The following is a 56,845-nucleotide window of genomic DNA, read 5'->3' as shown; positions in this document are numbered from 1 at the left end:
CGGCAAAGAATTTTTTATCAAACTGTGTAACGAGCATGATGAGTGTATCGACATACCCCTTCAACTCGCGAATATCACGTAGATAACTTTCAGGTTTACGCGAAAAAAGCTCTTCCTGCAATGATTTAATGATTTTCTTCGCTTTATCTCGATGCTTAGTGGCTTCATCCACTATTTCTTTGTCAAAATCCTCTCCTGTACAACGTTTTGCCGTTCCAAATTTCACGTTTTGAATTTCCTCGTAAAGAGAATTCCAGGAAAGGTCCTTAACTTGGGACAGTTTGGCCACCACATCGAGATCAGCTAAATAGTTCTCCGCCCTTGGCGCAGGTCCGCCGGGAACCTTTGTCAGTTCTAATGATCTCGCCAACAAATCCTTGGCTGTGTCCAGTTGCAAACCAATATCGAATTGTAAGGACTTGATAAACGGAAGATCATCGATCCCCGCGTCTTCAGACAAATCATACATTTCAGCTGCATGATTGAGCCATTGATCAGGATTCGGGTTCGAACGGGAGAAATCATAGAGTGACCGGACAATATCTTGAAGCGCATCATCATTTCGGTCGCTTGTAAAGGCATCGACCAAATTAAAGAAGGCTTCATTATCGCTCTGGCCATACTGCTCCTCGAAAAGTTCTTCCATCACTTCATCACGTAGTAGCTGCGCTTCCGTAGAGTCAGCAATCCTAAAGCCTGGATCAATCTCCGTCAAATAATAGTATTTCCTGATCACTTCTAAACAAAAGGAGTGAAGCGTAGAAATCGATGCACGATTAATCAGACTTAGTTGCTTACGCAGATGCTGGGATTGTGGATTTTCATTGATTTCCTTTTCTAATGCCTCACTGACCCGATGGCGCATTTCGGCGGCCGAAGCATTCGTGAAGGTCACAACCAATAGCTCATCCACATCTATTGGATCATCTTCCGTTATGACCTTTTGTATAATGCGATTGACCAGGACCGCGGTTTTACCAGAGCCTGCAGCGGCAGCAACGAGAATATCCTGATCTTTTGCCCAAATCGCCTTCCATTGGTCTTCTGTCCACGTCACGCCTTCAGGAATCATTGGAATGTTTGTTTTGCTCATTTTCCACCCTCCCCTCTCAATAAATCCAGAACATCATTTTGTTTCTTCTGTGGCAAATTCCTAAATTGGTTTTCCTCCAACGATTGATCGAATTGGCAAACCGATTTAAAGGAACAAAAAGTACATGGTGTTTTTTCCTTCATTTTATACGGAGTAATGCCTACATCTCCATCCACCATCCGATTACCGGAATCCTGGTAGACCTTGCGAACATGATGGTTTAACAATGAGAAGTCTTCCCGGCTAGCAACTTTGGATGCCGCTAAAAGGGAACCATCCTTTTTAAATCCTGCAGGTATGACGTCTGATTTACTGGAAGTATCTATATCAAGAGACGTGTCCATCATTTTGATGACATTCGTTTGATCCAATACAAGTCCATTCATTTTGAAACTCTTATAGATTTCTTCATCTATTTTATCCAAGCTAAGCATCCCTTTAGATTTGACGACTGGATTATGAACATGGAAATATAGAACACCTGCTGGAATCGCCTCTTTACCGATAAGCGATTGGGATTGTGATACGACGATATCGAGGTAGGTCAGCATTTGTAGAGCAAGTCCATAGTAAACTTCACTCATGTTCAATTCCTTCTCACTCGATTTATAATCAAGGACACGCAGATAGACGCCGCCCTCTCCTTCATCGGCTTTATCCACCCGATCTATCCGTCCAATCAATTCCATCTTCGTCCCATTTTTCAGAGTGAACGATAGTGGGGGTAGTTCTCCATTTTTCCCAAAGCCTAGTTCCAATCCGATGGGCGCAAATCCACTTACCTTGGCATGGTCGCTTAAGACGATTGAGGCACGGCCAATTACATGCTCCAGTTTTCTACGCAAGTAATGATGGCGGTTCGTACTTAACAGGATTTGATTTTGAAGCTTCGGTGCAAGCTGTTCCACCGCCCGTCTTGCCAACTCCAAACATTGCTCTTTGGTCAAGGAAGACCACGGGATATCATGCTCATTTAAATAATCCGAAATCATTTTTAATGCTCCATGGAACATTTCACCAATATCCGGTGCATCCAGTCGGAAAACTTGACGTTCCCTTAATTTCAAACCATGAGCGGCATAATGGGAAAACGGACAGCTGTTGAACATCTCCATTCTCGATACACTGGTTAGAATGGTTTCACCGTATAATTGCTTACTCGTTTCCTCAGACAGTTTCATCGTTTTATTTTGGTAAAAAAGACTCGACAGGACCTTCGTTGCGGTCGGTCCAACCATCTCATCCTCCATGATGGCATTATATACATCCCACCAAAGTGGATGGATCGGATAGTTCCGTTTTTTCAGCTGCAATTGCGCAGCTAGATAAGACAGGGCCACCTCATGGTTCGCTGCATATTTCACCTGTTCCTCAGCAGGCAGGTCGGATGGATCGTTCATATAAAAAGCCTCGGACACATGCGGCAATACATCTCTCACTCTTTTTAAATAGGAGGAAGGCAGAAGGGCTTTTCCTTCTTCATCAGCAAGAGGATATGATAAATAAAGAGATGTTGACGGTGTAGTGAATGCTTTATACGCCGTGAATTCCTCATCCAGAAGACGAATTTTCGAACTCGGCGCAACATCAAGCCCACTCGCCAATAGCTTTTCGCGGTCACTATCGGAAAACACTCCATCAGAAACGGCTTTTCCCGGTAAAACCCCTTCATTCAGACCAATAACGAAAGCAGCCTTCACGTCATCCAGTCGAGAAAGGTCAAGATTAGCGACAAGAACTTGATCGATTGCCTGTGGAACTAAGGAAAATTCCAAAGATTCCAGACCTGCTTCAATAATGATCGCAAACTGTTTCAAGGAGATTTCCTGTTCACTTAACAGTTCCACGAATTGATCAAGCAAATCCACAACCGCATTCCACGATTGTTCATGCTCCCTAGCTGAAACCAGATCGCCGTCCTCTTCTGCTTCAAGTTTCAATTTCTCCAATTTTTCCGGTATATGCAATTCTTCCAAATATAAATAAAGGGCCTCGCACAATTCCCGTCCATTCATAGCTTTTTTCAAACGTTTTGATAGCTTAATAATAGGCTCTGTAAATAATTGCTTCAAATCATTGAGCTCTTGCTCCAGTTGCATTTCCTTACTCGTTTGGGGACGGTCCTCGAGCTCCAAGCCACGGAATCGACGATATGTCCAACGATCCTTCGTTGTCCACCCAGCCCCCTTAATCCCTCTGGCAAGCACGTAATTTTCAAGCTTATCCACCTGTTCACGCATTCGGTCATGACTTTGTTGCAGGGGAAATAGAAGTTCTGTCTTAATTGCCCGAAAAACCGGTTCGTAGCGCCAAAATCCATTGATGACTTCCAATGTCGACCTTATCAGTTCAATCAATGGATGATTGAGCATCGTGCGTTTGGAATCGATGAAAAGCGGGATTTGATAATCACGGAAAACCGTTTGTAGAATATCTCCGTATGCGGCCCCATTGCGAACCAAAATCGCAATATCCCGAAAACGGCACTGTTCTTGTCTGACAAGCGTCAAGATATTCCGAGCCACTCCTTCAATCTCTGCTCGACGATTAACAGCCTGGGCAATCGTTACACCAGATGGCTGATCATACTTTTGCGCAGGACGATGGGCAAAATGAGTTTCAAGATGTTTTATCCCAGGATTCTCGAATTTCGCCGCGTTGCTTAAAATGTGGTCTTCCTCAATAAATATCCCCGTTCTTTGTCCCGCTTGATAAAGTTGATGATATAGATTCCCCGTTTGCCTGAACAAGTGCAGATCATCCGGAGCAAATTGCCGATAGGGTTGATCGAGTGTCAACGCAATCGTTACACTTTTACATAGCTTCATCATTTCTTCCACAATCATTAATTCCTGTGGTGTCAAACTGTAAAAACCATCCATATAGATATCCGCATTTTTTATATAAGTGGACTCTGCCATTTTTTCTATCAGTAAAGTAAAATAATCCTCTGAATCTAAATATTTGCCGATCATTTCATCCTCAAATGATTGATAGATAAGCTCAAGATCGTATAATTTATCCTGTATTCCACTACCACCTGGTGATTTTTCCTCCAAGTAATTCCGAATGTCACCTGGCTCGATGCAGTACTGCTTGAATTCGGCAAGCATTTGTTCCATCTGGGCAACGAATCCCTGCTTATCAGCCGATCGCCGGAACATTTTCAGATCATCTTTTTTATCCTCCATAATCTTACGTATCAGCATATTAACGCCAACACTGTCCAAATGGATTCGGCTCATGCCACCTGTCTCCTGGAGAACGCGCCATGCTAACCGGCTAAAGCTGAAAACTTGCGTTCGAATCATTCCTTCGAGACCTGGTGTTTTGATTAATTTATATTCGGATAAAAATGTCATCTGATCAGGAACAAGATAGATGATCGGATCGCCTTCAGGGTCTTCCAATAAGCTGGTGCGAATTTCGTCCAAGACCTTTGACGTTTTACCTGTGCCCGACCTTCCCATTAAAAAACGGAGTGACATCTGTTTCCCCCCTTTTACTTCATTATATCTAGACCCATCATACCAGAAATGCCGTCTACTTTTTGATACGTTTCTTTTTCCATTTATGATTATTTTCCTTTAATTTTACCCTTATGCAATGAAAAACACCAACCGTACGTTCGTATTTAAAACAAAAGAAAAAAGCCCTTCTTATCCAGGCTCCTGCAGTACTTTACTTTAAAATCAAGAGGATTGGCCAATATCTTGGATTGACTGTACCTTCAGTCTCCCGATACCCCTTCCTTCAGTCACTTTCTTACCTTTTATATAACCATTAACCTCTAGAAGGCCTATTCCCGTTTGGCAAAAAACCGCAATATCCACAATAGATACTTTCATCAGGCGGGTGATTCTCTATTCTCCATACCCTACTGCTTGTATCGTTTATTTCCCTTCCTCCCTCTTCATGCTTTTATTTAACCGCACCTCTAATCTTTTTCCTACAAACCATAGGATGAAGATAATGATTCCGACAATCACTGTACGTACTGGCTTATGAATAAGCGATACTATATCATAACCAACAAAACTGATTGTAAAAATCATCACTGCTTTCCCGCCAATTACTGCCAGTCCATATTGTAACGTGCTTACCTTTGAAAGTCCTGCCACGATGTTAACGATGGCAGATGGCGTGAAAGGGAAACAAAGCAAGAGAAATAACGGACCGAAACCATGGCTTTCCACCCAATTCATCAACCTTTGTACCCGTTTATGTTTTTGAAGAAAGCGAAAGAACCTCATCTGGCCGTATCTTCTAATGATTAAGAAAATCAGAAACGCACCAGCTATCGCTCCTATCCAGGAAAATAAAAATCCCCACCATAGGCCAAAAGCGGTAGCATTGGCTACGACAAAAACAACCAATGGCAAAAATGGCAAAAAGGCTTCTAGCATTGGCAATAAAATACCAGGAATTGGACCGAATGAACGGTATTGCTTAATAAGTTCTGATATATGTTCAAGTGTTATCCACTCAAGTACCGCATCAAGATTCATGACTATCTCCCTCGGCTTGCTTTCTATTCAAGCAGCGTCTCTTAATAAAAAATCCGTCCTATTTTAGATATAACACTTTCCCCTTAAATTGCAAGAATAAATGCCCATCTATCATCATACTTTCCCTATCTCAGGAAATCATAATCTTATTAACAAAAATTTCACGCGAGTGGGAAAACCGCTTGCATATCAAATATGATTCAGTTAGGATATAACAAGAACAAGTGTTCTATTTCTGTTCTAACATACATAACATAAGAAAACGTTTATTAGAAAGGGGCGGTCAAGATGACCCGCATACCAGAGGATGACCGAAATATGATTGAAAAAGCCATCTACCTTCCCATGGTGATTACAGTCTTAAACCGGGATCTCAAGGTCATCGAATTAAGTCCTTTTAAATTAAAAAGGCCCTATTTAGAGCTTATCGAACGCGCTCTAAAATCCGTCCAAGAAGACCTTGTTGAGGTACGACGCTACTTGCGGAAGGAGAATATCAAGGTAAGTAAATTAAATAGCGATGAATCTTTTACTATGTATTGCTTTTTATATAAAGGATACGAAGAGCACCATAACTACTTTAATCCCCGTCTCCGAAATAAAACGGAAGAAATATTATGTCATTACCTTTTTCAAAGGGGATTTAGAACTGAGAAAATTTAGCCTTCTTTATTTCTAGGAACAATGAAAAAGCCAACAAATACTGTTGACTTCCTTTTATAATTTATCCGTATATTTGTTGAGCTTATCGGACATCTTTTTAATTTCTTCTACAAAAGTAGAGATTTCCTCAATGGAAGCCGCCTGCTCTTGACCCACAGAAGCTATTCGCTCAATTGATGTCCCCATTTGTTGCGTCACTTCTTGGATTTGCACTAATTTTTCACGGATCATTTGAGTAGATGTGACCGTTTCTTTGGAAAACTTCCTAATCTCTTTGGCTACGACTTCGAACCCTTTACCTTTTTCACCTGCACGAGCGGCCTCTATAGCTGCATTTAATCCTAATAAATTCGTTTGGGTTGCCACTCTTTTAATCATGGACAATATTTCATCCGTATTTTTAACATCTTCTCCAGCTTTGTGAGAGGAATCTAGAAGTTCAGTGGAAACGCCTGCTAATGAATGAGACCCTTCCGCAATATTAATAATTCTCTCATTGGCTTGACTCAATGATACTGAAATTTGATCCGCAATCGACCTCAGTTCACTTTGCCTACGTATTTGGATGGCTATACCACCAATGACTTGATTATTCTTATCATGAAGAGGCACGGCTGTTCCAGTAAATTCAAAACCATAAAAATCAGCCGGCACCTCAGACTTTAATGGTTTATCCTGACTCAATGCTATAGCGAGAGGTTCTTCTGGATTCAATAACTGCCCTTTTTTGATATGTAAATTTATTCTTTCACCAGGGAAATATTCAATGAACTTTTCTAAATCACATATGGCTATCGATAATTCAGAGGGAACTGCCGCTTTAATTATAGGTACCATATTAATTATACTTTCCAGCGAATCAATTTTCCCAAACATATTGTTGTACACTGTTGCAACACTCCATCCCTACTATAAAGCTAAATTTTACCAAAGAATACTGTTCTAGTAAATATTTTTTGCCTTATTTCTTAATTTTTAAGATGAAGAGAAATCTTACCTGTTGAAAATTCTAATAACGCTTCCATGTAATACCCGATTGATTACTTCAGAGACGGATATTTCGAAATCATTTCTGACGCTTTTAGGCCGTCGGATTCGGTAAATAAATAGAAAGATTTTCTTTTGGTTTCCTCGATTCTTTGGATCAATTTGGATTTTAAAAAGGAAGTCCGATGTAATTGGTTTTCAAACGAACTGCTCGATACGTCGATATCGAATGATTTTCTATTTCTGAAAGTGATCGTTGTCTGTTTAGAGTCTAGTCGCGTAAAGGAGACTACATGTTCATGAGATAACCAGGTGCATTGAGGACGCAAGGGAGATGTAGTCGGAAAGAAGAAAATTGAACTGGTCGGATCGATGGCAATGGGTGCCTTGTGGGTGATATTTATGAGTTGTTTCGTACCATCTTTCCTTCCACCGTAACTTGAACCAAAGTACTCACAGCTTTTCTTGATAATATCCAAGGGCTTGAACGGAGAAATGAACTCATCTTCCAACTCAATGATTCGAGAGTAAATCTTACTTCCATAATTAATCGGCATGACCATTAGTGTATAAGGAGTAATTTCATATTCTTCGATTATTCCTGTACAGCTTTCCTTCAAATTACATCCACCTCTTCCTATTTCATTTATCAAGTACCATCCATCTTTCTTAATATCGTTGAAGCTTTCCATTTTGGGCGGTCCCAGTCAAAACGGGTTAAATTCACCACTATAATAGCATAATTCACCTAACTTACCTTCAAGTTCACAAAAAATTAAAAATTCTTTCACAAGCCTTATCATCTCGTCATTTTAACGACACAAACTCATTTTATCTAATTATTTTAAATTTTCTGTTGATTTTATATCCATTAATCCATATACTAATAAAAAGGGTCAGGGGTGGTTACTTTGAAAAATGATAAATCATATTCAGAGTCAGTGAAGTCCTTATCAACGAAGGAAATCAAAAATGATGCAGCCGTTCAGGAAATGTTAATTGACATGATCATTATGGAATCGTTCCTTACGACTAAAAAGAATATCCTTACAAAGGAAATCGATGAAGCTCTGGATACTAAGAACAAACCTCTATTCCTCAAATTAAGCACTGATTTGAATGCCTTATTGAAACAGTTTGGAAATTAATCAAATTATGAATGAAATACCTTAGAAAAAGCCTCCCTGATACGGGAGGCTTTTAAATTCGTCATCATTCTTTATGAAACATTCCCATGACCTCAGTCGTTTCGGTAATATTAACGAAGGCTTGTGGATCCACTTCTTTTATCATCGCCTTCACATCGGTTAACTGGTAACGTGTAATGACCGTCATCAACACTTTGCTCCGTTCACCCGAATAGGCTCCTTCCCCATCCATGACCGTAATGCCGCGATATAGATTGGCCAGTAACCGTTCTTTCACTTCATCGCCTTTTTTCGTCACAATCATTAAAGTTAATTTGATATGATTCGAATGAATGGTATCTATCACTTTACCTGCTGCATAAATCGAAATCAATGTGTATAATGCGGCATCCCATCCAAACCTAAAGCCGGAGACAATCACCACGATCGCATTCATCACTGAAAGTAAGGTACCAAGGGGGAAGTCTCTCTTCTTAGCCAAGAGCATCGCAATGATATCGAATCCTCCCGATGAACCTGAAGCACGAAAGATAATGCCGATACCGATACCAGAAATGACCCCTCCGAATAAAGAAGATAATATTGGCTCAGAGGAAACTCCGTATACAGGTATAATATACAAACTGACCGAAATGACCACAACCGACAAGATTGTAAATGAGATGAAACGTCTTCCCAATTTTAGATATCCCAGAATAAGTAATGGCAGATTTAATAAGAAATTCAAAACCCCTGTATTTAACGGGGTGATGATTCCTAACATAATGGCAATTCCACTAAGTCCGCTGCTGAGAATCAAATGTGGAATCAAGAATAAGTTATAGGCCAAGGCAACAAGCACCGATCCTAACGTGATTAAAAGTATATTATACATAGATGCTCTCCTTAAAAACGCTCTGGGAATTTTAATTTATTATAGTAGAGAACGGAATATTTATAAAATGATAGTTTTTTCTGAAAATGAACCATCGATTCCCACTTTTCTTAAAATTAGGCAAGAAAAAAAGCTAGCTTATGAGGCTAGCTTTCAGTCATCATTCATTTCTTCATTTTCCACCGTTGATATCCTCTCCAGCATGGTGGGATGGGAATAACGAAGCCATTTGACTAAGATAGGGGGATTTACCTGACTTAGCCCTGATCTCGTGAGCTCCTGGAAGGAAGTGATGGCCGATTCATGGTCTCCTGTCATTTCAATGGCATAACGGTCCGCTCTCGTTTCCTGATAACGGGAAACGTAATTGGAAAGCGGGCTGGAAACAAACAGCAACACGGAGGTAATCAAGAGGAATAAAGGCAACGAAGAAATCCTGTCCATTGATTGAACTTTAATCAAGCGTCCCCATCGCCCAATGATGTAATTCATGATTTTTGCCGTCAACCATAAACCGACCAATGTCATGACGATATAACCTGCTATTCCGATGTAAATATGTTTTTCCACATAATGGGCCATTTCATGTGCCATGATGAAAAGGATTTCGTCTTCGTCAAGCCTATTTAAGGTCGTATCCCAAAGAACGATTCTGGAATTCGAGCCTATCCCCGTTACATAGGCATTCAGGGAATTCGTTTTCTCTGCAATATTCACTTCATAAACATGTTCAGCCGGGATATCCGCTTGTCCGGCCAGTGCCAAGATTTCCGTTTCTAACTCCTTATTTTTCAGTGGATAAAAATCATTATATAAGGGATCAATCAAGACCGGTTGGACGAACATGAGGAACAAGGTAAATGGAATCGATAACAGCCAAGCATAAAGCCACCATTTCTTTGCACTTTTTTTCATCAGCCAGTATAGAACGGAAACGATGATGAGCATCGTCCCAAAATTCACCCAAAAATCGATGATATCGTCTTTCATCCATGATGAAAAGCTCTGGGTACTTATATGATAACTTTTACTCATTTGATAGCCTATGAAACTGATTGGAAACATCGCTACATAAGAAATCAATGAAAGCCAAAATAAATAAATGGTCGTTTGCAGTCCTTTTCGTTTACTAATAGTCAAAGCTGATTTTTCAAAATACCTTGAAAATCCGAATAGCATGATGAAAAAATACAACAGCCATTCATAAGGGGTCGCAACGAAAAATATGAAGTTTCGCAGCCCTGAATAATCCTCACTGAGTTTGAGCTCCCTAGCGTTCAAAAACTCTGCGGGGTCAGCTGCAGTGCCACGTAAAGCCTGAGGAATCGAAGTGTCTGCACCATAGAATATATACCAATACATCACTGCCACAAAAAGGAGATATAAAAGAATCGCTCTCCCAGCCCATTTCCTAACCATGAAGCCCCCTCCTTTAAAACAAACCTGCCTTATATAGTTTAATCCAAAATGGACAGGTTAGAACCGTATTTCGTTCCCTTCATATAAATGTCCATAAATGTTCATTATTTCTCCCGATTTCATACCTTGTTTTGGAAAATCATCCTGTATAGTGAAGATATCAATCTATTTAAATTGACTCGGGGTGACAGATACGCATGAAGAAAATTTATATTATATTCACTGCTTTATTAGTAATCGGGATTGGATCAGGTATCTATTATTTTACAGAGTATCGCCAGTCCAAAATGGAATTTCCTGAAGATTTAGTGATGAATACGCATGACGGAGGCACATACAGCTTCTCCGATTTAAAACCCAAAGTTCGCCTATTAGAATTCATGTACCTCGATTGTCCAGATATATGCCCAAATACCACCTATCAAATGCAAAAGATTCGGGATAAGCTTGTTAAGCAAAATATTTTTGGGGATAAAGTGGAGTTTTTGACCATCACTTTCAATCCAGAAATGGATACACCCGATAAAATAAAAACTTACGCTAAGGCATTTGATATAAATGAAACAGACGGTTGGGAGATTTTACGTGGGACGTCAATGGACACTAAAAAGCTAACAGATCAATTCGATTTTCTTTTTCGGGATTCCGGAACCGGTAAGTTCGTTCATAGTACGGCCACTTATTTACTCGATGCGGATAATCATGTCGTTAAGGTCTTCGGCATGGGTGAGTATAATTTCGATAAAGACGATGTCTATAAAGCCATAATGAAAGAAGTCGAATAAGCCATACGCATGGCGGAACAAAGTGGATCACCTTCTCGTCCATTCCCATTGGGAAAGGGAAATTCGAAACTTTAAAGTTTGACACTAAACACAAGACTCGAATATTTCTACATGAAAAAAGCTACCATCCATGATGATTTAGGATGATAGCTTTTTTCTTTCTTCTTCATCAATGAGTTTATCTAATTGAATAATGCTTTCTTTTGCACGTAGGAAATCAATTTTTCGGTAATGGTGATTTCCGCCTTCTTCCTCATCTTTTTCATCGGCCCATTTGACGACCTGCTGAAGTGGTGTTCGGGTTATATCATTTGAAGGTAAAAATGAATCGGTGTGAAATAGAATCGCGAGGGAAGTCGTCTTGGCTTTAATCGGGTTTTCACCAAGCCGGATTAACAATTTATGAGCTCTCTCAGCCCCTTTAATTGGATGGATATCATTTTTTTTGTACATGTCATAATCCCATTTCCCATTGCTGTACCATGTGAAATGGCCCATATCATGTAAGAGTCCAGCTTTGGCAGCGATATCCGGATCCACGTTGTATTCTTTCGCTAGATGAAATGCATGGTATGACACCGCTATAGCGTGGGCCAACCCTGAGCGGTTCAAGTATTTTTGAGCAATCGGATGGTTGAATATATCTAATAGTGTTACATCTCTCATTCTTCCTCTTCTCCTCTCATCTAGGGAAATTTTTAATAACCATCTTATCGCTTTTTAAAAGAATAAGCAAGATAAAGGCTCACTTCCTCTAATTTATGCTTTTCCTTCAAAGTTGTCTGTACAAAAAAGGAGACAATCGCCCCCTACGGCAATTGTCTCCTTTTCTTGAAGGTATCATTCAAGCTTGGGTTACATGAGTTTTTAAACTACGGCGCAAAATCTTTCCTGTCGTATTTTTCGGGAGCTCGTCTATAAACTCAATTTTTTTCGGAACTTTATACTTAGCCAAATGTTCTAAACAATAGGCAAGTAATTCTTCTTCGGATAACATATCGGTTTTCCTCACGACAAAGCATTGAACGACTTCACCCTGATTGGGATCTGGTACACCTATCGCTGCTGCCTCGACCACTTCGGGATGAGCATAGAGAACCTCTTCCACTTCTCTTGGATAAACGTTAAATCCACCAACAATGATTAATTCCTTTTTACGGTCCACAATAAAAAAATAACCTTCTTCATCCATGCGGGCCAAGTCACCTGTATAAAGCCAGCCATCTTTTAAAGTGGCAGCCGTTTCTTCAGGCATTTTGTAATACCCCTTCATCACGTTGGGCCCTCTGACAATTAACTCCCCAACTTCATTAATCTCCACTTCTTCTCCTAGTTCATTCACAACTTTATTTTCAACATTCAAGATGTTCGTCCCAATCGAGCCGGCTTTTCTTGGACGATCCAAAGGGTTGAAGCATGTAACAGGAGAAGCTTCTGATAAACCATAACCTTCTGAAATATTCACATTGAACTTTTTCTCGAATGATTCAAGAAGGGATACAGGCAAAGCCGAACCTCCTGAAATGCAAAAACGTAACGATTCAAGTTCTTCAGCTGTTCCTTCAGGATATTGAAGCAAGAAATTATACATGGTAGGAACGCCTGCAAAAACGGTTGCTTCATATTTTTTGATTAGCCTGAAAATTTCCTTCGGACTGAATTGAGGAACGATTAACAATGTTCCACCCTTCAATAATGGCGCATTCACGACAACAGTCAAACTGAATACGTGGAACATGGGCAACGTAGTAACAACTCGGTCTTCTTCCGTAATATTCAAGTACTCACCCGTATCGTGTGCATTGGAATAGATATTTTTGTGGGAGAGCATGGCACCTTTCGGCTTTCCTGTAGTTCCCGAAGTATATAGAATGATGGCTGTGTCTTCAGGATCTAAATCTGGTCCTTTAAACTGAACCTCCCCCGTAGCCAACATTCTTGTAAACGATTTCATTTTAGGGTAAATATTAAGTTTGCTACTATCCCCATTATCCGGTTGCGTTTCACAAATGACATAATTCTCAACACTCGAAAGAATGGGATTCATCTTTTCCAATAATGGTAAAAGCTTATCTAAAGCCACCACTACCTTTACGTCGCCGTTATTCAGGATATACCCAATCTCATCTGGTGAGTAAATGGGATTTACAGGTATAACGGTCGCTCCTGTACGCAAAGCACCATACATCGAAATAATGAAATGTGGAGAATTACCTAAAAGCAAGGCAATATTATCACCTTTTGAGACACCAAGCTTATGTAGTTCGTCTGCAAACTTTGAGACCGCCGCATCCAGTTCTCTATATGAAGTAGATTGGTCCATAAAATAATAAGCTGGCTTATCAGCCTTTATTAAAGCCGTTTGATGAAGTTGTTGAGATAAATTCATCGTTCTCCCTCCCCCTGTATAAACATCATGAATGAGTAGTCATTCATTTTTAACGCAAACTAAATACAGTTTTATTATATTAAAAGAGAGAACCAACATCAACAATTTTATCCAATTTGAAGAAATTATTGTCATTTTTATACACAAAAGCCATTCCCTAATATGGAATGGCTTTTGAAAACCACCTAATAAATAAGCGCTAGGATTTCTTCTTTTGTTACATTACCAAAATAATGATGGACATCAATTTCATCCAACACGCGATTGATTGATTCCTTTTCATAGCGAATACCCATAAGCTTTTGTTCTATGTCCGTAACTTCCCCGACTCCGAAGAAGTCACCATAAATTTTACAATTCCCTATGATCCCCTTGTTTACTTCAAGACGTATATCCACTGACCCCACAGGGAATCTATGTGAATTCTGTACGTTGAATTTGGGGGATTTCCCATAATTCCATTCCCAATTTTGATATCTTTCCTTAGAAATTTCATGGATTTTTTTCCAATCGTCCTCTGTTAAAATATACTCCGGAATGACTTCATTATCTTCGAAAATATTATTCAGAAGGAACGAACGGAATTTTTCCACTGACATTGGCTCTTTTAGGAAATCGGCAATATTGCCAACGCGGCTTCTGATTGATTTTATTCCTTTTGACTCAATTTTATCTTTTTTCACCTTCAGAGCTGAAACGATATGGTCCATTTCCGATTTAAACAGCAATGTACCATGGCTGAACATCCTGCCTTTCGTTGAAAACATCGCATTACCTGATATTTTCTTCCCTTCAGCGAGGATATCATTACGTCCGCTCAATTCGGCATGGATTCCCAATTTCTCAAGCGTTTGAACGACTGGCTCAGTGAATTTTTTGAAATTATGAAAGCTGTCCCCATCATCTTTCGTGATGAAGCTAAAATTGAGATTCCCCAAATCATGATAAACCGCGCCTCCACCTGAAAGACGACGGACGACAGTAATCCCATTTTCATCAACATAATCAGAGTTGATTTCCTCAATCGTATTTTGATTTCTTCCGATAATAATCGAAGGACGATTAATATAGAATAGTAGGTAGGTTTCATCAATATCCAGGTGTTTAAGTGCATATTCCTCGATAGCTAAATTAATCTGTGGATCAGTGATTCCTTTATTATCAATAAAAAGCAATGTAGCTCCCCCTCGTGGCATCTTCATCCATTTGTTTATGTAACATTTATAATTGAAATTCAAGATTGCTTTTGGCTATAGATATTTCTCGCTTAAAAACTTCGGAAGCCTCTTGTTTAAGTTGATTGAGATCCCCGTAATGTGGAAGATGGGTTAACAGCAAAAGTTGCGCATCTGCTTTATCTGCAAGCATGCCCGCTTCCCTTGCAGTCATATGACCAGCCTTTGAACTATCCATGTCGCTGTAAAAATTGCTTTCACATAATAAAACGTTTGCATCCTTAGCGAATTCGGCCAGTTCATCCATATAGGCACTGTCACCCGTATAGACAAGGGCACGATTTTCAGCCTCGATCCTCATGGCAAAGCACGGGACTGGATGCTTTGTTTTCATGAAGGTAAACGTGCATGGACCTATCTTCAAAGGTTTATCGGCAGAATAGGCCACTCCCTTTGTAATATCTTTATAGGTCAGCTTTTCGAATTCCATAGCATCCAAATCATGCCCATAAATAGGCATGGTCTTTTTTTCACTGCCTAATATTTGCTCTATTAGTGCGGCATGTTGTAAGACACCAATATCCGCTATATGGTCTGGGTGATAATGTGATAAGACAACCGCATCAAGTTCTCCCGGTTTCATGTGATTTTGTAGCTGCGATAAGACACCGCTTCCACAATCGAGCAGAATGCGAAAATCTTCATATTCAAGCAAATAGCCGGAACTTGCCTCATTTTTAGCTGGGTAGCCGCCCCAGCAGCCAATTACGGTGATTTTCATCTTTGGCACTCCTTTATCCTCTCATGACTTCTCCATAAATATAAACTATTCCAACTCTCATTTCATCTTTTTCATATATGTTATAAAACATGAGTTGACAAAAATAAACTGTTATAATACAATTGGTTTATAGAAATCAGATTAATACAAAAATTAAGGAGATGACGATTATGATTCAAAGTAGCGTTGAGTTCTTTAAAAACTTACCTCCAAAACATTGTGTGGAATGTGGAAAAAAGGTAGAAGAACAACATGAATGTTACGGAAACCAGTGTAGTCATTGCCTTTCTGGAGAATGATAGTCTAAGTGTTTACACATCCACTTTCCAATCAAAATCTTATCCCCAGATAAAAAAGACGTTTCCGAGTGAGGAAAACGTCTTTTTTATCTGTTTATTCTGAAATTGGTACAGTCACGAAGTCAAAAAACAAAAAAAAAGAATTATCAAGTAGCTGATAATCCCTTAAATAAATATACTTTGAATAATTCAGCTATTTCTTCTTTCCCTAATGGGGCATGGTTCCTTTCCCAGTCAAAAATGAGGGCAAGATACATTTTTAACATGAGGAAAGCCGTTATCTCTGGATCACAGTGCTGAATATCTCCCTTTTCAATCGCAGCTTTTAGTTTTTCTTTAATATATGACACAATGGCTTCTTCCATTTCATTCACCATATCTTGAACGGCCGGCGTACCAATCTCCCTTTCTTCCTGGAGAAGTTTTAAGGAAAGTTGATGTTCCTGCCTAAATTCCAAGATGCGATACATAGCCCTATGTAAATTTTCAAAGAAGGTTAATTCTTGATCGAAGGATTGTTCAGCTTCATACTTCATTTCCTCTATCATCCGTTGGACAATCTCTTTAAACAACTCTTCCTTATTCTTATAAAAGGTATAGATCGTGCCTTTACCCACATTAGCTATTTTAGCCACTTGATCCATCGTCGTTGCTTTATATCCAAAAAGTGAAAAGGACTTAGTAGCAGCTTCCAGTATCAACTTCTTGCGATCAACAGACATTCCTCACCCCAAATCTGACCAAAATAAAGAAACGGTCAATAAATTCTATTCTATCTTACCAAAACATCTCTTCTTATTCAATCTAATTACTTCAAAACGCTTCTTAGAACATCTCGGATATAATGATGAATGAATAAAACAGTAACCTTGTGAAGATATCATACGAGACCAATGCCTTTGGGTATACAGCAGGTCAAGGAATTGACATCTGTTTCTGGACACCACAAAGCCACTACCAAATAACTCCCTAGAGAAATGTGTCTGCATTGAATGCCACCGAGGTGACTAGCAACCTGAAGACAAACAATTCTTTAAGAATTTCAGAGTAGGATTTTCTCGTACCTATTATTGCTAGCCTAGCCCGTTAAACTCTAGCGGGGGTCAGCTCCAAATTAAGACAGCTTCATGAGGAAGGCCCTTCCTGCTTCAACTTTTTGTAGATTATAAGCTGAAGCAGGTCTGGTTAACCCTCAGCCGATTATGGCAATCGCATTCATAGGCTTATTCACCATACATCGCCCTGTTTTTAGAAATTACTTCTCATCTAGCTTATTCAAAACAATGGTAGCCAACGCATCGATAAATGCCGGTTTTACATTTGGCATATCAGGGCGGTAGTATCCAGCGCCAATTTCTTCAGTCACCACTTTACATTCATAGTCATTATCGTAAAGGACCTCAAGGTGCTCCGCCACAAACCCAACAGGAATGTAAATGAAAGCCTTGAACGCTTTTTCATGATAAAGATCTCTCGTTAGATCTTGTACGTCAGGACCAAGCCAAGGCTCTGGTGTCTGTCCGGCACTTTGCCAACCCACTGCATAATTTGAAACTCCTGCACCTTCGGCAATTAATTTTGCTGTCTCTTCAAGTTGTTTCGGATATGGATCTCCCAATTGTAAAATCTTCTCCGGAAGGCTGTGGGCCGAAACGACCAAGGCGAAATTATCACGTTCTTCTAAAGTCATTTTACCAATTACGTCTTTTAATTGGTCCACCCAATACTGGATAAACTTAGGCTCATCGTACCAGCTTTCAACGGACTGAATCTTCATGCCGAATTTAGCTGCTTCATCCTGTGCACGTCCATTGTAAGACTTCACACTAAAGGTTGAGAAATGGGGAGCCAATACAATACTGATTGCTTCCGTGATTCCATCCTCATGCATTTGCTGAACCGCGTCTTCAACGAAAGGCTCGATATGCTTTAGGCCTAAATATGCCTTAAATTCAATCTCATCTTGAATCGAATTCAATTGCTTTTCAAGTGCTTCAGCTTGTCCGGCTGTAATCTTTGCTAAAGGGGACAATCCACCAATTGCTTTATATCTACCTTTAAGATCATCGATCAATTCTTCGCTTGGTCTTCTCCCATGACGGATATGCGTATAATACCTTTCAATATCCTCTTCGGTATATGGAGTTCCGTATGCCATAACTAAAAGACCCATTTTTTTCTTTGTCATGAAATTACACCTCTTTTAAAAGTTTCAGTCATTCTCTTGTGTTTTAACGAACTCGGAGCAAATGTTCCGCTCAGCCTTTTTTCTTACTGGAAGAATATTCATGGATAAAAGCAGTCAATTTCTTCAATGTATCCGGATTCACATCAGGAAATACCCCATGTCCAAGATTGAAGATATACCCGTCCTGCTCCATGCCTTGATCAAGGATTTGTTTGGTCCGTTCTTCAATGATATCCCATGAGGACAGTAGAATCGCCGGATCGAGGTTACCCTGAACAGTTTTCCGAATGCCCATCTGCCTTGCTTGTGAAATAGGCAGTCTCCAATCCAGTCCAACCACATCGATAGGAAGGTCATTCCATTCCATCGCCAAGTGGCTTGCACCGACACCGAACATGATAAGTGGTACATTTTCCTCACGCAATGTCGTAAATATACGGTTCATGATAGGTTTGATGAACACCCTATAATCCTCGACATTCAAAGCACCTACCCATGAGTCAAAGATTTGGACGGCTTTAACGCCCGCTGTAATCTGAGCCTTCACATAGACGATGATCATGTCTGCCAACTTATCCATCAAGGCAAACCATGCTTTTGGTTCAGAATACATAAAAGCTTTCGTTTTATTATAGTTTTTCGAAGGGCCCCCCTCAATCATATAGGAAGCAATCGTAAATGGTGCACCAGAAAACCCTATCAATGGCACAGACAATTGTTCGGTCGTCAATAATTTAATCGTATCCAATACATATGGAATGTCTTCTTCTGGTGACAATTCACCTAATTTTTCAACATCTCTCAATGATTGGATTGGATTGGAAATAACCGGACCTATGCCTGATTTAATGTCTACATCCACGCCCAATGCTGGTAGCGGTGTCATAATATCTTTATATAAAATTGCTGCATCGACATCATACTGTTCAACAGGCAATCTAGTTACAAAAGCGCATAACTCTGGCTGATGTGTAATTTCAAAAAGAGAATACTTTTCCTTCAGTTTACGGTATTCAGGCTGGGAACGGCCTGCTTGACGCATATACCAGACCGGCACGTGATCCGTTTTCTCTCCTCTAGCTGCTTTCAAAAAAGTATCATTCTTAATTTCCATACTCATTAATATCCACCTTTCAAGCACTCAACGTTCCATTTTTTATGTATCTCTTACATAGAATATCAGATGGTAGTTGTTTTTCAAATCGTAACTGCTTAAACTATAGCTTTTTCTAATATAGAAGTATAGCGAACCTAATTATTTGTCAGAAATTCGACTTTTTTCGAAAAAAGATTTTTCTAAAGAAGTGACAAAATGATTAATAGCAACTTAACAAAGGGTAAATGGTAAAAACATTACCCCTTGGGTAAAATGGGTATAGGGACTACTATTAACTACTGGAGGGTAAAATATGAATATATTCATCACATCAGGCACATTCGATTTTCTGAAAATAAAAAAAGATAAACATCCATCTGAAAAAATACTACTCATGCAAAATGCTGAAACTACGGTGCTTTTGCATGAAACAACAAAGAAAACGATTTTCGCTTCGCCACGCAAATACGAAGTAGTGGACGGTACCGGCGACCTACCGGAAAGTGGATATGTCGTCATGAACAATATCCCGGTCAGTGAAGAAGGACGTCCTGTATTTGAACACCGTTTCAAAAACAGCGCCGATTCCATCGCAAGAGAGCCCGGCCTTGTCGCCCTTCGGATCTTAAGACCGATCCATTCCGAAACGTACATTATCCTTACCATTTGGGAAAAGCAAGCCAACTTTTTAAGTTGGAAGAATTCAAGCTCCTTTAAGGAAGCCTTTAATAATAACGGTTCCACTCCTGTAACGAATTCAAGCCAAAAGATGTTCTCAGGTGAAGCCTATATGACCCAGTACACTTTAGTGAAGGATTCCAACGAATAAACGTCACCCCATCAATATAACCGAAAAGGCCAACTCATGAATGTAGTTGGCCTTTTCGTTATGATATGCCGTATCTATCATGAGACCGAAAGGAATACACAAGCCAAAAAATATATTAAGTGCTGGCATTTTCTCCACCTTCTTTCTGCTTCAACCACTGATAGACCGAAAGGCAGCATATGCCATACGCCAATCCTAAAGCGTAGCCTGCGAGGACATCAGAAGGAAAATGGACTCCAAGGGCGATTCGGCTCATCCCTATGAGCAGTACCAGAAACAGAAAGCCAGAGCGCACAGCCCATTTGAGTGATGTAGACTTTATTTCTTTAAGGATGAAATAGGCAACCATGCAAAAAAAGATCATTCCTACCATGGAATGCCCGCTAGGAAAACTGAAGCCCTGCGCTTCCACCAAGCTATGTTCTGGTCGATCTCTTTGAATGAAATTCTTTAGGGTCCTTTTTATAAGATCCCCTCCGGCTACTCCTATCGAAACGATTGCCATCGCCCAGTAGTCCTTCTTTATAAACCATAGAAATAGAACAAGTACCACACTGCCACAACCAATGAAAATGGATGATCCCAGGTAAGTGATTGTCTTAAAAAAAGGCAGCCAATATGTATTTGCCACACCGGTAAAAATCTTCGAAATATTATTGTCGAAGGATACTGTATTTCCTCGTTGCACTTCATTCATGAACAGAATGAATACAACTAAACAAATCAGTATGATGGCTACCCTTGTATACTTAATCATGATACATACTCCTTTATATACACCTTCACCTATTATCCGCTAGGTTTATGTTATACTATTTTTACAAATAATCCAATCTTTGGGAGGTTTTCGATGATTCATCAATTACTGGTTCTTCTTGAAGAGTCCTACGAGGAAATGGTATCAATCCGAAGACACCTTCACCAACATCCCGAGCTGTCCTTTCACGAAACGAAAACAGCTGCCTTTATCGCCAATTTTTATCGGGGTTTAGGAATCGATGTTCAAACCAACATCGGAGGGAATGGGGTAGTCGCAAGAGTTTATGGCAGAAAAGAAGGCAAGACCGTTGCCCTACGAGCCGACTTTGACGGTCTTCCTATCCAGGATGAAAAAGACGTTCCTTACAAGTCAACCGTCTCTGGTGTCATGCATGCATGTGGACATGATGGTCATACAGCAACTCTTCTCGTTCTAGCAAAAACCTTGCATACACTAAAAGATGAACTTGAAGGTGAATATGTCTTTATCCATCAACATGCGGAAGAATATGCTCCAGGAGGGGCTAAATCGATGATTGAAGCTGGATGTTTGGATGGAGTGGACGTCATTTTCGGAACCCATTTATGGGCTACAGCCCCAACCGGAACCCTTCAATATGCATACGGACCGTTAATGGCGGCAGCCGACCGTTTTGAAATATCGATACAAGGTAAAGGAGGACATGGAGCCCAGCCGCATAATACACGGGATGCCATTGTAACTGCCTCACAGCTAGTTGTCGCTTTACAGCAAATCGTCAGTCGGCGCATCAACCCGATTGATTCAGCCGTCGTCACCGTCGGTTCGTTCGTCGCCGATAATGCCTTTAACGTCATCGCTGACAAAGCAAAAATAGTTGGGACAGTCCGAACATTCAAAGAGGATGTCCGCTCTTTCATCAGTGCTGAAATAGAGAAAATCACCAAGGGTATTTGCCTTACCGCCGATTGCACCTATGACTATGCATTTCACCTAGGGTACCCTGCAGTTGTCACGCATGTAGAGGAAACTGCATTTCTTGTAGAGAGCTCCAGCTCCATCAAAGAAATTCACACTCTACAGGAAATAGAGCCTAGTATGACAGGGGAGGACTTCTCCTATTATTTACAGAAAGTTAAGGGAACATTCTTCTTCACGGGTGCCCAGCCTCTACAAGACCATACCTACCCACACCATCACCCACTATTCGATTTTGATGAAAAGGCGATGCTCATTGCAGCGAAAACCTTAGGCACTGCAGCGGTATCCTATCAAAGAAAGCAGCCAAGGAAAGTACAAGGAACCGTCGCCAAATAACAGCTAAGCCGTATCTTATGAATCTAAAAAAGGGAACACCTGCTAGCCAGGATGTTCCCTTTCATACTTTATCAAACAAAACCTACCCTGAATAAACACTTTCACATGTTCCAGCTATCGGTTCATAAAAACAGTGATTTTTAAATTGACCGGTAAAAGGTTGGTCATACCATGTTGGAGGGCACGCAGCAGATGGATTAAAGTACCAAAGAGCATATTTCGCTGGGTGCTCCCTCCAACTTTCCAAGTTCCTTTTTGCTAATCTTCTTTCAGCATCTCTCGCTCTTTGATAAAATACATTCCCTTTTTGGACGGCTTCAAAAGAATAATTCCCTCCTTGAACCTGATAGACGACTTCCGGGATTGTTCTAACATTTTTAAAGTCTAAACAATCTGCTACAGCACGATTCACTATGACATTCCCGACATATAACATCCCCTGGAGCCCTTCACCTTCGGCCTCTGCCCTCATCATCCTAGCCATTAAATCTACATCCGAACTTCGATACTGTACTCTTGGCATGTTTTCACCTCAAAATATAATATGAAATGAAGCCTATATTGATGACATTGCTTATCAAATAAGAATCCATATTTTTCATTAAAAACCTACAGTATCCATACCTTTTGCCAACCTTCATGGTTCATCACTAGTTTAAAAGCCGTATCCGATAGCAATTGATGGCCGTTTCCCCGAGCTGTTCCAGTAAATGATGATTGGCATATGCCCCTACGGCGGCCCCTAATCCCGGAACGAGCTGAAGCATTTTGACCACGTCAATATAATCGCGGTATTCTTGCTGAAAATCTTGCCAATTAATTTCAGGGTGATTGCCTGTATTCCAGTTTTGTATAACCCTTAAAGTATCCATTTTCTTTTCCTCGCTTGAAAAAGCCATCTGGAACACATGAAGAATGAACAATCGTTCTTCATATTGGTCTGGATCAAATCCGTACAACCGGGAAATTTCAAATAAAAGCTTCATCTTAATGCTCAAGAGAAGAGGGAAATCGCTCAATCCGACCAGTAGGCCAGCCGCTCCCGTCCCCACACCTTCAATAATCGCCGTTCTCCGATAGGTCGAAATCGTTTCTTTTACCCACTCTTCTTTTTGTTGGAGGGATAATAGCATGACATTCTTTTCTTTGGACATATATTTAGACCCTGATAAAACAGCCTCTACCATACCTCTAATACTCTCGGAAATAACTTTATGAACCTTTGCCGGGATATAACTGTTCACTTTGATTTGAGCTTTTTTAGAAGCCCGTTCAAACAGGCCTGACTTCTTGTCGACTTTCTTTTTCCATGAGGCGAGTTCAGATAGCGCCCTTTGTTCGTATTCGATGTTCCCCACCTCCATATTTCATGTATATACCCTCAAGTGTTATTTTAGTTTTAAATCCCACAAAAAAACGGAGCTGATTTTTCTTATCAAAAAATCAGCTCCGCAGTCAAAAGTTTTTAATTTTTTTCGTTGCATATCCTTTAAAACCTAGAATGAAAATGAACCCTAAGGCCAATACGGCTAAAGTGGACATCCATTCCCCTTTTACTAGAAGGGTCAAGGAAAAGATTAATGCCTCAAATAACAGGAAGTACGATATGAACTTGATGACTGCCACTTCCCTCATTTTTGCAGGCAATGGATATAAGGAAACCCAGACTTTCCATTCATGCACTTTCCATACCGGTAAAAGCTGAAGAGCCGTCATGAATAGGAATAAGAAAGTGACGATTAAATGGGCCCAGATGTTTGTAAACACCACCAGAATGAAAGACCCTATGACTGTCAGCCGTACACAGAGACCTACATAATCATTCGACCTCAGCAATGTTCTGGCATACAGGTAGTTGTAAGTGGATTTCTCTCCGTATGGAATGAAGGCCAATAACCCGTCCATCCATTTCCTTCGTGTAACCTTCCCCTTTAAATGAGGAACATCTGTGAACATATTAGCAATTCTGTAAAAGGCTGTCATCCTTTTGTTTTCAAGTTCAACCAAACGGTCCCACTTCAATACAAGGTTCCTGGTTGCATTGCGGTAATACAGATATAACCCAATCATTAAAATGAGGGTGACAAGTACATACAGGATATTCGCTTTCGAACAAACAAAGTAAAGCAACACGCCATTGAGTACAAAGCGGATGAGCGAGTCCCAAAGGCTCACGGAGACATCCTGGTATTTCAGCACCAGCCACCTCATGGACAAATTCAAATACTTCATTACGAGTAAAGCAATCAGAATGAACCCAAAATCCTTACCGCTTGCTCCCGTAACTTTTGCATACATTGGAATGAACACGACCAGCATGATCAATAGCAAAAATCCTTGCATGAACCAACTTAGTATCAGGGAATTTTTAAAGTAGCTTTTCAACTTCGTTTCAAGCGGCAGTAAAAATACGGTATCCGGTTCCTTTAAGAATGTATTGATAGGACTTCGTGTCACAAGGATGCCTAACACGACGGCCATGATAAGCTCAGCCGGAAAATCACTATCCAGTGTTTTCACCCAGTCACTGTAATAATAAGCCAGTCCGCCTAATACCATTACCATTACGAAAACGAGGTGGCCGTTAAAAATGTAGCGTAGGTATTTTTGCATTTCTTGGATGTAGAGAATATACCTTTCCTTCCAAAGGCCTTGGCTATTCATGGCCGTTCTCTTCCTTCGTCAGCTGGATATACAGATCGTCGAGCGTAGCTCCCGGCATCGAAAATTGTTCGCGGAGCTGTTCTAAATTCCCTTTTGCCCGTATTTCCCCATTATGTAAGATGATGAACGAATCGCAGTAGCGTTCCGCAGTCGCCAGGATATGGGTTGACATTAATATTCCCGCCCCACTCTCCTTCATCTTCTTCATCAAATCAAGTAAGGACTGAATGCCAAGCGGATCCAGACCTACAAATGGCTCATCGACTATATATAAGGACGGTTGGACCAAAAAGGCACACATGATCATGACTTTCTGTTTCATCCCTTTAGAAAAATGGGCCGGAAACCACTTCAATCTTTTTTCCATACGGAATTCCTTCAAAAGAGCGGTCATTCTCTCTTTATACACGGATTCTTCCATACCATGTGCCATGGCTGTCAGCTTCAAATGCTCTTCAAGCGTCAGCTCATCATATAAAATTGGTGTTTCTGGAACATATGTAAATTGTTTTCGGTATGTATCAGGATCTTGGGCAAGTGTCTTCCCATGAATGGAGACACTTCCGCCTTTGGGTTCCATGAGCCCGATGATGTGTTTAATCGTCGTACTCTTCCCGGCACCGTTGAGTCCGATTAATCCGACAAGTTCATTAGGTTGAATATCAAAACTTATTCCTTTTAATACGGGTGTCTTCGTGTATCCCCCGACCAGTTGCTTAATTTCCAATAAGGACATATAAACAATCCTTTCTATATATAAACGTTCTTTTTTCCATTTTACCAAATTCTCCTGTTTTAATATAGTCGGGTGTACTCATTTTATAATTACCTTAAATAACCAATTATATTTTTTCGATATTTCGGCCATCATAAGTAAGGAAGAAGGGGTTAGTCATTGCAAGTGATTCACATCATATTGTAAATGAGGTGTCAGTTAAAGACGTATAAAGCTGAATTGCCCAAAAGTTTCATTACAATTGATTCACAATCAAATTGTAGATGAGGTGTCAGTCAAAGACGTATAACTGAATTAAACCAGAAGCTTCAGTAAAATTATTTAAATCGTTTCGAGCAAGGAGATGGTTCTCTTGCACGTAAAAGCAGAAACATTCAATCATAATCGAATATGCTTTGTAAGTTGATTTAACTTTAAAGATATAGGAGATGGTTGCTTTGAATGGAGAATCTCTAAACAGATAACCAAAATTTTACTAAATTGTAGATGAGGTGTTTGTCGCAGAGAATTTAGATGCTAATGCGAATTTATAATTGAAGCAACTTCCCCCTTTTTCAAAGAAGCAGGGTGCAACGTTTAGTTGCATCCTGTTTTTATGTTTTTTTCTTTTCGTGGGGAAACAAGCTATGGTACGATTAACCAAAATAGAGAATGGAGTGTTTTATATGAGCGATTGCATTTTCTGCAAGATTATCGATGGAGATATTCCAAGTACGAAAGTATTTGAAAATGAACATGTGCTGGCGTTTCTTGATATCAGCCAAGTAACAAAAGGCCATACACTGGTAATCCCGAAAGTACATAAGGAAAACATTTATGAATTAACGCCCGAGATTGCACAGAATCTATTTGAAGTGGTACCGGAAATTTCCCGTGCCATGAAACAGGAATTTCAACCTGTCGGATTGAACATTTTAAACAATAACGGTGAAGCAGCTGGGCAGTCCGTTTTCCATTTCCATATGCACTTGATTCCACGACATGGTAAACACGATGGGTTCGGTGCCGTGTGGAAAACACATACGAGCGAGTATACACCCGAAGATTTAAAAGAAATTGCCGACTCCATTTCCCAGCATATTAAATAACCTCTTCCTAAGCATATGTTAAGGGAATGCCTGAATCAAAATAGGACCTTTACAAGAGGTCCTATTTTTCCAACCTTCCAAATCAATCGCACCTCATGGACTCCCACATTCATAATTCTAAATTTTCCTCCAATTTAAATTCATTTTCTGATAGGATATAAATAGTCTTACATACTTTCACACATTACAGTATAGGAGGAAAATACATTGAAACGTGCACGTAATTTTAACGCAGGGCCAGCTGCACTTCCCTTGGAAGTTTTGCAAAGAGCACAAAACGAATGGTTGAATATCGAGGATTCAGGCATGTCTGTCATGGAATTAAGCCATAGAAGCGCAGAATTCGAAAAGATTCACAATCATGCCATTCAAACATTGAAAGAACTTATGGAGATTCCTGAAAATTATGAAGTTCTTCTTTTACAAGGCGGAGCCAGCCTCCAATTTTCCATGATTCCTATGAACATCTTGAAAGATGGTAAACGTGCGGATTACGTCTTGACTGGTTCTTGGTCAGAAAAAGCTTTAAAGGAAGCGAAAAAGGTTGGGGAAACAGCAGTTGTTGCATCATCTAAAGATGATACATATACGTACATTCCAAAAGTTACAGATATTGAGATGAACGAAGATGCTGCCTATCTGCACATTACGAGTAATAATACCATTTACGGCACGCAATGGAATGAATTCCCTGCAACAGGAAACGTCCCACTAGTTGCTGATATGTCGAGTGATATCCTCAGTAGAAAAATTGATGTCAGTAAATTCGGCATCATTTATGCAGGTGCACAAAAAAACTTGGGGCCATCAGGTATTACCGTTGTCATTATCCGTAAAGACTTAATTACTGATAACGACAAGATTCCATCCATGCTTAATTATTCTATTCACTCAAAAAACAATTCATTATATAATACACCACCAACGTTGGCGATTTACTTGTTATCCCTTGTATTGGACTGGGCAAAAGAACAAGGCGGCGTAGAGAAAATCGCTGAGATCAATGCAGAAAAAGCTAAAGCTATATACGATATCATCGATAACAGCAATGGATTCTATAAAGGGCATGCCCTTTATGAAAGTCGTTCACATATGAATGTAACGTTCACCCTTCCAACGGAAGAAGCCGAAAAGCAGTTCCTAAAGGAAGTGAAAGAAGCTGGATTCGTAGGGCTTAATGGACATCGTTCTATCGGAGGCTGCAGGGCATCCATCTATAATGCCGTTCCTCTTTCCCATTGCCAAGAACTAGCGGCGTTCATGAAGAAATTCCAAGATGCATACATGGCAAAAGAAACTCAAACCCATTAATGAACTAGGTATTTTTGACTTCTAAAAGAATGGGTCCTATGATATAATATTTTAAACTTCTTGCAACAAGCAACAGTGCATTGTTGAAGAATTTATTAGTTGAGATGAGAATAGGAGAGATGAGTAAATGAAAACGAAAACCCTTGTGTCACTATCCCTATTAATTGGGATTGGAGCTGCACTACATTTTATTGTTCCTGGTTTCTTTTTAGGAATGAAGCCCGACATGATGTTGCTGATGATGTTTTTGGCCATTGTTCTGTATCCCGAGAAAAGGAATGTATTCATCGTCGCCTTGGCCGCAGGAGCCATTTCTGCCATGACTACGACATTCCCTGGAGGACAAATTCCCAATATCATCGACAAGTTTGTCACAGCCTTTTTGTTTTATCTTTTATTCATTGGTTTTAAGAAGTTTTCAACTTCCGTTATCAGCGTTTGTATTCTGACTGCCCTAGGAACCATCATTTCCGGTGCAATCTTCCTTGGTTCGGCTTATTATATCGTTTCCCTACCAGGACCTTTCGTTGTATTATTCGGAGCAGTTGTACTTCCTGCCGTACTGCTTAACACAGTCGCGATGGTCTTTATTTATCCAATTGTGAAAGGCATTGTACAAAAGACAAAGATACCCGTTCATGCTTAACCAGCAGGATTAACATACTTTAAAAAGCACCGGAATGAACCGGTGCTTTTTTTTCATCTACATATCAGATTATTCTTCCGTAATGATTCACCACTCACCCCAGGCCTACGCTCAATGGACCATTGCCCATATCAACCATATCAATAGCAGAAAGATACCCGGCACTCCCATCAAGAACGCATTAGACTGTAGTACCCGCTTAGAAGGATAGCTCCTTGGATACTTTGCCCTTACTAAAAAATACCCCATCCCGCACAAACCTATTAAGCCTAATAAAAATATCATTTTCATTATAAACCCACCCAACCCATCACAGAGCTGACAGCTTGTTTATATGATCTATATGCCTGATCTTCCCTTTATATGATTCTGGAAGATCTTCACGTTAGATTTAAATAAAGAAGTTTAAAAAAATATTTTTGTGATATAAGGATAAAATGGTAGATTCTCTTCCATAAGGAAGAAAATTATGGTATTTTGTTATCAATAGCATTTATATCTCTATATAACATAATTTCCAATTGATGTTTTTCCTAGCAGGGATTTAGACCATACTAAGCGAAATGAATATTATAAAATGAGGTGATTCTAAATGAAAGCAAAATCATTATTAATCGGCTTTTTAACTGGAACAGTTGTAGCAGGAGCAGCAACATTACTTTCTGCACCAACTTCGGGGAAAGACCTCCGTGGTCGGATTAAAACAAATTCCGATGAAATTAAAACAACCATTGAAGAATTAAAGGTTAAATTGTTAAACATCAAAGAGGATGCTATGGAAGCGACTCAAATCAGCAAAGAGACAGTAAAAACTTTCATATCCGATGTACAAGTCGTCATAGAGGATTGGAAACATAATATCGAACCAAATAAAACGGAGTTATTAAAGAATGTTCAAGAAATTGAAGACTCTTTAAAAGAGCTAGAAACAGCCATCCCGTCTCCCAAGAACTGAGGACAAATGTAATTCAGCAAAGTCGGTTCTCCATTTTTTCCATAAAATTACACGTTTTATTGGGAGGAAATGGAGAATTCCTTAGCAAATATTAAATTTTCTAAAAATTTTGCTAATATTCTCTTTATTAATTTTTATTTTATTGTCATAATAATATATACAGAATCTGATAAGTAGGTGAGCCCATAAGATGCAGAATAAAAATTATTCTATGAAAGAAGCAATGATATTCAGTCAACGAATCGCTCAATTAAGTAAAGCATTATGGAAATCGATTGAAAAAGACTGGCAACAATGGATTAAACCTCATGATTTAAATATTAATGAGCATCATATCCTATGGATTGCATATCATCTTAACGGCTCCTCCATTTCTGATGTTGCCAAATTCGGGGTCATGCATGTTTCTACTGCCTTTAACTTTTCGAAGAAATTAGAAGAACGTGGATTTTTGACATTTTCGAAAAAAGAGAATGATAAAAGGAATACGTATATTGAAATCACCGATGAAGGAGAAAAAGTCATACTTGATTTAATGGAGACATATGAACCAAGTAACAACTCCGCCTTTTCCGGAGCGATGCCCCTTCGTGAGCTTTACGGTAAGTTTCCCGAAATGATTGAGATGATGGCTGTGATCCGTAATATCTACGGGGAAGATTTCATGGAAATCTTCGAAAAATCCTTCTCTAACATCGACCGGGACTTTACTGACGTGGACGGCAAAATCACCAAAAAAAAGATAGAGAAAGAAACTGAGGCCGTTTAATCTCACATTTTAGACATTTCCTTCATGAAAGCTACATACATACCTTGTGAGAGGCAAGCCTCAATACATTCTTTTATAGTTGCTTTGGGATTTAAACTTTTTTCCAATTGACTAAAAAGCGGTCGAAAATTCATGTAACCTTCCGCTTTTTCTATTTCAAAACGTTTGCTCAACACATCACATGTTTCAATCAATTCTTCTGCCTCCTTCTCCGTGAAGTTTTTTTCCACAAAAAGATAATCCAATTTCGCCTCTGGATGATGAATCAACTTTAGTAGCAGTCGTTGATGAAAACGGAGTATTTCAATTTCTTCATTTAAACTTCTCATACCTATATAGTCCCCAATCAATCATTATTTAGCATACGCTCAATATCCTTTTTTATTTGTCCCCTTAGCTTCGGTATATCTGAGGGTAAGGCCACAGATCAGATACTTTAATCCTTCCTGATATTGTATAGAAACAAAATCCAAAAAACCTATTGCTTTTTCCATTCATTCATCGTAATGTATGTAAGTAAATTTAAAGGTCTATGGAGGCTGATTTCAACATGAATTCATGGAAAACAATTGACCTATCAAAACAGTATGGAAGCTGCAGGATATTTCATATAACAGTTTTCACTATATTGATGTCATTTGTTTTTATATATACATTATTTAGCGTCATTTCATCTCATGTCATTTTGTACGACGATCAAACGTTGGGATTTTTTACCCTCTTGCTTTTATTATATCCTGTTCACAAATTATTACACTACTTACCTATGAGATTAGTATGTAAAAATGTAAAAACTTGTTGGCGTCTTAAATGGGGGCTTATACTGACATGTAAAATTTATATGCACCATCCAATCCGAAAATATCTATACCTGATCACCTTGGTCCTTCCCTTCGTGTTCATTTCCTTTCTTTTAGTCGGATGTGCCATTATTTTTCCACATTACATTCATTATTTCGCCATTTTACTATCTCTGCATACAGGTTTATGTGTGTCGGATTTCATATATGCTAAGAACCTGTTAGGGTCACCCGGACGATCCTTCATTGAAGAGCATGGAGAAGGATATGATATTCTCGTCCAAAAATGAAGAATTGTCTCCTTCTGACATCTGCTAAGATTTTAAGGTATCTTTTTTCCTTATTATTTGGTATCGTATTTATACATGATGTTATGCAAGGAGGGATTTTTTTGATCTCGTTCTGGTTTATTATATTTGCTATTGTGATTCTTTATAATATTAATAGAATGACAAACTCTTTATGTATTCAAAAGGAAATCTCTGAAGAAAAGCAGCCTAAAGTATTTAGGACCATTAATGTTTTGATCACGATTCTGTTATTATCCTCCTATATTGAAATTTTGTATACGTAATGGAAAATCTTGCGTAAACAATGATAATAATCATTACATATCTACATTAATGTGGTATTTTGGCGCTTCTACTCACATAAAGAAAAAGGCGAAGCACGCTGCTTCGTCTTTTTGTCTTTTATTTATAACCAAGATGCGCCTATGATAACTAATAGGATGAAAAGAACGACTATTAGGGCAAAACCCCCACCAACTCCTCCAGACATTGATCTTCCTCCTCCCCATCTAAATAAATAATTTCATGCACACTCTTATATCCCGTTTAAAGGAATATTCTTCATCAGGTTGAAATACCATCTGTAAATTCCCACGAGCGGCTACTCTATCCTATTCATCTCCATTCCAAAAGGAGTGGGCGCTTTTCATATTAATATTGCATTTTGGCTACCAGTACGTTGCCCCAGCAATCATTAATAAAATGAATAAAACAACCAATAAAGCAAATCCACTGCCATATCGATTACCCATCATGCTACCTCCGTTGTTGTCTTCGATTTATCATATGTATGGGTTAAAAATATGGGTGGGCACATACCCAGTTTTATAAAAATTGTTAATGGTACATCAATATATTATTTTTTGTAAAACAACCAATATATGTTATAGTTGAAAATGTGGATATTCGAAGAAGAATAACAAAAAGAAACTTAAAAATTAGGAGTTGTTACTAAATGAAGAAGTTGGCATTATCCGTTGCTGTGGCTGCTGGATTGATCGGACTTACAGCATGCAATAGCGACAAAGAAGCGGTAGTAGAGTCGAAAGCCGGAGACATATCGAAAGAAGAGTTCTATAATGTGATGAAAGACAGATACGGTGATCAAGTTCTACAAGAAATGATTTACGAAAAAGTCCTATCCGATAAATATACGGTAACGGATAAAGAGGTTAAAGCTAAAGTAAAAGATCTTAAAGAACAAATGGGTGATAACTTCGAAACAGCTTTAAGTTCATCTGGATATAATAGTGAAGCCGATCTCAAGAAAGCACTGAAAATTGGCATGCTTCAAGAAAAAGCGGCCATCGCTGACATCAATGTGAAAGAAGCTGAAGTGAAAGAAGCTTACAAGAACTACAAACCAGACCTTAAAGCTAGACATATTCTTGTGAAAGACAAGAAAACAGCTGATGAAGTCAAAGCTAAGTTGGACAAAGGTGGAGACTTTGCTGCACTTGCTAAAGAATATTCCACAGACACAGGAACAGCTTCAAAAGGTGGAGATCTTGGTTGGTTCGGTACAGGTGAAATGGTTCCGGAATTCGAAGAAGCTGCAGCTAAGATGAAAAAAGACGAAATCTCAAAACCAGTCAAATCTGAATTCGGCTACCATGTTATCCAGTTACTCGATAAAAAAGAAAAAGAACCTTATGAAGACATGAAAAAGGAACTTGAGAATAAACTAAAAGTTGCTAAAATTGACCAAGCAAAAGTTCAAGGCATTTTAGATTCTGAAGTTAAAAAAGCAGACGTGAAGGTTAAGGACAAGGATCTAAAAGACTCCCTTAAATCCGATACGGCTACAGAAAAATAATAATAGGCACCAAAAAAAGCGAAAGGGACATTTATCTCCCTTTCGCTTTTTTTCTCTATGCTTCTTTACGTTTCTCTCTTTCCTCTCTCATCCGGTCTATATATTTCTGCCCTTCCTTTTCAATCCAGGCTTCATCTATCATGCGTTCTTTCCTCGCTGTCCAAATTGCCATGACGGCACTGACAATGATTCCAATAAACACGAACCATATCCAAATTGGCATGTCCATTCTCCTTTCAATATCTCCTATCGTTTTATAAGAGCATATGCAGGAGCAAAAAAAGTATGCCCCTTTCTCAGTAGAGAAAGGGGCATACTTTTTATTTAAAGGTTGGTTTATAGAATGAACGATTATCCAGAGCAAACACTCTTTCCGTAAATTCGCCCGGTTTCACTTTTTCAAGTGCCCGATCCATCATATTGATTTTTGCATCCATATTATCAATATAATGAAGGACCTCCGCTTCCCTTACCATTGGCGGTTTCGGGCTTCCCCATTCCGCTTTTCCATGGTGGCTCAAAACCAAATGTTTCAGGATCATAATTTCTTCTGTTTCAATGCCCAGTTCTTCTGCAGCCTTGCCGACTTCATTCACCATGATTGTGATATGGCCAAGAAGGTTCCCTTCAACCGTATAGACAGTCGAAACTGGACCGGATAATTCATGGACCTTTCCAAGATCGTGTAAAATGACCCCAGCGTATAAAAGATCCTTATCAAGAGATGGGTATAGGCTCGAAATAGCCTTGGCAAGCCCCAGCATGGAGACAACGTGGTAAGCAAGGCCCGACATGTACTCATGATGGTTTTTAGTGGCAGCAGGGAACGTTAGCAGTTCTCCCTGGTACTTCTTAACCAGGTGCCTTGTCACTCTCTGGATATTTGGATTTCTCATTTCGAAAATGAATTGGGTGATGGTTTCCATCATTTCTTCCTGACTTAGAGGTGCGGTTTGAATTAAATCGCCTTTTGACACACCATCAGCTTCCGTAGTAAGTCTAAGGTGTCGGATTTTCAATTGACTCCGCCCACGATAATTCTGGACCTCTCCCTGCACTTTCACCGTGGCCTCGGCGCTATAGGTTTTTTCGTCAGCCTCTGAAACATCCCAAAGCTTAGCCTCGATTTCACCGGTTTTGTCAGACAAAATAAGCGTCAAAAATGGTTTGCCGTTACTAGCAACCGCCTTTGTACTCGTTTTAATGTACATATATATATCTACTACTTCACCAATACCATAGTGAATGATCCCATTTTTCATGCGACTGCCCCCGTTCAATTAAATATCAACATTATAACATACCAAATTGGTTAGTGTGTTTAGTTTCGATTAAAGTATAGATAAGAAAACCAGGCTGGTTTGTACCAGCCTGGTTCCTAGACAATTCATTCAACAGTTGTTATTGGGGCAGTAAGAACACTTTGTCTGACCCTCAATCTGATAATATAAACAGCATGTCACCCTTTTATATGAATTCATGGATTCCGGGATCGTTTTTTCCCCAATGAACCGTTTAAATGGAGACCGCTTTTCGAAATTCAGCCACATTTCATTATCCAGCAACGTTTCGATGTCTTTTTCTACTCTTTCCTTGATGTCACATTGCTTCAGCAGCTCTGAATACATCCAGACTGTATATCCCCAAATATTTTCCCAAAGTATGAGTTTCGATACTTTAGCAGATTTTGAAAGAGGGTTAATGATATCCGAACCAAATCTTTTTAATACGGCCTGCAAAGCTTGTGTGCTTTCCTTATCTGAGACATCGCTCCACCCGGTTTCTTTGAGCCCGTACTTGGGAAACCATTGGTCATCCTCGGGGTCATCCAAGACCTCGATGTCAGAAAGGGTACCATTCCAAGTAAGACGATGTTTACTGATCATGTAAAGTTGTGCCGTAATAAAAAATGCATAACGCCTGAACCACATCGAAGCTGCAACCCTTGGGGTTTCTGCTCCGGACCGGATGATTGCATAACCAATCAGTTCTTCGATGTCATCCACGCTTCTTGGATTCCTTATCTCCTCATCAAAGGAAATCCGATACGTTTGTAGCTCTTCTTCGATTGAAGGAGATAACTTATGTATGGGACGGTATTTCTCTCTATCAGGTTGTTGTATTTCTATATTCATTTCATTCATGAATGATTTATTTATAATTGATTTTTCAGCATTGCCAATTGATAAAGACTGGGCGTTAATAGGCATTATACTACTCCCCTTTTAGTCTATTAATCCCAGTTTAATGAAAATGATTCTCAATGTCAATTCAAAAATAAAAACCTACGCATTCTTTTGCACTCAGATTAGTTGGTGGATCCCGACTTATCCGCCCACCTGTGATGTCAAAACCAAACGGCTACAGAGGAATCTTTAATATGCTAATTGAGAAGTGGCGAGAATCCTGCAGTATCTCCATGCGAATCATGATAGGCATAAATAAAAAACTCTCCGAAATATCCGGAGAGTTTTTTATCCAACAAGCACGTTGTTTGTACAATAACTAAGGGACTCGTCTCTTACTCTAATAAATAGGCCCTCATTGATAAACCGAATCAATCCCTCTGCAATGTTCCATGCATTGAGTTCGATTTGATAGAGCGTTTCCCGTTTATTCCGACCATGTAATTCCATGCTCAACACAGGAAGATCGGGATCTAACGCATGGCCCATCTCATGAGCAAAGATAATCCAGGCATATTCCTCAAACCTTTCCAACGAACCCAGTAAACGCTTCAATTGGATTTCCATATCTTTTTTATACAACGTGATGGTATGATTCGTAATCGAATACTTTCCCCCAACACATCGTCTATCAGGGAATTCATCCTCGATGAGTAACCGTAACGAAGAATCATATTGATTCAAGAGATCATGCATTTTCAATTTTTTTCACTCTCTTTATGATTAGTTTTGTTTCATCTTATGTCGAAGAGGTTAAAATCATACTCAACTCGGGGTCAAAGCTTCCTTTGACAAATGTATCACGTCATTTTCCGTGAACTGGTCCAAAATATGATCGTGACATGTAAAAAATAAAATTTGGCGCTGTTCCGAAACTTGTATCAGGAGCTCAAGCATCCGCTTTGTCCTGTTCGCATCAAAGTTAACAAAACTGTCATCAATGATAAGTGGAAAAGGGTCTTCGGAAAACGTATGGTCCGCAAGCGCTAGCCTTAATGACACATATATCTGCTCTGCAGTTCCACGGCTAACTTCCTCAGCCTTGAATTTCACTCCATCACTCCGTTCTAAGCTTAAACCTTCACCACTTTGTTCAAGAATGATCTTTCGATAGCGCCCATTTGTTAAAAATGATAAATGTTGTTCCGCTTCAGCGATGACCTTCGGAAGACGTTCCCTTTTATATCGGTCTAGGGTTTTATTTAATAAACTTTTAGCCAGTGCCAATTTTGCCCATACCTTTGCTTCCTCGTTAAAAGCAGCTTTTGCTTCATGAAATTGATGCAAGGACTCTTCATAAACACCCATCGCCTCTAGCTGTTTGATTTTATACCTTGTATCTGCTTGTTTCTCCAGTACCAATGTTTTTTCCTTCACTAAATCTTTTCGTTTTTGTTCAAGGTTATCAACTGAATAGGCACTAATCCCTTGTTCAGTAAATGCCTGAATTTGTTCTGTTTGGATATCTCCTTGCCTCAATTGAATATTGAGCAACTCCAATTGTTTGTGTAGCACGGTCCTTTCTTCGGCTAAAATAGCCTTTTCACGATATGCTTTTTCACCATTAACCTTAGCCAATGTGAAAAGCTTGCCCATCTCCTCGACTAGATAGTCTTTTTCAACCATTAGTCTTTCTCTTTCACTCTTTAAATGACTCATTTCCTGCTTCCATTGAGTAACCTTGGCTGTTTGTTCCGTTACGCGATTGACTTCTTCTTTCAACACATTGATGGCTTCGCGCCATGTAGATGGCTCTTTGCCAACTAGTAAGGCGAACTGAAATAATGCGTTGGATTTAGTTTCATATTCAGCATGAATCAGACGATGGGCGTCCACTTTTTCCTGCTTTCTTTCAATCGCTTCCTTCCAATTCGCCAGTTCTTCAAAAATCGATTCAAGGTTGATTTCCACTCCGGTATGAGGGAAACCCCAGGTCTTTATGATGGTGTTCACTACATCATTCAAGCGTGCCTGTCTCTCTTCCCAAGCAGCGTACTCCTTGATAGTCGATTCGAAGGCTTCTTCCCGTTCTTCAGATTTAAATATTTCCTTTTCCAGCTGTCTTAGGTGTTCATTATCTTGCTTAAGGAGCTGACCTATCGGCACTTCTCCCATAACAGTAGACGGTTTATCCATCGTTTCCAAAGCTGCCCGTTTCCCTCTTACCTCTTCAAGTTGCTTCGACTGTCTTACCGACATATCTTCGCCTTTAAAGAGAAGGCGAGAAACTATCAATATGAGGGCTGCGCTGAGTAAAATCATGCCACCTAGATTCTGCCCCTCGAAAAAACTGACGATTGCTAATACACATATGAGGGCTATCAATCCGCTTGATAATAGCTGGAAACGCTTATGATGATCTTCACGTTTCTCCTGTGCATGTAATTGACCCTCAAGCTCTAAAATTTGCTCATCAAGAAGCTGCCTTTTCACTTCGACAAAGGTGGAGTCATGTTGGGGATTAACGATGGCTTCTAGCTCTTTTCTTTTATCTCCAGGCATTATTTGTGCCTGAATTTCTTTAACCCGTGCTTCAGTGGTTTCCAGACTCATTTTTTGCTGTCTGTATCTTTCATCGAGCAGGTTTTCATCCATGTGTAAACGAAGCTTTTCCCTTTCCACCCTCTTTATTTTCTCTTTCATGAACGTACTGGTATCGAGCATTTTGATTTCTTCCTCAGAGGCATCCCAAAATAACTCCTGCTTAAGCTTATCGATTTTTTTCACTTCAACAAGCATTTCATGTTCTGCTTTCCTTAATTCCAGTTCGAGCTTATCTAGCAATGCGCCTTGTTCCATGGCATATTCTATCTTTTCTTTATGTTCCCTGATGAACGACCCACTTTGATTCTGGGTAAGATGCTGACCTAATTGCTCCACTTTCTCATCCAAGGCAACCAGTTGCGCATTGGTGGGGATTTCAATTGCCTGTAACCGCTCAAGCCTCTTTAAACCATCGACAGGAAAAGTCGCATCCCCGATGTCATTCAGACTTGCTTCCAATTCTCGGTGTTCCTCAAGTAACGGTTTGATTCGTAAAAAGGAATTGTATTCAATAAGACATTTCTCCATCTCTTGAATATGACCCAATAGACTTTCTAGTTGGTTTTTCAGCTTGATTTCATCCTGGCACAATGAAGTGTAGGACTGTTGTTCCATTTCGGCTTCTTTAACTTGTTTGTGCAAATCCTTAAGTTCTTTTATTTTCACATTTAATAATGGCTTCTGTCCTGAAGGTTTGAATCGGATATCCAGCTCCTTCTGCAGCTTTGTTTCAGCCTCCACCAGCTTATCATTTCCAATCAAACCAGCCGAAAGTAAATATTTACTCATGGTCCCTTCACTTAGGGCGTGCAGGCCTTGTAGCCCCTGAAGGTCGAAAGAATAAATGGACTGATAATAAGTTTTATCAATACCTTGAAGAATCTCGTTAAGCTCATCTTCGCCCCCGGTCCTCCCATTTTTGAATGTGACCGATACATCCCCCACTGCTTTCCCTTTCACCCGTTCAATGATGATTTCACCATCTTTTTTTGTGACAAGCGTGAGTCTCCCGCCATATTTAGCATGCAGTTTCGGCTCATAGCGGTGATCATTTTGAACCTTTGTCGGAAAACCAAATAAAACGCTGTGAATGAATGACATGATTGTGGATTTACCTGACTCATTTTCACCAAAGAAGATTTGCACCTGTCCCAGCTCTGGAAATCGCTTATTTTCCAGTTTCCCATAGCCATAAATATGGAGGTCTTTAATTTTCAAATGGTTCCCTCCTTAAAAATCTTTATGAATCAAAGACCTGCAATAGCCATCTTTCCGCTTCATTCAAGAGCTCTTCCTTCTCCTCCTGTTCCAAAACTTCAAGAAATCTTCTTGCTCCAGCTTGTTTATAAAGTGGTGCTAAAACATCTTCCATATCAGCAAAATCAGTTGCGAGGCTGGAAATTTCATTTGTGAAAGGCGTTTGCTTTCCTCTTGCTTTACGTATGGAATTTGGAATGAGAGTGATCTTATATAACCAAACGAATGGTTGTTCCTGCTCCTCTTCCTGTAAAAGCCGGATTAAATCTTCAAGCATTTCATGTCTGAAACCTAAGCAAGTCCCAACATCCAGCTTGATATCTAACAGAGAACATCTACCATTCGAGCGCGTTTGTTCGATTACTTCCGAGAACTGTTGATAAAGAGCGTCAAAACCTGAGTCTTCCGTAACTCTTATGGTTTCGCTTTCCCAAATCACTCCAGATGTTTCGATAAAGGAATGACCTTTAGCTTCTCCGTCCATTTCTACTAAAACACAGCCCTTTACGCCGGACTCTTTCCGATTCCTCCCTTGTATATTTCCTGGGTAAATCACAAGTGGATGTTCCGAAACGACCTGTCGTTTATGTATATGACCTAAAGCCCAGTAATCAAAGTCCTTTGCCTCTAGCTCTTTCAATGAAAAGGGTGCATAGTCGCTATGTTCCGTGTTTCCTTCTAAATTGCCATGAAGGAGACCGATATGATAATCGGCGACGCCTGATTTTCGATACGACTCGATTATGCGTTCAGTTACATGACGCCGTGGATAACTGAATCCATACAAATGAACTGTCGTTCCATCCTTCTTTTCATACCTCTTTACTTCGGTTTCGGCAGAAAAGATATGCACATTTTCTGGTTGGTCGACGCTGATCCAGGAGCCGCTCAAGTGATCATGGTTCCCATGAATGATAAAGGCGGGAATCTCGTTTTGCAAAAGCCTTTCCATTTCCCTTCGAAAGCGGACTTGTGTCCTAAGATTCCGATTTTCCCCATCAAATAAATCACCTGATATCACCATGAAATCGACATGAAGATTGATGGCCTCATCAACAATTTTTTGAAAAGACTTAAATGGACTCTCCCTTATCTCTTTTAATAGAGAGGCCGGCAAATCTTTCAAACCTGAAAATGGGCTATCCAAATGAAAATCTGCCGCATGAATGAACGTAACCTTACTCACTATACCACCTCTTTTTTAACTTATTTACATTATTTTACCATAGATAGAACATACTTTCCCATCTGTATTTCAGGTTTGTCCATTCAATTGGTTTAAGTGAAAACAATATGGACAAATTCACACAAAAAAAGACCGAATGGCCGGCACTTTTTATGTACACGGCATTCGATCTTTATTCTTATTCTTATTCTTTAATTGAAAATATCCATGCTTAAGTACCGCTCACCATTGTCTGGTGCAATACACAGTACCCGCTTTCCTTTTCCAAGGCGGCGTGCTTCCTGAAGGGCAGCCCAGACAGCGGCACCACCTGAAGGACCAATTAAAATCCCTTCCTTCGCGGCCATGTCCTTCATTGTCGAGATGGCATTTTCATCCGTTGCTTGAAGGATTTCATCAAAGACATCCGTATTTAAAATACTTGGAACAAAACCTGGGCTTGTTCCAACCAGCTTATGCGGTCCAGGTTTCCCTCCCGAAAGAACAGGTGAACCCTGAGGCTCGACAACAACTACCTTTAAATCAGGCAGCTCCTCTTTTAACGCTTCACCTGTGCCTGTAATGGTCCCGCCTGTACCAGCAGTGGCGACAAATACATCCAGATTACGATCCATCTGTTCCAAAATCTCAACAGCTGTCGTCACCCGGTGAATATCAGGATTCGCCTTGTTCTCGAATTGTTGCGGAATAAAGCTATTGGTAATTTCCGCTGCCAGCTCCTCCGCTTTACGAATCGCTCCCGGCATCCGTTCTGAAGCTGGAGTAAGGACCACTTCCGCCCCGTAGGCCTTCAATATATTGATTCTTTCTTTTGACATATTATCAGGCATGACCATAATCGCACGGTAGCCTTTCGCGGCAGCATTCATTGCCAGTCCGATACCTGTATTCCCTGAAGTCGGCTCAATGATCGTTGCCCCCGGTTGGATAAGTCCATCCAACTCAGCCTGCTGGATCAAGTTGAAGGCAGCCCGGTCTTTAACACTCCGGCTCGGGTTGAAATATTCTAGTTTAACATATACATCGGCATCACCTTCCGATGTTAAACGATTAATTCTAACGACGGGTGTATCCCCGATTAATTCCGTGACATTATGTACGATTTTTACAGTCATTTCTTAAAAATCTCCTTTCCACTCATTCACTTACTACTTTTATTGTTGCTCCTTCATCATTATATCATTTATGGATTTTTGTTTAGCAAAGGAAACTCCTCAAATCCTATAGATTTAATTGCTTAAAAATAAGAAAATTACATAGATAGATACATTTAGGATATCTAATAAGCAAGAAAACATCCCTTTTATATAATTATAGTCAAAATTGACAAAAAATGATAAAATTTTCATTAATCGTTCATTCGCATGTAAAAGGGAATCGCCCGGTACATGAAGAAAAAAGGGGAGTTTTGAACATGAGTAAAATATATAAATTAACTGTATTTGAACCTTCAGGGGAAAAGCTTTTAGACGAGGCATTCACCGCTGAAAATGATCAACAAGCGAAAGAAGTCGGCCAGAGACTCCTTAATGAAAAAAACTATCAAGATCACACGCACCGCTGTACCTCACCTGCGGGAGCACTTTTACTTTTTCATCGTTAAGCGGATAATTGGAAGCGATTTTTCAACATCATCTCTTTCATAAGAATTAGAAAGACCGTCACAGTATCTTGACGGTCTTTCTGCGTTCATTTCCCAATGAAAACTGGTTTTCTTTTCTCAACGAACGCCCGTATACCTTCTTTATGATCTTCTGTTTGACGCATTTTCATTTGTGCGGTTTTTTCAATTTCAAGCATTTTTATTAATAAGGGACGATTTTTTTCGCTTAGAATCTTTTTGGTTTTAATCATCGCTTGTACCGGACTTCTCAGCCAGGTCTGTACTTTTTTCTCGACTGCCTGCTCCAAAGAACCTTCCACAACTTCATGAATCAGACCTTTTTCCTTAGCCTCATGAGCCGTAAGTACTTTCCCTTCCCAAATCAATTCTTTCGCTCCCACTTCGCCAAGCCGGCGTTCCAGGAAGAAATGCCCTCCCCCATCTGGAATCAAGCCAATCCCGATAAAGTTCATCGCTACCTTGCTTTGAGAGTCTGCAATGAGGTAATCCGTCGCTAGTGCGATGCTTAATCCAAGCCCCGCTACTGCACCGTGAATTTCACTGATGGTCAATTTAGGCATGAAATAAAGGGTCGTAACCAATTCACTGATTCCGTCCATCAGGCTATCAAAGTCGTTTTCTTCATCAGAGCCAAGCATCATCTTAATATCTCCACCTGAAGAAAATGCTTTTCCGTTCCCTTTTAAAATGACAACGTCGATGTCTTCATTCTCGCTGACGTCTTTCAGTGCATTAATAAAATCGCTTAGCATTCCTGGATTGATTGCATTCATGGACTCCGGACGATTTAAAGTGACCGTCGCTGTTCTCCCTGTGCATGTGACTAAAACTGTATCTATAGATGAAGATGACTCAATATTCACTCTTTTTCCTCCTCTTTCATTCACTTATTTTTTAGATAGTTATCCTTAAGCTGGTCACGGAGGGCCCTTTTCAAGAACTTGCCTACACCCGTTTTTGGGATATCATCCATAAAGATAATTTCATCTGGTATCCACCACTTAGCAAACTGTGGTTGTAGAAATTCCAGGATTTCTTCCTGAGTCACTTTTCCCTTGTATCCATCTTTTAAGACGACACAGGCTACTGGCCGTTCCTGCCATTTTTCGTGCGGCATGGCAATGACAGCCGCCTCAAATATTCCTTCGTGGGCCATCAATGTATTTTCTATATCAACCGAGGAAATCCATTCTCCACCACTTTTGATCAAATCCTTTGTCCGGTCGACAATTTTGACAAACCCTTCGTCATCTATCGTGACGACATCACCGGTATAGAGCCAGCCATCTTTAAACGTTTCTGCTGTACGCTCATCCTTAAAGTATTCATCGGCAATCCAAGGTCCTCTTATAAGTAATTCGCCCATCTCTTTTCCATCAGGCTTCACTTCACCATCCTGGCCGATGACTTTAATTTCAATCATTGGGGCGGCTAGCCCCTGTTTGGCCTTGAGGTCATAAAGTTCTTCCTCAGGCAGACCTTCCTGATAACTTTTCGGTTTTGAAATGAACACAAGGGGGCTCGTTTCAGTCATTCCATAGGCATGAAGGAACGGAATATTCCACTTTTTCTCAAATGTCCTTATCATGCTTTTCGGGGCGGCCGATCCTCCGCATAAAATGGCACGCATACTGCTCGTATCATGATTGCCTGCTTCAAGCTCCTTCAGCAGCCCAAGCCAGATTGTCGGAACCCCAGCCGCAATGGTCACCTTTTGTGTTTCGATGAGCTCAGCTAAAATTTTTGGTGTGAAATTCGGTCCTGGCAAGACCATCTTCGTTCCGAACCAAACGCTAGCAAATGGCATGCCCCATGCATTCACATGAAACATCGGCACAACGGGCAGAGCGACATCTCGTTCGCTTAACGCTGTGGAATCAGCCAGACCCAGTGCAATCGCGTGCAGTAAAACCCCACGATGAGAGTACACAACACCTTTTGGATTTCCTGTTGTCGCTGAGGTATAACACAAACCTGCCGGAGCATTTTCATCCAAATCCTGAATGAAGGGCTGTGCAGGATTTCCTTCTGCCAATAATGTTTCATAATGATAGACAGGTGACAATGTCGTTTCAGGTAGATTTTCTTTATCCGTCATGATGATATATCCCTCAACCGTCGTGAGCTCATCTTTAATAGCTTCCAATAATGGAATAACATCTGGATCTATTAGTAAAAGGCGATCTTCGGCACTATTGATGATATAAGAAATGTGCTGAGGAGATAGGCGCATATTGATTGTATGCAGGACAGCTCCATGACAAGGAATGGCAAAATAGGCTTCTAGGTGCCGATGGTGATTCCATGCTAATGTCCCAATTCGGTCACCTGTCCTAATGCCCATTTTTTCAAATGCGCTAGCTAGCCTCCGAGTACGCTGTGCAGTCTCAGCATACGTAAATGTATGAATTCCTCCATCCGTGCGGGAAACCACTTCTTTTTTCGAAAAATACTTTTCAGCTCTTTCAATGATTTGCGTCATAATCAATGGAGTGTTCATCATAACAATCTCCCCCTTATATAGAAACCGCTTCCAATTATATATTCGACCACAAGAAAAATTATCCTTTCCATTGGTTCATGATTTTACATTTTATTTTATAAATCGACTTCTATGTTGTTTTTTTTTCGAAAAATAGAGGTAAAGTATAGGTAAATTATATTTAGAGGAGCTTATCTATGGCAAACAATCTTAATGAGGCACTTGACGCTTCCTGTACGAGTGAATATTCACCCCTTTCACAGGTAATTGTCTGTGAACCAAGGTATATGGAGATACGCGAAATCATCAACGAAACTCAAAAGGAATTCAAAGAGGAAAACATAGATCGGTTCCTGGCGATGAAACAACATATAAATTTTGTAAAAGCTCTTGAGAATGAAGGGATAGAAGTCATCAAACTACCACCCCAATCTAGCTACCCAGAACAAGTCTTTACTAGGGACATCGGTTTTACCCTTGGAAATACCGTGTATGTAGCTGAAATGGCCACCGATATCCGTCAAGGTGAAGAACGTCTACTGAAAGTCTGGCTCGAAGCAAACGCTATTCCTTCTTATGATTTATCCAAGGGTAAAATCGAGGGCGGAGATGTTATAATCGATGGGAAAACCATCTATATCGGAGTCGGTGATAGAACAGATGAAGAGTCCATTCACCATCTTCAAACCTTATTGCCTGAATATGAGATCATTTCGATTCCATTCGTTGAAAAGTTTCTCCACTTGGATTGCATATTCAATGTTATATCGCCAACCGAAGCACTCGTATTCCCTAATGCTCTAACCGAGAAGGATTTAGACTTTTTGGGTTCACGTTATGAACTGATCGAAGTGGACAGAGAAGAACAATTCACAATGGGCACGAATGTGCTATCCATCGGTAATAAGAAGTTGTTCAGTCTTCCTTTCAATAAAAAGGTTAATCATCAGCTTCGCGAACGAGGATATGATGTGATTGAAGTCGACATAAGCGAAATCATCAAATCTGGAGGCTCTTTTCGCTGCTGTACGATGCCACTTTTACGGATCAAACAGAACTAAGATCTTAACTATAGCCCTAAACAAAAACCGGGTAAGCCACAATGGCAAACTCGGTTTATTTGGCGTTACGGACAGAACGGATCACAAAGAAAGCGATGGAACCCAAAATCAAAATCAGTAAAATAGGCAACTCTGCCCTTCCAAGACCTCCTTCATCGCCCTTAGCGGCATGTACCGATTGCCAACTCGTATACAGAAGAACAAGGATAATCTCCACCTTTAAAAATAAACTCATCATTCGGGCATTTTTATATTGGAAGACTGCATTTTTTTCTGTTATTTCAATCGGATAATTAAAAAGGTGCGGAACTCTCTCCATCAACGTCAAGCCAAACCATAGAAAAAGACTGATGGTAGGTAGTAGCCAAATGACAACTCTTCCTCCCCACCCGTCGACCTCACCTTTCCCATTAAAGTGAATCGGTACTTGCTCAGGCAACGTGTTCCACACACTGATTAAATAAATGAAGTTGATTATGATCAAGAGAAGCGACACGATGTCCATCACTTTTTCCAAACCCGTTTTAGGCAAATGTAAAACTGGCTGATTATTTTCCATATTTTCCCCCTCCATTTCGCAAGTAGGATGGTTTATTGTAGTAAGTCCAAGATGACCGCAGAATCTTCTTTACTTAATTGCACATACTTGTCCTGCTCGTCTTTCGTAACTTCTAACGTACTCTTACCTGCATTCACCCAAACATAGTAAACAGGGATTCTATCCCCCAAGTTGCGATCATTGAAGTAGAAAATGAAATCCGCTTTCGGATCGTCTTCCTTCATGGGGTTTTCTTTCCACTCTGCGTTCCCTAAAATTTCTTTCGGCTTTTCCGTTCTTTTCATTTTTATATTTTCTTTATAGGCTTCATATCTATATGTTTCTTCCCCTATTCGTTTTTGAATCGAAATCTCTTCTTCCTTATCGGCACAACCCGAAGCGAATGTTAATGATACTAGACAAAGTGCAAATAACGATAATCTCTTCATTGCCTCCACCTCCTGCAATGAGCAAAATAATTTCCAATATATTCATTATACTAGTTTACTTATGAAGAATAATAGGATTATTGGGGAGTAAAAAAATAAAAAACTCCCAAGCTATTCGCCTGAAAGTTTCCGGATCGAATTCTCTTTACTCAAAGAAAAAAATCATCCAAACCAAATTGCAAAAAGTCGTTCGTTCACACCCAGGTTATACATATAATAAATTCCGAAAACCGTACTGACTACACCTGTCATACGAATGAGTGAGCGGTTCACTTTCTTAGAAGAAGCAGTAACAAAGGGAATGCTCAATATTGTTGTAAACAAGAGCATCCCTAAACAGGTCCCCACTCCAAAAATGATGATATAAAGAGCGCCCTGCCAGACAAAATCTATCGTACTCATTGTAAGCAGTACCATCGCGGCGCTTCCGGCAAGTCCATGGACGACCCCGATAACCGTCGATTTCAAATAGGTGCTTCTTTCCGACTGGACATGTTCATGAGCTTTCTTCCAGGAAAACAGCGTGGTCATTCCTAAATACACCAACATGATACCTACAAAAAATTCGAGTGACATGGCCCATGCTTCTGGGATTTCATCTTTCAAAAGGATGAGAACGATACCGAAAACCAGGAGCGTTAGTGTATGGCCGATTCCCCAGAAAACCCCGGCGAGCGATGATTTCCAGATTTTTTTGCTTTGACTAGCTATGGTTGAAACAGCTATAACATGATCAGGTTCAAGAGCGTGCTTGATGCCCAAGACAAACCCAATCCCTAGTACCAGCAATAAACTCATTTCCATATCATTCAATCCCGTCTTTTTTAATATTTACGGTAGAAAACCACATCTTTGCGCAAGACTCGACTTCGTAGAAGGTCCTCGCAAACAGTAAACACCTTCTCAATTAACTGAGTCTGATTCGCCAATGCCCTCAACATCAGTCCTCTTGTCGGCAGTCTCGAAAAGCCGAGTCGAACCTGTTGCCCTAAAACAGATAGTGATTCTTCTAATTCCGTTATAATGTCCTCGCTAAGCTCATGATGAATGAACAATAATGAGCCGAAATGGCTGTATCCTTCCATTAACATAATAGATTCCATCTGATCGGAAGGCTGCAATAATAAATGGTCCATAATCAGCCTTTTTCCATCATAAAACACATTCATTTTCGAGCGAATCCAGTCGTATGTAAATTCCTCCCTACTCTCGGACCATCCTGGTGTGAAGATATCCGTAAGCAGGATCCCTGAACCCTGATCCATATGTATGGTCGTATCTTGAATATATTGTGCACCTTCATATGCAATTAAAGGGTCTTGAACATAGGTGAGGAAGCTGCCCTTCCTTAATATCATTTCAGTCTCCTGCCTTGCCGGTTCTCCCGTTGTCTTATAAACCTTTGTCGCTGACTGGGTCGTTAACGTCAACTGAGCCCCTTCTTCTAAACAAAAATGCTGCTGGTAGCGATCACCTCCGACATACCCGCCTCCGACATGAATGAGAAAATAGGTGGGTGAAGTCTCGTCCAGATAAACAGGACGGGACAGCTTGAATGCCCCCTCATGATAGCTGTCCTTCACAATTGTACGCCCCTTCTTTAGAACGGAGGTTAAGCGGATGCTACCAGTCCAGTTCATTGCTCTAATCCGATCAAAAAAGCCTCGGATTTAATCCAATTCACAACATCCGCTAATCCTTTTTCATCTTTTAAATTTGTAAAAAAGAAGGGTTTATTTCCTCTTGTCGCCAATGTATCTCGCTCCATCACTTCAAGACTCGCTCCAACATATGGGGCTAGATCTGTTTTATTAATGATGAATAAATCCGATTTAATCATCCCTTGCCCGCCTTTTCGGGGAATCTTCTCCCCTTGGGCCACATCAATGATATAGATGGAAAAATCCACAAGTTCCGGACTGAAGGTGGCTGCCAGATTGTCACCGCCGCTTTCAACAAAAATTAAATCAAGATCGGGATGAAGGTCCTCCAATTCATCGATGGCGGCGAAATTCATCGAAGCATCTTCTCTGATGGCCGTATGCGGACAACCTCCCGTTTCCACCCCAATGATTCGATTTTCAGGCAAGACACCATTTTTCATTAAAAACAAGGCATCTTCCTTCGTATAAATGTCATTCGTGACGACGGCCATGCTAAAATCCTTTACCATCACTCGTGTCAACTTTTCAACAAGCATCGTCTTCCCCGCCCCAACCGGGCCACCTACACCAATTTTAATAACCTGTTTCATCTTATAATCGGTTCCCCTCTTAAATGAAGGAAAACCTCTCACCCCTTTCTATTTAACTCATAAATAGCCTTACATGTAATTGCTCATGCCTCATTTGGGCGATTTCCAAGCCTGGCAACGTACGTCCAAGCTCGTCCTCCGGCATCCCTTTCACTAACAGAACTGCCGATTGAATGACTCCATGTGTCCATAGCAATATCGATTGTCCAGCCGTCTGTCCTAACGGGATTCCCCTGACGGCATTTTGAATGAGTGAAGAAACGGATGCGTACAGGCAAGCTGTCATCGCCATCTCCATGGAAATGCCGAGCTCCGAACTAACAATCGCGAAGACGATGGCCGGATGACCGTAACATTCCTTTTCCTTTATTTTCATTAGGTAAGTGGACAACGTAACCGATGGGTAAAGTGTCATGCAAAGCTTTGCCATCTGCTGTCCAATCCGCCTTGAAGCTTCCCTTGATTCTTTGGCAGAACAGCTCGCAAATAGCTTTTCATCCAAATCCCAAATACCCTCTAAATCTTGATTCTGAATGAGCTCATATGCGATACGGCAGCCAAGGCCATCTGTATAGGATAGGGACTTCAAGATGTATACTTTTAAAAACTCTTTGAATGATTGCTCATCATGGATTTTCTCTTCCTGTATATAGGTCTCCATCCCAAACGAATGGGAGAATGAACCCGAGGGGAAATTCGAATCGCAAAGCTGGATAAGTGGAAACAACCGTTCATTCATGAGAATGACCGATGTGACGGAATGCCTGTTTTACCTTTCTTTTTTCACGGCGGAAGGGAATGCCTTGCTGAGCTAGCAACTCTTCCACCAGATAATCATATTGGACTAGCATTTCATCGCCTTCAAACTGTGCCGGCAAATGGCGATTGCCCAATTGATGTGCGATATACCCCATCTGCTCAATGGATGTAGGCACGATCGTTAAGATATCATCATCGATCGTCTGAATCACGATCATGTTCTTTTCATCCATATACAAAATGTCGCCATCCATTAAATCTTTATTATCCTTGAGACGGATGCCGATTTCCTTGCCATGATCCGTTTTCACCCGTTGAATTCTCTTTCTTAATGCATCGCTTTCAAGAAATATACGCTCCATATGTTTTGGTTTATTTTCAATTGATTCAACATTTCCCACTACCTTCTCGATAATCATGCCATTCACCTCAGAATAAAAAGTATCGTTGAGCCATAGGCAGGACTTCTGCGGGCTCACACGTAATTAAATTACCGTCGACCGTCACTTCATATGTTTGTGGATCCACTTCGATATCTGGTGTTTCCCCATTTAACTTCATATCTTTTTTTGTAAGATTACGAATATCGGAGACAGTCTTAACGATTTTTTTCAATCCAAGCTCCTTGTGGATTCCTGCTTCAAAAGCAGCTTTGGACAAAAAGGTAATCGACGTACTCGAAACGGCTTGGCCAAAGCTGGCAAACATCGGACGATATAAAACCGGCTGGGGTGTCGGAATGGAAGCATTCGGGTCTCCCATAATACTGTGGGCAATCATGCCCCCTTTTACGATCATATCGGGTTTCACCCCAAAAAAGGCAGGGTCCCAGACAACGAGATCGGCAAATTTCCCTTCTTCCATGGATCCCACAACCTCAGAAATCCCATGGGTGATGGCCGGATTAATCGTATACTTGGCGATATAGCGCTTTACACGGAAATTATCGCCTTCCCCCTTCTCCTCTATCATCTTTCCTCGCTGCCTTTTCATCTTATCCGCAGTCTGCCATGTCCGCATGACCACTTCACCCACCCGGCCCATGGCTTGCGAATCCGAACTGATCATGCTGAAAACGCCTAAATCATGGAGGATATCTTCAGCAGCTATCGTTTCCTTCCTGATTCGGGAATCGGCAAAAGCGATATCTTCGGGAACAGATGGATCCAAATGATGGCATACCATCAGCATATCTAAATGCTCTTCCAATGTATTAATCGTATAAGGACGTGTCGGATTGGTCGAAGATGGCAAAATATTATGATAACTCGCCACCTTAATGATATCCGGGGCATGTCCGCCACCCGCTCCTTCCGTATGATAGGTATGAATGACACGCCCCTTGATGGCTGCAACCGTATCCTCGACAAATCCCCCTTCATTAAGGGTGTCAGAATGGATGGCAACCTGGACGTCATATTCATCCGCAACAGACAAACTGGTATCGATGGCCGCAGCCGTCGTCCCCCAATCTTCATGCAATTTCAACCCGATCGCTCCGGCCTTGACCTGCTCGATGAGTGGTTCTTTTGCCGAGGCATTCCCTTTTCCTAAAAATCCAAGATTCATCGGAAAATGTTCGGCCGCTTCAAGCATTTTATGGATATTCCAAGATCCAGGTGTGCACGTTGTTGCGTTCGTTCCCGTTGCCGGTCCCGTTCCTCCGCCAATCATCGTCGTGATCCCACTTGATAACGCGGTTTCTATTTGTTGCGGTGCAATGAAATGGATATGTGCGTCAATTCCTCCGGCAGTCACGATCTTCCCTTCAGCTGCTATGATTTCAGTCGCTGCCCCAATCGTCATGGTCACCCCATCCATCAACAGTGGATTGCCTGCCTTGCCGATTGCCGCAATGTATCCATCCTTCACACCGATGTCCGCTTTATAGATGCCCGTGTAATCGACGATGATTGCATTCGTGAATACAAGATCCATGACTCCTTCCCTAACAGCGGTTGGGTGTTGGCCCATCCCATCACGTATCACTTTCCCCCCGCCGAATTTCACTTCATCGCCATACTTTGTAAAATCTTTTTCGATTTCAATGAAAAGATCCGTATCCGCTAATCTGACTAAATCACCAGTCGTTGGACCGAACATGTCGCTATATTGCTTCCTTGACATTTCATGACTCATCTTTCACCCTCCCCATCGAGCGGCCCATTTGTCCGGTTGTTTAATCCGTACACTTCCCTCTTACCGCTTAAAGGAATCAGTTCCACTTCCTTTTCATCTCCTGGCTCAAAGCGGACCGCCGTCCCAGCGGGAATGTTCAGCCGTTTCCCATAAGCCTCTTCCCGTAAGAAATCCAAGGCTCCATTCACTTCATAAAAATGAAAATGTGAGCCAACCTGAATCGGACGGTCTCCTCGATTGATGACAGATATCCCAGTTACAAGCTTCCCTTCATTGCAAAGGATGGGATCCTTTTTCAAGATATATTCACCTGGTATCATGCAACAACCTCCTTACTGAATCGGATTATGTACCGTCACAAGCTTCGTGCCATCCGGAAACGTCGCTTCCACTTGAATATCGTGGATCATCTCCGGAATCCCTTCCATCACTTCCTCACTGGATAGAATCATCCTGCCAAATTGCATAAGCTCCGCTACAGACTTTCCATCACGTGCCCCTTCCATGATTTCATAAGTAATCAAGGCAATCGACTCCGGATAATTCAATTTCAATCCCCTCTCTTTTCTCCTTCTTGCTAAATCTGCCGCAACCACGACCAGTAATTTCTCCTGTTCCCTCGCCGTTAAACGCATGACCTCTCTCCTTCTTCATCCAACTGCAAGATATCGTTCATTCATATCCATATATCGTTGTGCTTATCTTTCTAAAATAAAGCCAATATGTAACATAACCATGTAAGTTTTTATAACATATCCCTAATTATACATAATTTTCTGTCAATTTCAAGAAAAACTCTTTCACTTTTCACATTTAATGTTTCACTTATCTTGGAGAATTCCAACCATACTTGTTATACTTTAAGGCAGAATAAGAAATTAATAATGTGAGGAGAATGAAAAATGAGTTATTTAAAAAAGCAATTAAAGGTGACACGGAGCAATTTATTAAAGGAAATCGAGGGGTTATCTCCAGAATTCACGGACATTCAGCCAACAGGATTCAATAATACGATTCACTGGCATCTAGGACATGTACTTACTGTAGCGGAAAAGTTTTTATTTGGCTCACCAAAAAGCAATAACTTACCGGACAACTACGGACAATTATTCGGATATGGTTCAAAACCGTCGGATTGGACAGGAGACGTTCCCTCCATAGAAACGTTAAAACAGCAGTTACAGGAACAACTTGATCGGATTCTCGCCATTCCAGAAGAAACGTATCACGATAAAGTAGAAACTCCATTCATGGGCATGGAAACAGTGGAGGACTTCATAAGCACTGTAATCTTGCATGAAACAAATCACATCGGACAAATGCATGCCATGAAACTTCTCATTCAATCATCTAATTGATCACTAGAAAAACCTGACACGCTATTACGGAGTGTCAGGTTTTTTTAAAAAAATCGATGTCGAGATTATCAAAAAAACACTTCATTCCCAGCTCCCGCTAAGGAATCCCCTCAACATTAGAATTCTTTCATCAAGAGACTTTTCTACTTCATTAGCATTTTCTTTCCCCCTGACAAACAATTACGTGAAAAAAAAGAGTACCAGCTTTTGATACCTGCATATTTCCCTCTTTCATGCTTTGAATAACCCCTGTTCATAATAGGACAAAATCAGACATCAGAACTAACTCGAATCGTTTTCAGTCCTATAAAAAAGGCTGATAAAGGGTTGAAAAATGTAACTTTTACCAGTATAATAGTAAAATTGTTGTAACAATTAAACTCAGATGGATAATTATGTTCCTTTATATGATTTTCCTATACTACTCAACCCTCCAATCATTCTAATATAGGTGGACTCCTATTAGACACGGATATTTCCAACTTCAAACAGGATTCAAAGGTGAAAAAATTTTATAAGGTAGGTGATCCTAATGTGTGGATTTGTTGGTTGTATGTATCATGAACCTAAAAAGTCAGACATGGTAAAATTCAAGGAAATGAACACTCTTATAACACATAGAGGACCAGATGATGAAGGATATTATACGGATGACTATGTGAATTTTGGTTTTAGAAGACTCAGTATCATTGATATAGAAAGCGGGCATCAACCTCTATCTTTTGAGAATGAACGTTATTGGATCATCTTTAATGGTGAAATCTATAACTACATTGAATTACGGAGAGAATTATTACAAAAAGGGTATGAATTCGCTACCGAATCCGACACCGAAGTTATTATCGCCCTATACAGTGATCAAAAGGAACGCATGGTAGAACAGTTAAGAGGCATGTTTGCCTTTGTCATATGGGATAAAGTTGAGCAAACCTTATTTGGGGCGAGAGATCAGTTCGGAATTAAACCCTTCTTTTACTCAGAACAAGAAGAAATGACTTATTTTGCTTCTGAAAAGAAGAGCATCCTTCTAGCTATGGAAGGGAAAATAGACGCGGAGTCTTTGCAACACTACCTTAGCTTCCAATACGTTCCAGAACCGGATACAATGACAAATGGAATCAAAAAACTGGCACCAGGCCATTACTTTACGAGTAAACCAGGGGAAAAATTGAATATCGTACGATATTGGTCTCCTACTTTCACACCGATGAATCTATCTGAAACACAACTTACTAAAGAAATTCGTGATGTTTTAATAGATTCAGTGAATGTGCATATGCGAAGTGATGTACCAGTAGGATCGTTCCTTTCCGGAGGCATTGATTCTTCTATAATCGTTTCCATAGCAAAAGAGATCAATCCTCAATTAAAGACGTTCTCCGTCGGTTTTGAACGAGATGGATTCAGCGAAGTCGACGTTGCGAAGGAAACGGCCCACGCTCTTAACTTGGAGAATATCAGTTATATCATTTCTCCTGAGGAATACCTTGCAGAGCTCCCGAAAATCATTTGGCACATGGACGACCCATTGGCAGACCCGGCAGCCATTCCATTATATTTCGTGGCCCGCGAAGCTAGAAAACACGTAAAAGTTGTATTATCCGGAGAAGGGGCAGATGAGCTTTTCGGTGGCTATAATATCTATAGAGAGCCACAGTCACTGAAAATGTTTAACTCTATCCCGAGCCCAATCAAATATCTATTAAAAATGATGAGTAGGATTCTACCAGATGGAGTGAAGGGGAAAAACTTCATCGAACGTGGTGTCACTCCTTTACATGAGAGATATATCGGTAATGCGAAAATGTTTGAAGAACGTGAAAAGAAAGCATTGCTTGCAGACTATAAATCCAACTTAGAATATACGACCGTAACCGAACCTATTTATCATCAATCCAGATCGTATGATGCCGTTACAAAGATGCAACATTTAGATATTCTTACATGGTTGCAGGGTGATATTCTGTTGAAAGCTGACAAGATGACCATGGCTAACTCCCTTGAATTAAGGGTTCCTTTCTTGGATAAAGAAGTTTTCAAGGTAGCGGCAAAAATCCAAACAGAACAAAAGATCAAAAATAATACGACTAAATATATACTCCGGAAGGCAGCCGAGGGAATCGTTCCGGATCATGTACTAAATCGAAAGAAACTAGGCTTCCCTGTTCCGATTCGACATTGGTTGAAAGATGAAATGTATGATTGGGCCAACAATTTAATACGAACTAGCCCAACAGACTATCTATTAAATAAAAAAGCAGCCCTCGACTTACTACAGGAACATGTCTCTGGCAAAAAGGATAACAGCAGAAAGATATGGACCATTTTAGTCTTTATGATCTGGCACCAAATTTATATAGAATATGCATATGATTTCAATCATTTAGAGGATAAACAAGAAATGAAAAGACAGACGGTACTTACTTAACAGCCTCAGTATTACATGTCTTTCCATTTATATCCCTATCAAGGATTCAGCCTTGATAGGGATATTTTTTTTAACTTGATCAATTATAATAAAGTCGGGGTTCACATTCCCCTGCCTGCTTAAGAACGGGTTGATTAAATTTATTTATAGACTATCATTAGGGAGACTACGATAAAATCACAGCCTAAGATTCGTACCATTGTCATTATCGGTGGACGTTTTGATTGCGACAACTAGAAGGAGCTACTATCATGAATCCATTACAAAAACGTTTTTCACTCATTAGGGGGAAATTTTTTGAAAGAGCCATCGATCGAATCACCCCTGAATTGACAAGTATCCAACCTGAAGGGTTTAACAATAACATTCATTGGCATCTTGGTCATACATTGTTTGTAACGGAAAAATTCTTGCTTGATCATCCGACAGCAGGAAACCTGCCGGCCAATTACGCTGACTTCTTTGCCCAGGGCACAAGTCCTGCTGACTGGACGGATGCCGTTCCCTCAGTTGAAGCATTGATTGAGCAATTTAAAGAGCAGCTGGACCGTCTTCTTGCCATTCCTGAAGAACGCTTGACCGAAAAACTTGAAGAACCCTTTAAAGGTTTTGAAACATATGGGGAAATGGTGAACCTTGCCCTATTCCACGAAACATATCATATGGGCCAAATCCATGCGATGTTGCGTGTAATCCATGCAGCGAAATAACAGGAAGGAAGCCCTCGCTCTTTTAAGCGGGGGCTTCTTCCTTTTCAAGTCAACTCATCGTTAATAAAATTACTATACGCTTGTTCAGCAGCTGCCTCTGATGAAAATAACGCATCATCGTCTTCAATCGTATGAAAAGTGTCATTCAAGAATAATGCGACTGCATTGGGATCTTTCGGATGCTGGACAATTTCTGCAGCCCTTACATTCGAGACCGTGGGGACGTGCGGATTATTATAGATCACAAATACTTCATCGCCAACTTGCACTTCTTTCGCATTGATAACGTCCATTACATTCTTCCTTTCCATTGGGGATTTGCTTAGTTTATGGATTATATCCAAAATTATTTATTGATCAGAAAAACCCTATCAGGAAACAAAAAAAAGGGGGCTGTCTAATAAGTCCCTAAAATAAAACAGGTGGAGAAAAACAACTCGTTTTTCTCCACCTGTTTTTCTATTGTTATAATTATTCATTGAAAGTAGCTGACGCAAGCCAGCTA

Annotated in this window: 63 protein-coding genes (1 of these 63 cut by a window edge); 19 read left to right on the top strand and 44 right to left on the bottom strand. The window is 40.3% G+C overall.

Features of this window, described 5'->3' with window-relative positions; translation table 11 throughout:
• The 4 genes from addA to ACQKL5_RS05670 all read right to left on the bottom strand — a co-directional run.
• Positions 1-1,093: the 5' portion of a helicase-exonuclease AddAB subunit AddA gene (gene addA / locus ACQKL5_RS05685; RefSeq protein WP_427607091.1), read on the bottom strand. It extends 2,645 nt beyond the left edge of the window; 1,093 of the gene's 3,738 nt are visible here — the first part of the coding sequence; it begins with the start codon at positions 1,091-1,093; the stop codon falls past the left edge of the window.
• Positions 1,090-4,581 (bottom strand): helicase-exonuclease AddAB subunit AddB, encoded by a 3,492-nt coding sequence (gene addB / locus ACQKL5_RS05680; protein ID WP_427607089.1) that lies wholly within the window; start codon positions 4,579-4,581, stop codon positions 1,090-1,092. The genes addA and addB overlap by 4 nt, the downstream gene beginning before the upstream one ends.
• Before the next feature lie 204 nt (positions 4,582-4,785).
• The gene (locus ACQKL5_RS05675; protein ID WP_427607087.1) at positions 4,786-4,941 is read right to left on the bottom strand and encodes a hypothetical protein; all 156 of its coding nucleotides are present in this window, start codon (positions 4,939-4,941) and stop codon (positions 4,786-4,788) included.
• 45 nt (positions 4,942-4,986) lie between these two features.
• On the bottom strand, positions 4,987-5,601 hold the full coding sequence (locus tag ACQKL5_RS05670; RefSeq protein ID WP_427607086.1) for a TVP38/TMEM64 family protein: 615 nt from the start codon (positions 5,599-5,601) through the stop codon (positions 4,987-4,989).
• 288 nt (positions 5,602-5,889) lie between these two features.
• On the opposite strand from ACQKL5_RS05670, the gene ACQKL5_RS05665 reads away from it, so the two are divergent.
• Complete coding sequence (locus ACQKL5_RS05665; protein WP_427607085.1) at positions 5,890-6,264, top strand: hypothetical protein; 375 nt, start codon at positions 5,890-5,892, stop codon at positions 6,262-6,264.
• A 54-nt stretch (positions 6,265-6,318) separates the two neighbouring features.
• Here ACQKL5_RS05665 and ACQKL5_RS05660 read toward each other — a convergent pair whose 3' ends face one another.
• Both ACQKL5_RS05660 and ACQKL5_RS05655 read right to left on the bottom strand, forming a co-directional pair.
• The gene (locus ACQKL5_RS05660; RefSeq protein ID WP_427607083.1) at positions 6,319-7,140 is read right to left on the bottom strand and encodes a methyl-accepting chemotaxis protein; all 822 of its coding nucleotides are present in this window, start codon (positions 7,138-7,140) and stop codon (positions 6,319-6,321) included.
• 164 nt (positions 7,141-7,304) lie between these two features.
• Positions 7,305-7,871: a competence protein ComK gene (locus ACQKL5_RS05655; protein ID WP_427607081.1), complete on the bottom strand. Its 567-nt coding sequence runs from the start codon at positions 7,869-7,871 to the stop codon at positions 7,305-7,307.
• Positions 7,872-8,162: 291 nt separating this feature from the next.
• On the opposite strand from ACQKL5_RS05655, the gene ACQKL5_RS05650 reads away from it, so the two are divergent.
• Positions 8,163-8,399: an IDEAL domain-containing protein gene (locus tag ACQKL5_RS05650; protein WP_427607079.1), complete on the top strand. Its 237-nt coding sequence runs from the start codon at positions 8,163-8,165 to the stop codon at positions 8,397-8,399.
• 64 nt (positions 8,400-8,463) lie between these two features.
• Here the strand turns inward: ACQKL5_RS05650 and ACQKL5_RS05645 are convergent, their stop codons facing one another.
• Both ACQKL5_RS05645 and ACQKL5_RS05640 read right to left on the bottom strand, forming a co-directional pair.
• Positions 8,464-9,273, bottom strand: coding sequence for a YitT family protein (locus tag ACQKL5_RS05645; protein WP_427607077.1), 810 nt, complete (start codon positions 9,271-9,273; stop codon positions 8,464-8,466).
• Positions 9,274-9,426: 153 nt separating this feature from the next.
• Positions 9,427-10,692: a M48 family metallopeptidase gene (locus tag ACQKL5_RS05640; protein ID WP_427607076.1), complete on the bottom strand. Its 1,266-nt coding sequence runs from the start codon at positions 10,690-10,692 to the stop codon at positions 9,427-9,429.
• 197 nt (positions 10,693-10,889) lie between these two features.
• Here ACQKL5_RS05640 and ACQKL5_RS05635 point away from each other — a divergent pair, with 197 nt between their 5' ends.
• Entirely contained in the window at positions 10,890-11,477 is a 588-nt protein-coding gene (locus tag ACQKL5_RS05635) for an SCO family protein (RefSeq protein ID WP_427607075.1), read from the top strand.
• A 138-nt stretch (positions 11,478-11,615) separates the two neighbouring features.
• On the opposite strand, the gene ACQKL5_RS05630 is transcribed toward ACQKL5_RS05635, so the two are convergent.
• The 4 genes from ACQKL5_RS05630 to ACQKL5_RS05615 form a co-directional block, all read right to left on the bottom strand.
• A complete protein-coding gene (locus ACQKL5_RS05630) occupies positions 11,616-12,143 on the bottom strand; it encodes an HD domain-containing protein (protein WP_427607073.1) in 528 nt (175 codons plus the stop codon).
• A gap of 178 nt (positions 12,144-12,321) precedes the next feature.
• Positions 12,322-13,866 (bottom strand): fatty acid--CoA ligase family protein, encoded by a 1,545-nt coding sequence (locus ACQKL5_RS05625; protein WP_427607071.1) that lies wholly within the window; start codon positions 13,864-13,866, stop codon positions 12,322-12,324.
• A gap of 185 nt (positions 13,867-14,051) precedes the next feature.
• Positions 14,052-15,041 (bottom strand): lipoate--protein ligase, encoded by a 990-nt coding sequence (locus tag ACQKL5_RS05620; protein ID WP_427607069.1) that lies wholly within the window; start codon positions 15,039-15,041, stop codon positions 14,052-14,054.
• Positions 15,042-15,087: 46 nt separating this feature from the next.
• The gene (locus ACQKL5_RS05615) at positions 15,088-15,822 is read right to left on the bottom strand and encodes an MBL fold metallo-hydrolase (RefSeq protein WP_427607067.1); all 735 of its coding nucleotides are present in this window, start codon (positions 15,820-15,822) and stop codon (positions 15,088-15,090) included.
• A 170-nt stretch (positions 15,823-15,992) separates the two neighbouring features.
• Between ACQKL5_RS05615 and yhfH the strand changes: the two genes are divergently transcribed.
• Positions 15,993-16,121, top strand: a complete 129-nt coding sequence (yhfH, locus tag ACQKL5_RS05610) for a protein YhfH (protein ID WP_427607066.1) — start codon at positions 15,993-15,995, stop codon at positions 16,119-16,121.
• 146 nt (positions 16,122-16,267) lie between these two features.
• Here yhfH and ACQKL5_RS05605 read toward each other — a convergent pair whose 3' ends face one another.
• The 3 genes from ACQKL5_RS05605 to hemE all read right to left on the bottom strand — a co-directional run bounded on the left by ACQKL5_RS05605 (position 16,268) and on the right by hemE (position 19,423).
• Positions 16,268-16,843, bottom strand: a complete 576-nt coding sequence (locus tag ACQKL5_RS05605) for a TetR/AcrR family transcriptional regulator (RefSeq protein WP_427607064.1) — start codon at positions 16,841-16,843, stop codon at positions 16,268-16,270.
• A gap of 533 nt (positions 16,844-17,376) precedes the next feature.
• The gene (hemH, locus tag ACQKL5_RS05600) at positions 17,377-18,309 is read right to left on the bottom strand and encodes a ferrochelatase (protein ID WP_427607062.1); all 933 of its coding nucleotides are present in this window, start codon (positions 18,307-18,309) and stop codon (positions 17,377-17,379) included.
• Between the two features lie 70 nt (positions 18,310-18,379).
• Positions 18,380-19,423: a uroporphyrinogen decarboxylase gene (gene hemE, locus ACQKL5_RS05595; RefSeq protein ID WP_427607534.1), complete on the bottom strand. Its 1,044-nt coding sequence runs from the start codon at positions 19,421-19,423 to the stop codon at positions 18,380-18,382.
• Between the two features lie 295 nt (positions 19,424-19,718).
• On the opposite strand from hemE, the gene ACQKL5_RS05590 reads away from it, so the two are divergent.
• Entirely contained in the window at positions 19,719-20,234 is a 516-nt protein-coding gene (locus ACQKL5_RS05590) for an antibiotic biosynthesis monooxygenase family protein (protein WP_427607060.1), read from the top strand.
• A 115-nt stretch (positions 20,235-20,349) separates the two neighbouring features.
• On the opposite strand, the gene ACQKL5_RS05585 is transcribed toward ACQKL5_RS05590, so the two are convergent.
• The gene (locus tag ACQKL5_RS05585) at positions 20,350-20,991 is read right to left on the bottom strand and encodes a phosphatase PAP2 family protein (protein WP_427607058.1); all 642 of its coding nucleotides are present in this window, start codon (positions 20,989-20,991) and stop codon (positions 20,350-20,352) included.
• 93 nt (positions 20,992-21,084) lie between these two features.
• Between ACQKL5_RS05585 and ACQKL5_RS05580 the strand changes: the two genes are divergently transcribed.
• Positions 21,085-22,290: a M20 family metallopeptidase gene (locus tag ACQKL5_RS05580; RefSeq protein WP_427607056.1), complete on the top strand. Its 1,206-nt coding sequence runs from the start codon at positions 21,085-21,087 to the stop codon at positions 22,288-22,290.
• 82 nt (positions 22,291-22,372) lie between these two features.
• Here the strand turns inward: ACQKL5_RS05580 and ACQKL5_RS05575 are convergent, their stop codons facing one another.
• From ACQKL5_RS05575 to ACQKL5_RS05560, 4 genes are all read right to left on the bottom strand, one after another.
• A complete protein-coding gene (locus tag ACQKL5_RS05575; RefSeq protein WP_427607055.1) occupies positions 22,373-22,813 on the bottom strand; it encodes a cell wall hydrolase in 441 nt (146 codons plus the stop codon).
• Positions 22,814-22,940: 127 nt separating this feature from the next.
• Positions 22,941-23,654, bottom strand: coding sequence for an EcsC family protein (locus ACQKL5_RS05570; RefSeq protein ID WP_427607053.1), 714 nt, complete (start codon positions 23,652-23,654; stop codon positions 22,941-22,943).
• 91 nt (positions 23,655-23,745) lie between these two features.
• Entirely contained in the window at positions 23,746-24,954 is a 1,209-nt protein-coding gene (locus ACQKL5_RS05565) for an ABC transporter permease (protein ID WP_427607051.1), read from the bottom strand.
• On the bottom strand, positions 24,947-25,690 hold the full coding sequence (locus ACQKL5_RS05560) for an ABC transporter ATP-binding protein (protein ID WP_427607532.1): 744 nt from the start codon (positions 25,688-25,690) through the stop codon (positions 24,947-24,949). Before ACQKL5_RS05560 ends, ACQKL5_RS05565 begins: the two co-directional genes overlap by 8 nt.
• A gap of 665 nt (positions 25,691-26,355) precedes the next feature.
• Between ACQKL5_RS05560 and ACQKL5_RS05555 the strand changes: the two genes are divergently transcribed.
• The 3 genes from ACQKL5_RS05555 (at position 26,356) to ACQKL5_RS05545 (ending at position 28,735) form a co-directional block, all read left to right on the top strand.
• Positions 26,356-26,778 carry an HIT family protein gene (locus ACQKL5_RS05555; RefSeq protein ID WP_427607050.1) on the top strand — a complete coding sequence of 141 codons (423 nt, stop codon included), beginning with the start codon at positions 26,356-26,358 and terminating at the stop codon, positions 26,776-26,778.
• 207 nt (positions 26,779-26,985) lie between these two features.
• Positions 26,986-28,089 carry a 3-phosphoserine/phosphohydroxythreonine transaminase gene (serC, locus tag ACQKL5_RS05550; protein ID WP_427607048.1) on the top strand — a complete coding sequence of 368 codons (1,104 nt, stop codon included), beginning with the start codon at positions 26,986-26,988 and terminating at the stop codon, positions 28,087-28,089.
• Positions 28,090-28,216: 127 nt separating this feature from the next.
• Positions 28,217-28,735, top strand: a complete 519-nt coding sequence (locus ACQKL5_RS05545) for a tryptophan transporter (RefSeq protein WP_427607047.1) — start codon at positions 28,217-28,219, stop codon at positions 28,733-28,735.
• Between the two features lie 111 nt (positions 28,736-28,846).
• On the opposite strand, the gene ACQKL5_RS05540 is transcribed toward ACQKL5_RS05545, so the two are convergent.
• A complete protein-coding gene (locus ACQKL5_RS05540) occupies positions 28,847-29,026 on the bottom strand; it encodes a hypothetical protein (RefSeq protein WP_427607046.1) in 180 nt (59 codons plus the stop codon).
• Positions 29,027-29,327: 301 nt separating this feature from the next.
• Between ACQKL5_RS05540 and ACQKL5_RS05535 the strand changes: the two genes are divergently transcribed.
• Positions 29,328-29,690, top strand: coding sequence for a YtxH domain-containing protein (locus ACQKL5_RS05535; RefSeq protein WP_427607044.1), 363 nt, complete (start codon positions 29,328-29,330; stop codon positions 29,688-29,690).
• A 190-nt stretch (positions 29,691-29,880) separates the two neighbouring features.
• Positions 29,881-30,459, top strand: coding sequence for an HTH-type transcriptional regulator Hpr (locus ACQKL5_RS05530; protein WP_427607042.1), 579 nt, complete (start codon positions 29,881-29,883; stop codon positions 30,457-30,459).
• Positions 30,460-30,461: 2 nt separating this feature from the next.
• Here ACQKL5_RS05530 and ACQKL5_RS05525 read toward each other — a convergent pair whose 3' ends face one another.
• Complete coding sequence (locus ACQKL5_RS05525; RefSeq protein WP_427607041.1) at positions 30,462-30,788, bottom strand: DUF1878 family protein; 327 nt, start codon at positions 30,786-30,788, stop codon at positions 30,462-30,464.
• A 203-nt stretch (positions 30,789-30,991) separates the two neighbouring features.
• Here ACQKL5_RS05525 and ACQKL5_RS05520 point away from each other — a divergent pair, with 203 nt between their 5' ends.
• The gene (locus ACQKL5_RS05520; protein ID WP_427607039.1) at positions 30,992-31,549 is read left to right on the top strand and encodes a DUF3267 domain-containing protein; all 558 of its coding nucleotides are present in this window, start codon (positions 30,992-30,994) and stop codon (positions 31,547-31,549) included.
• 83 nt (positions 31,550-31,632) lie between these two features.
• A complete protein-coding gene (locus tag ACQKL5_RS05515; RefSeq protein WP_427607531.1) occupies positions 31,633-31,833 on the top strand; it encodes a hypothetical protein in 201 nt (66 codons plus the stop codon).
• Between the two features lie 122 nt (positions 31,834-31,955).
• Here the strand turns inward: ACQKL5_RS05515 and ACQKL5_RS05510 are convergent, their stop codons facing one another.
• Together ACQKL5_RS05510 and ACQKL5_RS05505 are read right to left on the bottom strand one after the other, a co-directional pair.
• Complete coding sequence (locus ACQKL5_RS05510) at positions 31,956-32,039, bottom strand: YjcZ family sporulation protein (protein WP_402868526.1); 84 nt, start codon at positions 32,037-32,039, stop codon at positions 31,956-31,958.
• A 178-nt stretch (positions 32,040-32,217) separates the two neighbouring features.
• On the bottom strand, positions 32,218-32,304 hold the full coding sequence (locus ACQKL5_RS05505; RefSeq protein WP_427607529.1) for a YjcZ family sporulation protein: 87 nt from the start codon (positions 32,302-32,304) through the stop codon (positions 32,218-32,220).
• A gap of 200 nt (positions 32,305-32,504) precedes the next feature.
• On the opposite strand from ACQKL5_RS05505, the gene ACQKL5_RS05500 reads away from it, so the two are divergent.
• Entirely contained in the window at positions 32,505-33,365 is an 861-nt protein-coding gene (locus ACQKL5_RS05500; RefSeq protein ID WP_427607037.1) for a peptidylprolyl isomerase, read from the top strand.
• 55 nt (positions 33,366-33,420) lie between these two features.
• On the opposite strand, the gene ACQKL5_RS05495 is transcribed toward ACQKL5_RS05500, so the two are convergent.
• The 7 genes from ACQKL5_RS05495 to cysK form a co-directional block, all read right to left on the bottom strand.
• Complete coding sequence (locus tag ACQKL5_RS05495; RefSeq protein WP_402964091.1) at positions 33,421-33,588, bottom strand: sporulation YhaL family protein; 168 nt, start codon at positions 33,586-33,588, stop codon at positions 33,421-33,423.
• A gap of 97 nt (positions 33,589-33,685) precedes the next feature.
• Positions 33,686-34,627 carry a 3'-5' exoribonuclease YhaM gene (gene yhaM / locus ACQKL5_RS05490; protein ID WP_427607036.1) on the bottom strand — a complete coding sequence of 314 codons (942 nt, stop codon included), beginning with the start codon at positions 34,625-34,627 and terminating at the stop codon, positions 33,686-33,688.
• Positions 34,628-34,756: 129 nt separating this feature from the next.
• The gene (locus ACQKL5_RS05485; protein ID WP_427607035.1) at positions 34,757-35,575 is read right to left on the bottom strand and encodes a (2Fe-2S)-binding protein; all 819 of its coding nucleotides are present in this window, start codon (positions 35,573-35,575) and stop codon (positions 34,757-34,759) included.
• 264 nt (positions 35,576-35,839) lie between these two features.
• On the bottom strand, positions 35,840-36,235 hold the full coding sequence (locus ACQKL5_RS05480; RefSeq protein WP_427607033.1) for a hypothetical protein: 396 nt from the start codon (positions 36,233-36,235) through the stop codon (positions 35,840-35,842).
• An 81-nt stretch (positions 36,236-36,316) separates the two neighbouring features.
• Positions 36,317-39,313 carry an AAA family ATPase gene (locus ACQKL5_RS05475; protein WP_427607031.1) on the bottom strand — a complete coding sequence of 999 codons (2,997 nt, stop codon included), beginning with the start codon at positions 39,311-39,313 and terminating at the stop codon, positions 36,317-36,319.
• A gap of 22 nt (positions 39,314-39,335) precedes the next feature.
• A complete protein-coding gene (locus ACQKL5_RS05470; RefSeq protein ID WP_427607030.1) occupies positions 39,336-40,538 on the bottom strand; it encodes a metallophosphoesterase family protein in 1,203 nt (400 codons plus the stop codon).
• 191 nt (positions 40,539-40,729) lie between these two features.
• Positions 40,730-41,653, bottom strand: a complete 924-nt coding sequence (cysK, locus tag ACQKL5_RS05465) for a cysteine synthase A (protein WP_427607028.1) — start codon at positions 41,651-41,653, stop codon at positions 40,730-40,732.
• Between the two features lie 299 nt (positions 41,654-41,952).
• Between cysK and ACQKL5_RS05460 the strand changes: the two genes are divergently transcribed.
• On the top strand, positions 41,953-42,141 hold the full coding sequence (locus ACQKL5_RS05460) for a YhzD family protein (RefSeq protein WP_427607026.1): 189 nt from the start codon (positions 41,953-41,955) through the stop codon (positions 42,139-42,141).
• An 86-nt stretch (positions 42,142-42,227) separates the two neighbouring features.
• On the opposite strand, the gene ACQKL5_RS05455 is transcribed toward ACQKL5_RS05460, so the two are convergent.
• Both ACQKL5_RS05455 and ACQKL5_RS05450 read right to left on the bottom strand, forming a co-directional pair.
• Positions 42,228-43,019: an enoyl-CoA hydratase gene (locus tag ACQKL5_RS05455; RefSeq protein ID WP_427607527.1), complete on the bottom strand. Its 792-nt coding sequence runs from the start codon at positions 43,017-43,019 to the stop codon at positions 42,228-42,230.
• A 26-nt stretch (positions 43,020-43,045) separates the two neighbouring features.
• A complete protein-coding gene (locus ACQKL5_RS05450) occupies positions 43,046-44,665 on the bottom strand; it encodes a long-chain fatty acid--CoA ligase (protein WP_427607024.1) in 1,620 nt (539 codons plus the stop codon).
• A gap of 176 nt (positions 44,666-44,841) precedes the next feature.
• Here ACQKL5_RS05450 and ACQKL5_RS05445 point away from each other — a divergent pair, with 176 nt between their 5' ends.
• Positions 44,842-45,705, top strand: coding sequence for a dimethylarginine dimethylaminohydrolase family protein (locus ACQKL5_RS05445; RefSeq protein WP_427607022.1), 864 nt, complete (start codon positions 44,842-44,844; stop codon positions 45,703-45,705).
• 55 nt (positions 45,706-45,760) lie between these two features.
• On the opposite strand, the gene ACQKL5_RS05440 is transcribed toward ACQKL5_RS05445, so the two are convergent.
• The 10 genes from ACQKL5_RS05440 to ACQKL5_RS05395 form a co-directional block, all read right to left on the bottom strand.
• A complete protein-coding gene (locus tag ACQKL5_RS05440; protein ID WP_427607020.1) occupies positions 45,761-46,264 on the bottom strand; it encodes a DUF1648 domain-containing protein in 504 nt (167 codons plus the stop codon).
• Between the two features lie 32 nt (positions 46,265-46,296).
• Complete coding sequence (locus ACQKL5_RS05435) at positions 46,297-46,692, bottom strand: hypothetical protein (protein WP_427607018.1); 396 nt, start codon at positions 46,690-46,692, stop codon at positions 46,297-46,299.
• A 162-nt stretch (positions 46,693-46,854) separates the two neighbouring features.
• Complete coding sequence (locus ACQKL5_RS05430; protein WP_427607017.1) at positions 46,855-47,496, bottom strand: sulfite exporter TauE/SafE family protein; 642 nt, start codon at positions 47,494-47,496, stop codon at positions 46,855-46,857.
• A 20-nt stretch (positions 47,497-47,516) separates the two neighbouring features.
• Complete coding sequence (locus ACQKL5_RS05425) at positions 47,517-48,275, bottom strand: urease accessory protein UreD (protein WP_427607016.1); 759 nt, start codon at positions 48,273-48,275, stop codon at positions 47,517-47,519.
• A gap of 53 nt (positions 48,276-48,328) precedes the next feature.
• Positions 48,329-48,946: an urease accessory protein UreG gene (gene ureG, locus ACQKL5_RS05420; protein WP_427607015.1), complete on the bottom strand. Its 618-nt coding sequence runs from the start codon at positions 48,944-48,946 to the stop codon at positions 48,329-48,331.
• Between the two features lie 52 nt (positions 48,947-48,998).
• Entirely contained in the window at positions 48,999-49,685 is a 687-nt protein-coding gene (locus ACQKL5_RS05415; RefSeq protein ID WP_427607013.1) for an urease accessory protein UreF, read from the bottom strand.
• On the bottom strand, positions 49,678-50,124 hold the full coding sequence (gene ureE / locus ACQKL5_RS05410; protein WP_427607011.1) for an urease accessory protein UreE: 447 nt from the start codon (positions 50,122-50,124) through the stop codon (positions 49,678-49,680). The genes ACQKL5_RS05415 and ureE overlap by 8 nt, the downstream gene beginning before the upstream one ends.
• Positions 50,125-50,134: 10 nt before the next feature.
• Positions 50,135-51,844, bottom strand: coding sequence for an urease subunit alpha (gene ureC / locus ACQKL5_RS05405; protein ID WP_427607010.1), 1,710 nt, complete (start codon positions 51,842-51,844; stop codon positions 50,135-50,137).
• Positions 51,841-52,164, bottom strand: a complete 324-nt coding sequence (locus tag ACQKL5_RS05400; RefSeq protein WP_427607009.1) for an urease subunit beta — start codon at positions 52,162-52,164, stop codon at positions 51,841-51,843. The genes ureC and ACQKL5_RS05400 overlap by 4 nt, the downstream gene beginning before the upstream one ends.
• A 12-nt stretch (positions 52,165-52,176) precedes the next feature.
• Positions 52,177-52,479 carry an urease subunit gamma gene (locus tag ACQKL5_RS05395; protein WP_427607008.1) on the bottom strand — a complete coding sequence of 101 codons (303 nt, stop codon included), beginning with the start codon at positions 52,477-52,479 and terminating at the stop codon, positions 52,177-52,179.
• A 267-nt stretch (positions 52,480-52,746) separates the two neighbouring features.
• Here ACQKL5_RS05395 and ACQKL5_RS05390 point away from each other — a divergent pair, with 267 nt between their 5' ends.
• From ACQKL5_RS05390 to ACQKL5_RS05380, 3 genes are all read left to right on the top strand, one after another.
• The gene (locus tag ACQKL5_RS05390; RefSeq protein WP_427607006.1) at positions 52,747-53,202 is read left to right on the top strand and encodes a DinB family protein; all 456 of its coding nucleotides are present in this window, start codon (positions 52,747-52,749) and stop codon (positions 53,200-53,202) included.
• 532 nt (positions 53,203-53,734) lie between these two features.
• Entirely contained in the window at positions 53,735-55,630 is a 1,896-nt protein-coding gene (asnB, locus tag ACQKL5_RS05385; protein WP_427607004.1) for an asparagine synthase (glutamine-hydrolyzing), read from the top strand.
• A 251-nt stretch (positions 55,631-55,881) separates the two neighbouring features.
• Entirely contained in the window at positions 55,882-56,340 is a 459-nt protein-coding gene (locus ACQKL5_RS05380; RefSeq protein ID WP_427607002.1) for a DinB family protein, read from the top strand.
• A gap of 44 nt (positions 56,341-56,384) precedes the next feature.
• Here ACQKL5_RS05380 and ACQKL5_RS05375 read toward each other — a convergent pair whose 3' ends face one another.
• Positions 56,385-56,633 (bottom strand): transcriptional regulator SplA domain-containing protein, encoded by a 249-nt coding sequence (locus ACQKL5_RS05375; RefSeq protein WP_427607001.1) that lies wholly within the window; start codon positions 56,631-56,633, stop codon positions 56,385-56,387.
• Between the last annotated feature and the right edge of the window lie 212 nt (positions 56,634-56,845).

It is taken from the genome of Peribacillus sp. NPDC097675 (genome assembly GCF_050277655.1).
Lineage (GTDB): Bacteria > Bacillota > Bacilli > Bacillales > DSM-1321 > Peribacillus.
Note: the sequence above shows the minus strand (reverse complement) of the source record. Positions and strands in the feature narration are given on the sequence as shown.

Excerpts from the sequence above, each read along its gene's own strand:
- ACQKL5_RS05675 (WP_427607087.1), bottom strand. The coding sequence starts at position 4,941 with ATGAAAGTATCTATTGTGGATATTGCGGTTTTTTGCCAAACGGGAATA.
- ACQKL5_RS05565 (WP_427607051.1), bottom strand. The coding sequence starts at position 24,954 with ATGAATAGCCAAGGCCTTTGGAAGGAAAGGTATATTCTCTACATCCAA.
- ACQKL5_RS05510 (WP_402868526.1), bottom strand. The coding sequence starts at position 32,039 with ATGTCTGGAGGAGTTGGTGGGGGTTTTGCCCTAATAGTCGTTCTTTTC.
- ureE (WP_427607011.1), bottom strand. The coding sequence starts at position 50,124 with ATGATTATCGAGAAGGTAGTGGGAAATGTTGAATCAATTGAAAATAAA.
- ACQKL5_RS05525 (WP_427607041.1), bottom strand. The coding sequence starts at position 30,788 with ATGAGAAGTTTAAATGAAGAAATTGAAATACTCCGTTTTCATCAACGA.
- ACQKL5_RS05395 (WP_427607008.1), bottom strand. The coding sequence starts at position 52,479 with ATGCGTTTAACGGCGAGGGAACAGGAGAAATTACTGGTCGTGGTTGCG.
- ACQKL5_RS05515 (WP_427607531.1), top strand. The coding sequence starts at position 31,633 with ATGCAAGGAGGGATTTTTTTGATCTCGTTCTGGTTTATTATATTTGCT.
- ureG (WP_427607015.1), bottom strand. The coding sequence starts at position 48,946 with ATGAAACAGGTTATTAAAATTGGTGTAGGTGGCCCGGTTGGGGCGGGG.
- ACQKL5_RS05640 (WP_427607076.1), bottom strand. The coding sequence starts at position 10,692 with ATGGTTAGGAAATGGGCTGGGAGAGCGATTCTTTTATATCTCCTTTTT.
- ACQKL5_RS05590 (WP_427607060.1), top strand. The coding sequence starts at position 19,719 with ATGAATATATTCATCACATCAGGCACATTCGATTTTCTGAAAATAAAA.
- ACQKL5_RS05645 (WP_427607077.1), bottom strand. The coding sequence starts at position 9,273 with ATGTATAATATACTTTTAATCACGTTAGGATCGGTGCTTGTTGCCTTG.
- ACQKL5_RS05485 (WP_427607035.1), bottom strand. The coding sequence starts at position 35,575 with ATGCCTATTAACGCCCAGTCTTTATCAATTGGCAATGCTGAAAAATCA.
- ACQKL5_RS05575 (WP_427607055.1), bottom strand. The coding sequence starts at position 22,813 with ATGCCAAGAGTACAGTATCGAAGTTCGGATGTAGATTTAATGGCTAGG.
- ACQKL5_RS05530 (WP_427607042.1), top strand. The coding sequence starts at position 29,881 with ATGCAGAATAAAAATTATTCTATGAAAGAAGCAATGATATTCAGTCAA.
- ACQKL5_RS05580 (WP_427607056.1), top strand. The coding sequence starts at position 21,085 with ATGATTCATCAATTACTGGTTCTTCTTGAAGAGTCCTACGAGGAAATG.
- cysK (WP_427607028.1), bottom strand. The coding sequence starts at position 41,653 with ATGACTGTAAAAATCGTACATAATGTCACGGAATTAATCGGGGATACA.
- ACQKL5_RS05615 (WP_427607067.1), bottom strand. The coding sequence starts at position 15,822 with ATGAAAATCACCGTAATTGGCTGCTGGGGCGGCTACCCAGCTAAAAAT.
- ACQKL5_RS05670 (WP_427607086.1), bottom strand. The coding sequence starts at position 5,601 with ATGAATCTTGATGCGGTACTTGAGTGGATAACACTTGAACATATATCA.
- ACQKL5_RS05570 (WP_427607053.1), bottom strand. The coding sequence starts at position 23,654 with ATGGAGGTGGGGAACATCGAATACGAACAAAGGGCGCTATCTGAACTC.
- ACQKL5_RS05560 (WP_427607532.1), bottom strand. The coding sequence starts at position 25,690 with ATGTCCTTATTGGAAATTAAGCAACTGGTCGGGGGATACACGAAGACA.
- ACQKL5_RS05630 (WP_427607073.1), bottom strand. The coding sequence starts at position 12,143 with ATGAGAGATGTAACACTATTAGATATATTCAACCATCCGATTGCTCAA.
- ACQKL5_RS05520 (WP_427607039.1), top strand. The coding sequence starts at position 30,992 with ATGGAGGCTGATTTCAACATGAATTCATGGAAAACAATTGACCTATCA.
- ACQKL5_RS05540 (WP_427607046.1), bottom strand. The coding sequence starts at position 29,026 with ATGAAAATGATATTTTTATTAGGCTTAATAGGTTTGTGCGGGATGGGG.
- ACQKL5_RS05545 (WP_427607047.1), top strand. The coding sequence starts at position 28,217 with ATGAAAACGAAAACCCTTGTGTCACTATCCCTATTAATTGGGATTGGA.
- ACQKL5_RS05400 (WP_427607009.1), bottom strand. The coding sequence starts at position 52,164 with ATGATACCAGGTGAATATATCTTGAAAAAGGATCCCATCCTTTGCAAT.
- ureC (WP_427607010.1), bottom strand. The coding sequence starts at position 51,844 with ATGAGTCATGAAATGTCAAGGAAGCAATATAGCGACATGTTCGGTCCA.
- addB (WP_427607089.1), bottom strand. The coding sequence starts at position 4,581 with ATGTCACTCCGTTTTTTAATGGGAAGGTCGGGCACAGGTAAAACGTCA.
- asnB (WP_427607004.1), top strand. The coding sequence starts at position 53,735 with ATGTGTGGATTTGTTGGTTGTATGTATCATGAACCTAAAAAGTCAGAC.
- ACQKL5_RS05415 (WP_427607013.1), bottom strand. The coding sequence starts at position 49,685 with ATGAATGAACGGTTGTTTCCACTTATCCAGCTTTGCGATTCGAATTTC.
- hemE (WP_427607534.1), bottom strand. The coding sequence starts at position 19,423 with ATGGAAATTAAGAATGATACTTTTTTGAAAGCAGCTAGAGGAGAGAAA.
- ACQKL5_RS05500 (WP_427607037.1), top strand. The coding sequence starts at position 32,505 with ATGAAGAAGTTGGCATTATCCGTTGCTGTGGCTGCTGGATTGATCGGA.
- ACQKL5_RS05440 (WP_427607020.1), bottom strand. The coding sequence starts at position 46,264 with ATGGAAAATAATCAGCCAGTTTTACATTTGCCTAAAACGGGTTTGGAA.
- ACQKL5_RS05460 (WP_427607026.1), top strand. The coding sequence starts at position 41,953 with ATGAGTAAAATATATAAATTAACTGTATTTGAACCTTCAGGGGAAAAG.
- ACQKL5_RS05450 (WP_427607024.1), bottom strand. The coding sequence starts at position 44,665 with ATGATGAACACTCCATTGATTATGACGCAAATCATTGAAAGAGCTGAA.
- ACQKL5_RS05435 (WP_427607018.1), bottom strand. The coding sequence starts at position 46,692 with ATGAAGAGATTATCGTTATTTGCACTTTGTCTAGTATCATTAACATTC.
- ACQKL5_RS05390 (WP_427607006.1), top strand. The coding sequence starts at position 52,747 with ATGAGTTATTTAAAAAAGCAATTAAAGGTGACACGGAGCAATTTATTA.
- ACQKL5_RS05445 (WP_427607022.1), top strand. The coding sequence starts at position 44,842 with ATGGCAAACAATCTTAATGAGGCACTTGACGCTTCCTGTACGAGTGAA.
- ACQKL5_RS05555 (WP_427607050.1), top strand. The coding sequence starts at position 26,356 with ATGAGCGATTGCATTTTCTGCAAGATTATCGATGGAGATATTCCAAGT.
- ACQKL5_RS05430 (WP_427607017.1), bottom strand. The coding sequence starts at position 47,496 with ATGGAAATGAGTTTATTGCTGGTACTAGGGATTGGGTTTGTCTTGGGC.
- ACQKL5_RS05505 (WP_427607529.1), bottom strand. The coding sequence starts at position 32,304 with ATGATGGGTAATCGATATGGCAGTGGATTTGCTTTATTGGTTGTTTTA.
- ACQKL5_RS05635 (WP_427607075.1), top strand. The coding sequence starts at position 10,890 with ATGAAGAAAATTTATATTATATTCACTGCTTTATTAGTAATCGGGATT.
- ACQKL5_RS05375 (WP_427607001.1), bottom strand. The coding sequence starts at position 56,633 with ATGGACGTTATCAATGCGAAAGAAGTGCAAGTTGGCGATGAAGTATTT.
- ACQKL5_RS05585 (WP_427607058.1), bottom strand. The coding sequence starts at position 20,991 with ATGATTAAGTATACAAGGGTAGCCATCATACTGATTTGTTTAGTTGTA.
- yhfH (WP_427607066.1), top strand. The coding sequence starts at position 15,993 with ATGATTCAAAGTAGCGTTGAGTTCTTTAAAAACTTACCTCCAAAACAT.
- ACQKL5_RS05660 (WP_427607083.1), bottom strand. The coding sequence starts at position 7,140 with ATGTTTGGGAAAATTGATTCGCTGGAAAGTATAATTAATATGGTACCT.
- hemH (WP_427607062.1), bottom strand. The coding sequence starts at position 18,309 with ATGACAAAGAAAAAAATGGGTCTTTTAGTTATGGCATACGGAACTCCA.
- yhaM (WP_427607036.1), bottom strand. The coding sequence starts at position 34,627 with ATGAAAAATGGGATCATTCACTATGGTATTGGTGAAGTAGTAGATATA.
- ACQKL5_RS05495 (WP_402964091.1), bottom strand. The coding sequence starts at position 33,588 with ATGCCAATTTGGATATGGTTCGTGTTTATTGGAATCATTGTCAGTGCC.
- ACQKL5_RS05625 (WP_427607071.1), bottom strand. The coding sequence starts at position 13,866 with ATGAATTTATCTCAACAACTTCATCAAACGGCTTTAATAAAGGCTGAT.
- ACQKL5_RS05665 (WP_427607085.1), top strand. The coding sequence starts at position 5,890 with ATGACCCGCATACCAGAGGATGACCGAAATATGATTGAAAAAGCCATC.
- ACQKL5_RS05535 (WP_427607044.1), top strand. The coding sequence starts at position 29,328 with ATGAAAGCAAAATCATTATTAATCGGCTTTTTAACTGGAACAGTTGTA.
- ACQKL5_RS05380 (WP_427607002.1), top strand. The coding sequence starts at position 55,882 with ATGAATCCATTACAAAAACGTTTTTCACTCATTAGGGGGAAATTTTTT.
- ACQKL5_RS05605 (WP_427607064.1), bottom strand. The coding sequence starts at position 16,843 with ATGTCTGTTGATCGCAAGAAGTTGATACTGGAAGCTGCTACTAAGTCC.